Genomic DNA, 57,671 nt, shown 5'->3' on the forward strand with positions numbered 1-57,671 from the left:
ATCCCCACCACAAAATTCTCAAAAGCACCCCGAGACACCACCACACCCTTCGGCCGCCCCGTCGAACCCGACGTGTACAACACATACGCCGCAGCCTCAGAAGAAACCGAAACCCCCACATCCGACGACCCGCAACCCGCCAACTCCCCCACCACAACGGCATCATCCAGCACCACACAACGCGCATGCTCCGGCAGGCGCGGCACCAGATCCTTCACCGTGACGGTCACCAACGGGTCGGCATCTCCCACCACATACGCCAACCGCTCCTCCGGGAACTCCGGATCCAACGGCACATACACACCCCCGACCTTCCACACCGCCAACAACGTCACCACCAGATCCACCGAACGCGGCAACACCACCCCCACCACAGAACCCACACCCACACCACGATCCACCAGCAGCCGCGCAAGGCGGTTGACCCGCCCGTTCAACTCCCCGTACGCGACCCGCTCCTCACCACACACCACCGCGAGCGCATCCGCCCGCTCCCCCACCCGAGCCTCGAACCACTCCACCAACGAACCCGACGGAACAACCACATCCGTCTCGTTCCACACCCGCACCACACGCTCGGACTCCTCGGCCGACAGCAGTTCCACGGCCGAGACGGGGCGGTCGGGGGTCGTGTTGATCTGCCGGAGCACCTGGACGAGGCGGTCCAGTGTCGCGCACGCGTCGGCAGCCGAGACGACGTCGGGCTGGTAGCCGAGCCGAAGGCCCAGTTCGTCGCGGGGGGCGACGATGAGGCTCATCGGGTAGTGCGTGGCGTCCGAGGCGTCGGCGTCGACGACGCGGAAGCCCTCGTCGGCCGCGTCCTCTGCGACACCGCTGCTGTCGACCGGGTAGTTCTCGAACACCAGCGCCGTGTCGAAGAGGTCTCCGTGGCCGGACCAGCGCTGGACGTCGGCGAGTCCGACGTGCTGGTGCTCGACGAGGCGGGACTGCTCCTTTTGAACTCGGGTCACCAACTCGCGTAGGTTTTCGCGCTGTTCAAGCACGACGCGCGTGGGCACCGTGTTGATGAACAGGCCGATCATGGTCTCGACGCCGGGCAGGTCCGCGGGCCGGCCCGAGACGGTGCTGCCGAAGGCCACGTCGGTGCGGCCGGTCATGCTCGACAGGACGAGCGCCCAGGCGGCCTGGGTCACCGTGTTGAGGGTGACGCCCCAGTCGCGGGCGCACTGCGCGAGTGCGCGGGTGGTCGCGGCGTCGACGGCCGTCGAGAGCTGCTCGGGGACGTGCGTCGCGCGGTCGCGGTCGGGCGCGAGCAGGGTGGGCTCCTCGAAGCCCGCCATCGCCTCGCGCCACAGCCGTGCGGACTCCTCGCGGTCGCGTGCGGAGAGCCAGCGCAGGAACTCCTTGAACGGGCGTACGCGGGGCAGGCCGCGGTCGCTGCCGTTCTGCCGGTAGAGGACGAGGAGTTCGCGCAACAGGATGGGCAGGGACCAGCCGTCCCACAGGATGTGGTGGTTGGTCAGGACGAGCCGGTAGCGGCCGCTGCCCAGGCGGATGAGCAGGAAGCGCAGCAGCGGCGGCCTGCGCAGGTCGAAGCGCTCCCAGCGGGCGGCCTCGGCCAGTTCGGCGGCGGCTGCCTCGGTGTCGTCGGCGCCGCTGACGTCCTCGTCGCGCCACGGCACCCGTACGGTGGCGGCGATCACCTGCGACCATTCGCCGGACTTGCGCTGGACGAAGGCGGCGCGCAGGTTCGCGTGGCGGCGCAGCAGCGCGGTGGCGGCCGCGTGCAGGCGGTCGCGGTCGACGTCGCCCACGAGGTCGAAGCGCAGCTGCGCCGTGTAGACGTCCGGGCCCGCGTCGTCGTAGACGCTGTGGAAGAGCATGCCCTCCTGGAGCGGGGACAGCGGCAGGACGTCCTCGATGTTCCGGGCCGGCTTGGTCATGCGTCGTTCTCCCAGTCGTCGGCCAGGTCGAGCTCAAGGTCGTCGAGTTCGTCCTGTGTCAGCGTCGTGTCGGTGACGTCGGTGGGGGTGAGTCCACCGGCGCTCGGAGTGGTGGTGTGGGCGGCGAGTCCGGCCAGCGCCTCAGCCCACAGGTCGGCGAGGGCGCGGATGTCCGCTCCGTCGAGGAGTCGGTCGGCCCAGGTCCAGGTGGCGCGGAGCGCGAGCCCGCCGTCCTGGTCCTGGCGGGCGACGGCGTTGACGTCGAGCACGTGCGCGAGCGGGGTCTGCTCGGGCTGCCCGGCGACACCGCCTGCGAGGACGCCCCAGTCGGCGGAGGCGGACGCGGACGCGGCGGTGAAGCGGCCCATGTAGTTGAAGCCGAGCTGCGGGACCGGGTGCGCGCGGAGCGTGTCCGCGGCTCCGGCGGCGAGGTGGCGGAGGAGGCCGTACCCGGCGCCGTTGCCCGGGGTGCCGCGCAGCTGCTCCTTGACCCGCTTCAGCGCGGTGCCGACGGCGGGGCCGCCGGCGGTGACCTCGTGCCAGGCGGCGTCGCCCGCGTCGATGCGTACGGGGTACATGGTGGTGAACCAGCCGACCGTACGGGACAGTTCGGCTCCGGGGACCAAGTCCTCGTCCCGGCCGTGGCCCTCCAGGTCGAGCACCCAGCCGTGGTCCGCGGGGCGGGGCGACCAGCGGGTGAGGGCCAGGGCGAGGGCGGTGAGCAGGACGTCGTCGACGCCCGCGTTGTACAGCCCCACTGTTTCGGTGAGGACGAGGCGGGAGACGTCGGCCGGGACCTCGACGGTGCAGGTGCCGGCGGTGGCGTAGGTGTCCCGCTCGGGGTCGAGTGTCCCTTCGGCGAGCGGTGCGCTCTGCGCGAGCATCCCTTCCCACCAGGGGAGTTCGGCGAGCCGGTCCGGGGACTCGGCCTGGGCGGCGAGCTGCGTCGACCAGCGCCGCACCGAGGTGCCGACCGGGGTGAGCGCCGCGCCGCCGCTGCCGACCGCCTCGGCGAGGTCGGGCAGCAGTACGCGCCAGGACACTCCGTCGACGACGAGGTGGTGGGCGACGACGACCAGGACGCCCGCGGCGCCCGGTCCGCCGTCGAGCCACACCCAGCGCACCATCGCGCCGGCCTCCGGGTCGAGCGTGCCGCGGGCCCGTACGGCCTCGGCGGACGCGAGGGCGAACCAGGCGTCCTCGTCCGCGCAACCGGAGGCGTCCACCCGAGAGACGCACTCGTCGGCGGCGACGCTGCCGGCGGGCCGCACCTCGGCGACGAGGTCGGGCGCGAGGGTGAGCCGGGTGCGCAGGGCGTCGTGGTGGTCGAGTACGCGCTGGATGCCGGTGCACAGGGCGTGTTCGGTGAGGCCGGCGGGGGTGCGCACCGCCTGGGACTGGTTGAACTCGCGCCAGGCGCCGCCTCGTTCGACGAGCCAGGACACGATCGGCAGGGGTGTGAACTCGCCGGTCGGCTCGTCCTCGGCGTCGGCGGCGTCCTGGCCGGACCAGTCCGCGATCTCGGTGAGGGCGGCGGCGGTCCCGTACTCGAAGACGTCGCGTACGGACAGTCCGATCCCGGCGCGGCGGGCACGGGAGACGAGCTGGATGGCGAGGATGCTGTCGCCGCCCAGCTCGAAGAAGCCGTCCTCCACGCCGACGGAGGTGAGCCCGAGGACCTCGGCGAAGAGCCCGCACAGGAGTTCCTCGCGGGTGCCGGCCGCGGCGCGGCTGCTCCCGGCGGCGCTCTCCCACTCAGGTGCGGGGAGCGCCCTGCGGTCGACCTTGCCGTTGGCGGTGAGCGGCAGCCCGTCGAGGACGACGGTGGCGGCCGGGACCATGTAGTCCGGCAGGCGTTCGCGGAGGTAGGCGTCGAGGTTCGCGAGCTGGGACTTCACGTCGCTGACACTCATCGGGTCGTTGGCGCGGCGGGAGCGCGGCACCAGTGTGGCGGGGACGTACCCGTCGGGGAACTGCCTTCCCTGCTCGGCTGGTTGGCAGAGCACGTCGACGTGGCCGTCCTCGCCGGTCGTGGACCAGGTGAGCGCGGTGACCAGGCCGTGCCGTTCGCCCAGCGCGGCGAGCGCCTCGATGTCGACGCCGGGTGCGGACGCGTCGGCCGCGGTGCGGAGTTCGGCGGCGGTGGTGTGCCGCTCGGCGCGTGCCAGGGCGCGGGTGACGGCCAGGTCGGGGGTGAGCCGGTCGCCGGGTACGGAGCGCAGGCGCAGCCGGGTGCCCTCGGCGGCGGCGGCCTTCAGCAGGGTGGCGAATGTCTCCTCGTCGCCGACGTCCGTGCCCCAGTCGAGGCTGCGCAGCGCGGAGGCGGGCGCCGCGGCGGAGGTGTGCAGGACGGTGTCGTAGCGGTAGCGACTGAGTTCGTTGTGGTAGTCGCCGCGCTTGACCCGGATGTCGACGGCCTGGACGCGGGGGTCGCTCTGCGCCCAGTCGGCGAAGTAGTCCGGGTCCAGTTGGAGTTCGTTGTCGAAGAGGACGGCGCGGTCGACGGCCGGGCGCAGTGCCGGCAGCTGGGTGGCCGGGTCGGCCTGGGCCAGCTGGACGGCGCTGTGGAAGAGGCGGGCGAGCCGGAGGTTGCGGACGTCGCCGACGAGGACGGCGCCGCCGGGTGCGAGCAGGTCCAGTGCGCGGTCGAGGACGGTGGTGAGGTAGTCGGCGCCGGGGAAGTACTGCACGACGGAGTTGATGACGATCGTGTCGAAGTAGCCCTGCGGCAGCCCGGTGACGTCGGCGGCGTCCTGGACGCGGAGTTCGACCTTGTCCGCGAGCCCGGGCACGGCGGCGACCTCGTCGGTGAGGCGGGCGACGGCCGGTGCAGAGAAGTCGGTGCCCCAGTAGCTCTCGCAGTCGGGGGCGAGCTCGGCGAGGATCAGTCCGCTGCCGACACCGATCTCCAGGACGCGGCGGGGCCGCAGTTCGCGGATGCGGTCGACGGTGGCCCGCCGCCAGGTGCGCATCTCGGCGAGCGGCAGCGGGGCGTTGTCGTAGCTGGAGTGCCAGCCGCGGAAGTCCTGGCCGAACGCGGGGGTTTCGAGATCGGGCCGGTAGAGGTCCTCGTACACCTCGTGCCAGGCGCCGACGACGTCGGTGGACGCGGACTCGTCGACCTCGACCTGGCGGGCCGGGACGACGTAGGAGACCAGGCGGCGGTCGCCGGGCCGGTCCTCGCGGACCACGGTGGCGGCGTGCGCGACGGCGGGGTGGGCGGCGAGCGCGGCCTCGACCTCGCCGAGTTCGACGCGGAAGCCGCGGAGCTTGATCTGGTCGTCGGCGCGGCCGAGGAACTCGATCTCGCCGCCGCGGTTCCACCGTACGAGGTCGCCGGTGCGGTAGAGCCGTTCGCCCGCGGGCCCGAAGGGGTTGGCGACGAAGCGTTCGGCGGTGGCCACGGGCCGCTCGTGGTAGCCGCGGGCGACGCCTGCGCCGGCGAGGTAGAGCTCTCCCGCGACGCCGGCGGGCACGGGGCGCAGCCGGTGGTCGAGGACGTACGCGGCCATCCCGGCCAGCGGCCGTCCGACGGGTACGGCCGCGGCGCCGGTCTCGTCGTCGGCGATGAGGTGGCTGAGGGCGAACGTGGTGGTCTCGGTCGGCCCGTAGCCGTTGACGACGACCAGGTCGGGGCAGGCCGCGCGGACCCGGGCGACGGCGGTGGGCGACACGACGTCGCCGCCGGTCCACACGCGGCGGGCGCCGGACAGCGCGGTGGGCTCCTCCTCGGCGACCACGCGGAACAGGCCGGCCGTCAGCCACAGTCCGGTGACCCCGTGGCGGGAGACGGTCTCGGCGAGGACCGCCACGTCGACGTCGCCGGGCGGGGCGAACACGATCCGGTTGCCGGTGAGCAGCGGTACCCACAGCTCGTACGTCGAGGCGTCGAACGCCATGGGCGAATGGGCGAGTACGCGTTCCTGGCCTTCCCGCCAGCGCGGGTCGCGGGCGAGGGCGACGATGTCGCGGTGGGTCACGGCGACGCCCTTGGGGACGCCCGACGAGCCGGAGGTGTGCATCACGTACGCCAGCCCCGTGGCGGGGACGGCGGTGCGCGGGGCGGGGGCGCCGGTGGGCTCGGCGTCGAGCACGGCGTGCGGGTCGAGCGTCTCGACGCCCCACTCCTGCGCGGCCGCGGCGTGTACGGGGTCGACGAGCGCGAGGGCGGCCGACGTCTCGGTCAGGAGGTGGCGTACGCGGCCCGCCGGGTCGGTGGGCCGCAGCGGTACGTAGGCGCCGCCGGCCTTGAGGACGGCGAGCAGGGCGACGGGGACGAGGACGCCGCGTTCCATCGCCACGGCGACGGGTGTCTCGGCGGTGACGCCGCGGGCGGTGAGCACGGCGGCGAGGCGGTCGGAGAGCTGGTCGAGCCGGGCGTAGCTGAGCTCCTCGTCGCCCGCGGTGACGGCGACCGCGTCGGGCGCGGTGGACGCGACGGCGGCGAAGGCCTCCGGCACGGAGAGCTCGGGGGCGGTGCGGCCGGTGTCGTTCCACTCGGTGAGGAGCCGGGTGCGCTCGGCTGGGTCGAGCAGGTCCACGTCGTCGACCGGGAGTTCGGGACGGGTGAGGACCTGGTCCAGCACCCGGTGCAGCCCGGCGATGATCCGGTCCGCGGTCTCCTGGTCGAAGACGTCGCTGCTGTACTCCAGGACGCACTGGAACCCGGGGGTCGCGCCCTCGCCGCCGCCCTCGACGAAGAAGAACGCGAGGTCGAACTTGGAGGCGGTGGTCTCGATCTCGGTGGGGGTGACCGTCATGCCGGGGAAGTCGGCGAGCGCGGCCTTCGCCATGGCCTTGTCGGTGTTGTTGAACGCGATCATCGTCTGGAACAGCGGGTGCCGTGCCAGCGACCGCGAGGGGTTGAGCACGTCCACGAGCCGCTCGAACGGCACGTCCTGGTGGGCGTAGGCGGCGAGGTCGGTCTCCCGTACGCGTTCGAGCAGTTCGGCGAACGTGGGGTTGCCGGAGAGGTCGGTGCGCAGCACGAGGCTGTTGACGAAGAAGCCGACCAGTTCGCTGAGCGCGTCGTCGGTGCGTCCGGCGATGGGCGAGCCGAGCGGGATGTCGGTGCCGCCTCCCAGTCGGGAGAGCAGCGTGGCGACGGCCGCGTGCACGACCATGAAGGGGCTGCAGCCGTGTTCGCGGGCGAGCGCGGCCAGTGCGGCGTGGTGCTCGGCGGAGACGGTGAACGGCACCCTGCGCCCCTGGTAGGAGGAGACCGGCGGGCGGGGCCTGTCGAAGGGCAGGGCGAGCTCGTCGGGCAGCTCGGCGAGGCGCTCGCGCCAGTAGTCGAGCTGGCTGGACAGGACGCTGTCGGGGTCGTCCTCGGAGCCGAGGTTCTCGCGTTGGCAGAGGGCGTAGTCGGCGTACTGCAGGGGCAGTTCGGGCCACTGCGGGGCGTGCCCCGCCAGGCGTGCGGTGTACGCGGCGGTCATGTCGCGGACCATCGGGCCGAGCGACCAGCCGTCGCCCGCGATGTGGTGCAGCATCACCTCCAGTACCCAGTCGGTGCCCTCGTCGTCCAGGCGCAGCAGCCAGCCCCGGACGGGGAGTTCGCCGGTGAGGTCGAAGGTGTGCCGGGCGAGGCGGGCGAGGACCTCGGGCAGCTTCGCCTCGTCGGTGGGCAGGACCTCCAGCTCCGGTACGGCCCGCCCGGCGGGGAGCACGATCTGCCGGGTGCCGTCGTCGCCGTCGGCGAAGACGGTGCGCAGGCTCTCGTGCCGGGCGACGACGTCGGCGAAGGCGGCCCGCAGCGCCTCGACGTCGAGTGCGCCGCGCATGCGGACGGCGAGCGGGATGTTGTAGGTGGGGCTCGGCCCCTCCAGCCGGTGGATGAACCACAGCCGCTGCTGTGCGAACGACACCGGGACGGTCTCGGGGCGCGGGACGACGCGGCGCAGGGCGGTGCGGGCGCGGCGCGAGGAGCCGATACGGGCGCTGAGCGCGGCGACCGTCGGGGTGTCGAAGAGGTCCCTGATGGCCACCTCGACGCCGAGCGCGGAGCGGATGCGGCTGACCAGGCGGGTGGCGAGCAGCGAGTGGCCGCCGATGTCGAAGAACCCGTCGTCGACGCCGACCTCTTCCAGGCCGAGCACCTCGGCGAAGAGGCCGCAGAGGATCTCCTCCTCGGGGCCGCGGGGGGCGCGGGCGGCGGGCTGCGCGTCGTACCGGGGTGCGGGGAGCGCCGCCCGGTCGAGCTTGCCGTTCGGGGTCAACGGCAGGGTCTCCAGGTCCACCTGGGCGGCGGGGACCATGTGGGCGGGCAGCCGTTCGGCGAGCCAGTCCCGCAGCGGCGGTACGGAGCCGCCGGGGTGCGGCACGACGTAGGCGACCAGGCGCTGGTCGTCGGTGCGGTCCTCGCGCACGGTCGCGGCGGCCGCGGCGACGTCCGGGTGGGCCTCCAGCGCGGCCTCGATCTCACCGAGTTCGACGCGGTGGCCGCGGATCTTGACCTGGTCGTCGGCGCGCCCGACGAACTCCAGCTCGCCGTGGCGGGTCCAGCGGACGACGTCGCCGGTGCGGTACATGCGGCCGCCGCCCGGCGCGAAGGGGTCGGCCACGAAGCGGGACGCGGTGAGGGCGGGACGGCGCCAGTAGCCGCGGGCCACACCGGCACCGGCGACGTACAGCTCGCCCGCGACGGAGGGCGGTACGGGCCGCAGGGCCCCGTCGAGGACGTACACCCGCAGGTCGGGGATGCGCTCTCCGATGACGCCGGTGTGGGCCGCGGCGGCGACGCCCGGGTCGAGGGGCCGGTGGGTGACGTGGACGGTCGTCTCGGTGATGCCGTACATGTTCACCAGGACCGGGGAGCCGGCCGGATGCCGCTCGTACCACTCCGCGAGGCGGCGGGTGTCCAGCGGTTCGCCGCCGAAGACGACGCGGCGCAGGGCCAGGCGTGCGCCCGCCTCGGGGTGCTCGCGCTCGGCGGCGGCCAGCTGGTGGAAGGCCGAGGGGGTCTGGCTGAGGATCGTGACGCCCTCGTCGCCGAGCAGCCGGAGGAAGTCGGCGGGCGAGGTGCGCTGCGCGTGCGAGACGACCACGAGCCGTCCGCCGTGCAGCAGCGCGCCGCACAGCTCCCACACGGAGAAGTCGAAGGCGTAGGAGTGGAAGAGGGTCCACACGTCGTCGGGGCCGAAGCCGAACCAGTGGTCGGTGGAGCGGAACAGCCGCGCCACGTTGCGGTGTTCGACCATCACGCCCTTGGGGGTGCCGGTGGAGCCCGAGGTGTAGATCATGTACGCGGGGTGGGCCGGGGTGAGCGGCCGGGTGCGGTCGGCGTCGGTGACGTTCGCGGGGTCCGCGTCGGCCCGCGCGGCGGCGGTGCCGGGGTCGTCGAGCAGCAGGAGCGGCGAGCGCGCGGCGAGCGTCCCGGCCTGCTCGGCGGTGGTGACGGTCAGCGCGGGCCCGGCGTCGGCGAGGGTGCGGCGGAGGCGGTCGGCCGGGTAGTCCGGGTCGAGGGGTACGTAGGCGCCGCCGGCCTTCCAGACGGCGAGGAGCGCGACGACGAGCTCCGCCGAGCGGGGCAGCGCGACGGCGACGAAGTCGCCCGTGCCGACGCCGCGGTCGATGAGGACGCGGGCCAACCGGTTGGCGTGCGCGTTGAGTTCGCCGTACGTCAGGGCGCCGGTGCCGTCGGTGACCGCGACGGCGTCGGGGGTGGCGGCGGCGTGTGCCTCGACCGCGGGGTGCAGGGTCTCGGGGACGGTGTCGGCGACCGGGGTGTTCCAGTCGACGAGCATCCGCTGCCGCTGGCCCGCGTCGAGCACGTCGAGTGCGGACAGCGGGGTGTGCGGGCTGTCGGCGACCTGGCGGAGCAGCAGCTGGAGCCCGAGGATCAAGGCCTGGACGGTCTGCCGGTCGAAGAGGTCGGTGCGGTAGCCGATCGCACCGGCCAGATGCGGCTCCCCGCCGTCGGCGGCGGGGCGTTCGGCGAGCGAGACGGTGAGGTCGAAACGCGCCGTCGCGACGTCGATGTCCAGCGCCTCGGCCTCCAGCCCGGGCAGTGACACCGACTCGGCACGGTCGCCGGGGTTGTTGTAGGTGACCATCGTCTGGAACAGCGGGTGCCGGGACAGCGACCTGGTGGGGTTCAGCGTCTCGACGAGGTGCTCGAACGGCACGTCCTGGTGCTGGTAGGCGGCGAGGTCGGTGACGCGGGCCCGGGCGAGGAGTTCGGTGAACGTCGGGTCGCCGGACAGGTCGGTGCGCAGGACGAGGGTGTTGACGAAGAAGCCGACCAGATCGGTGAGCTTCTCGTCGGTGCGGCCCGCGATCGGGGCGCCGACCGGGATGTCGGTCCCGGCGCCGAACCGCGACAGCAGCGCGGCCACGGCGGCGTGCACCAGCATGAACATGCTGCAGCCCCGGCTGCGGGCCAGCGCGCGCAGCTTCCCGTGGACCTCGGCGGGCACGGCGAACGGCAGCCGGGCGCCCTCGTGCGAGGCGACGGCCGGGCGCGGCCGGTCGACGGGCAGGTCGAGCTCGTCCGGCAGCCCGGCCAACTGCTCTTGCCAGTAGGCGAGTTGGGTGGCCAGCAGGCCGTCGTCGGCGTCCACGTCCGCCACACGCTCCTCGCGTGCGTCGTCGCCGAGCAGCGCACGCTGCCAGAGCGTGTAGTCGGCGTACTGCACCGGCAGCGGCGCCCACGTCGGCGCGGTGCCGCCCACGCGGGCGGTGTAGGCGCGGGTGAGGTCGCGGGCCAGCGGCGCCATCGACCAGCCGTCGGTGGCGATGTGGTGCACGACCAGCACCAGCACCCACTCCGCGGGGGCGAGCCGCAGCACGGTGGCGCGCAGGGGCGCCTCGGCGGTGAGGTCGAAGGGGTGCGCGGCGGCGCTCGCGAGGGCGGCCGGCAGTTCCTCCCGGCCGCAGTCCCGGATGTCCACGGGCGGTTCGGCGCGCTCCAGCAGGACCTGGGCGGGCCCGTCGGCGGTGGTGGCGATGACGGTGCGCAGGCTCTCGTGCCGCACGGCGACGTCGGCCAGCGCCGTGCTGAGGGCCGCGGTGTCCAGCTCGCCGGAGAGCCGCAGCGCCAGCGGGATGTTGTACGTCGGGCTCGGCCCCTCCAGCTCGTACAGGAACCACAGCCGCTGCTGCGCGAAGGACAGCGGTACGTGCGCGGGGCGGGACGCCGCGGGAAGCAGCGGGGTGCGGGGGCGGTCGGTCCGCTCGGCGAGGAGCCGGACCAGCTCGGCGGGGGTGGAGTGCTCGAACACGTCCCGCAGCGCGAGTTCGACGCCCAGGGTGGCGCGGACGCGGGAGACCAGGCGGGTCGCCAGCAGAGAGTGGCCTCCCCTGGCGAAGAACCCGTCGTCGACGCCGACGGACGGCAGGCCGAGGATCTCGGCGTACAGCCCGCAGACGATCTCCTCCTGCGGGGTGCGGGGCGCGCCGGAGACCGCGGCGGGCTCGTCCCACTCGGGGGCGGGCAGCGCCCTGCGGTCCGCCTTGCCGTTCGGGGTCAGCGGGACCTCCGCCAGCGTGACGACGGCGGTGGGGACCATGTACTCGGGGAGCCACTGCGCCGCCTCGCGGAGCACGTCCGCGGCGGGGCGTCCGCCGTCGGCCGGCACCACGTAGGCGACGAGCCGCTGGTCGCCGGGGCGGTCCTCGCGGACGGCGGCGACGGCCCGTACGACGCCGGTGCAGCGCTCCAACGCGGCCTCGACCTCACCGAGTTCGATGCGGTGGCCACGTACCTTGACCTGGTCGTCGGCCCGGCTGACGAAGACGAGTTCGCCCTCGGGGGTCCAGCGCACGAGGTCGCCCGTGCGGTACATCCGGGTGCCCGGCGCGCCGAACGGGTCGGCGACGAAGCGTTCCGCGGTGAGGCCCGGGCGACCGCGGTAGCCGCGTGCGACGCCGGACCCGGCGACGTACAGCTCGCCGGGGACGCCGGGCGGCACCGGGCGCAGTCCGTCGTCCAGCACGTACGTCCTCGCGTGCGGGAACGCGCGTCCCACCGGCACGGGCCCGGCGGGGGTGGGGGCGCCGGGTGCCAGCACGAACTGGCAGCAGTTCACGGTGGTTTCGGTGGGGCCGTAGGCGTTGACCACGGTCGCGCCGGGCCGGTCGGCGCGCCACCGCTCCAGCGCGGCGCCCTGGAGCGCCTCGCCACCGAGGACGAGCGTGCCCGAGGGGCGCATCGCCTCCGGCACCAGGGAGAGCAGGGGCAGGTGGCTCGGTGTCACCTTCGCCAGCTTCACCCCGCCCGCGGCGGTGACGGCGTCGGGGACCGGGGTGTCGGCGTCCCAGGTGCCGAGCCACACCGTGCCGCCCGCGGTGAGCGGGGTGATGAGGCCGGTGACGGTCAGGTCGAACGCGACGGAGGAGCCGACGAGGGTCACTCCGGTCATGTCCGGGTAGGCGCCCGCGGCGTAACCCACGTACGCGGCGACGCTCTCGCGCGACACGACCACGCCCTTGGGCAGTCCCGTGGAGCCGGAGGTGTGGATCACGTAGGCGGCGCACTGCGGCGGTACGTCGGCGTCGGGGGCGCCGGGGTCCGCGTCGCGCAGGCGGGCGGCGGTGCCGGGGTCGTCCAGGAGCAGGGCGGTGCCCGGGACGCGTGCGGCGAGCGCGCCGGTGGTGACGGTGAGGACGGGCGCGCTGTCGCCGAGGATGTGCCGGGTGCGTTCGGCGGGGTGCGCCGGGTCCAGCGGTACGTAGGCGCCGCCGGCCTTCCAGACCGCGAGCAGCGCGACGAGCAGTTCGGTGCCGCGCGGCAGCAGCACGCCGACCGGTGCCTCGGGGCCCACGCCGGATGCGGCGAGTACCCGGGCGAGGCGGCCCGCGCGCTCGTTCAGCTCGGCGTACGTCAGCTGCCCGTCGTCGGCGACGACCGCGAGGGCGTCGGGCGTGGCGGCGGCCTGGCGGGTGAACAGGCCGGTGAGGTCGTGGGGTTCGGCGGGGGTGCCGGTGCGGTTCCAGGTGTCGGTGAGGGTGTGCCGCTCCTCGGCGGACAGCAGCGGGATGCCGCCGAGCGGGCTGCCGGGGTCGCCGGCGGCGGTGGTGAGCACGTTCCGCAGGGCCTGCGCGTACCGCCCGGCGAGGGCGGCGTCGACGAGGTGCGGCTGGTACTTCAGGTGCAGGGTCAGGGTCTCGCCGGGGAGGGCGAGGAGGTAGAGCGGGTAGTGCGTCGCGCTCTGCGCCTCGACGTCGGTGACCTTCAGGTCGTCGAACGTGCCGCCGTCGTCGCCGTCGAACGGGTAGTTCTCGAAGACGGTGACGGTGTCGAAGAGTTCGCGGTGCCCGGCCCAGCGCTGGATGTCGGCAAGGCCGACGTGGTGGTGGTCGGCGAGGCCCGCGTGCTCGGCCTGGAGCCGCAGCAGCAGCTCCCGCAGCGGCTCGGCCGGGTCCAGTACGGCCCGTACCGGCACGGTGTTGATGAACATGCCCACCATGGTCTCCACGCCGGGCAGCTCCGCGGGGCGGCCGGAGACGGTGGCGCCGAAGACGACGTCCCGCCGTCCGGTGAGCGCGCCCAGCGCGACGGCCCAGCCGGCCTGCACCAGGGTGTTGAGGGTGACGCCGAGCTCCCGTGCGCGCTGCTGGAGTCCGCGCGTCGTCTCGGCGTCGAGCGTGGCGGTGAGCGTCTCGGGTACGGCGGCGACGCGGCTTCCGCCCGCGGGCCCGGCGAGCGTGGGTCCGGTCACGCCGTCCAGGGCGCGGCGCCAGGCCCGCTCGGAGCTCGCGCGGTCGCGGCCGGAGAGCCAGCCCAGGTACTCCTTGTACGGGCGGACCCTGGGGAGGCCGCGGTCGTCGCCGGACTGCCGGTGCAGGACGGCGAGTTCGCGCAACAGCACCGAGGAGGACCAGCCGTCCCACAGGATGTGGTGGTGGGTCATCAAGAACCGGTGGCGGCCCGGGGCGAGGCGGATCAGGGTGAACCGCACGAGCGGCGGCAGCCGCAGGTCGAACCGCGCCCACCGGTCCGCCTCCACGAGCTTCCCGGCGGCGGCCTCGGGGTCGGTCTCGGCGCTGACGTCCTCGTCGCGCCACGGCAGGGTCACCGACCGGGCGACGACCTGGACGGGCTTGGACAGGCCCTCGTGGCGGAAGCCCATTCGCAGGTTGGCGTGCCGGCGCAGGAGTGCCTCGGCCGCCGCGTACAGGCGGTCGCGGTCGAGTTCGCCGTGCAGGTCGACGGCGAGCTGCCGCACGTACAGGTCGGCGGGGCCCTCGTCGTGGATGTTGTGGAAGAGCATGCCCTCCTGGAGCGGGGAGAGCGGAAGGATGTCTTCGATGTTGCGGCGCGGCGTGCTCATGCGGAGCCTCCCCAGTCGGCGTCAAGAAGTTCGATCTCGTGCTGGCTCAGGTCGGCCAGGGAGAGGTCGGAGGGCGTGAGTCCGCCGGCTCCGGGGTCTTCGGTGTGCACGGCGACGCCGTTGAGGGCGTCGGTGCACAGCCGGGCGAGGGCGGTGACGTCCTCGCGGGTCAGCAGCCGGGGTGCCCAGCTGAAGTTCATGCGGAGCCGGAGGCTGCCCCCGGTCTCCTCGGCGACCGCGTTGAGCTCCACGACGTGGCTCATCGGGGTGTCCGGTTCCCCTTCGGGGAGGGCGCCGGGCAGCGGCTGCCAGTCCGGTACGCGCCCGGGGACGGCGGTGCGCAGCCGGCCCAGGTAGTTGAAGCCCACCTGCGGCGCGGGGTGAGCGCGCAGGGCCTCGGCGGTACCGGGATTGAGGTGGCGCAGCAGGCCGTAGCCCACACCGTGGTCGGGTACCTCGCGGAGCTGCTCCTTGACGCGTTTGATGACGTCCCCGACGACGGGCCCGCCGGAGGTGAAGTCCGGCCAGCTGACATGGCCTGGCTCCAGGGCCACCGGGTAGAGGGTCGTGAACCAGCCCATGGTGCGGGAGAGTTCGGCGCCGGGCAGCCAGTCGTCGTGCCGGCCGTGGCCCTCCAGGTCCACCACGCAGCCCGTACCGTCCAGCGGGCTCCGCCAGTGCGAGAGAGCGGCGGCGAAGGCGGCCAGCAGGACGTCCTCGGCGCCCGCGTGGAACAGTTCGGCCGCCCGTACGAGGACGGTCTCGGTGACCTCGGGCGTCAGGGACTCGGTCAGCAGCCCCATGGTGCTGTGCAGGTCCCGCGCGGGGTCCAGCTCTCCGTCGGCGACTGGCCGCCCGGCGGCGAGCACGGACTCCCACCGGGGCAGCTCCGCGATCCTGCGGTCGGTGGTGGCCTGCCGGGCCAGCTCCTGCGACCAGGTGCGCAGCGACGTGCCCGCCGGGGGCAGTGCCGCGGCGGGGGCGCCGCCTCTGCGGGCGCCATCGACCGCCTGCGCCAGATCGGGCAGCAGGGCGCGCCAGGAGATGCCGTCGACGACCATGTGGTGGGCGACGACGACGAGTTCGCCGGGGGCGAGAGGGCCCGCGTCGAGCCAGACCATGGCGAGCATGCGGCCCTCGGCCGGGTCGAGCAGGTCGCGTGCGGCGAGGGCGCGTGCCGTGCGCTCCTCCCGTACGGCCTCCGCGTCGCGGCCCTCGACGTCGACGCGGGTCAGCACCGACTCGGCGTCGACCGAGCCCGCCGGGGCGACGTCCAGGACCTCGCCCAGCGCGGGGTCGCGGCGGGTACGGGCGCGGAGCACGTCGTGGCAGTCCAGTACGGCCCGGACGGCGGTTACCAGGTCCGTCCACTCCAGTCCTGCCGGTGCCCGCAGGACCTGGGTGTGGCTGTACCCGGCCCAGTTGCCGCCGCGTTCCAACAGGGCGCGGGCGGCGGGCAGTTGTGGGAAGACGCCGGTGCCGTCTTCGGCTGCGGCCCGCCCGCCGTCGGCGTCCGACCACTCCGCGACCTCCGCGAGCTCGGCGACCGTGGGGTGCTGGAAGAGGTCCCGGACGGAGAAGTCCGCACCGATGCGCCGTGCGCGGCCGACGACCTGGATGGCGACGATGCTGTCGCCGCCGAGCGAGAAGAACGAGTCGTCCACGCCGACCTCGGCGACGCCGAGCACCTCGGCGAGGAGCGCGCACAGTGCTTCCTCGCGCGGGCCGTCCGCCGCGCGGCCCGCGTCGGTGCGCTCGTACTCGGGCGCGGGCAGCTTCGAGCGGTCCACCTTGCCGCTGCTGTTGAGCGGCAGCGTGTCGAGGGTGACCCAGGCGGCGGGGACCATGTAGTCGGGCAGCCGCTCGTCCAGGTGGTCGGCCACCGCCGGGTCCGGTGCGCCGGTGTAGGCGACGTACGCGACGAGTCGCCGGTTGCCGGGGCGGTCCTCGCGCGCCATCACCACCGCCCGCCGCACCGAGGGGTGTTCGGCGAGCACGGACTCGATCTCGCCGAGCTCGATCCGGTGGCCGCGCACCTTCACCTGGTCGTCGACGCGGCCCGCGAACACCAGGTTGCCGTCGTCGGTCCAGCGCACCAGGTCGCCGGAGCGGTACATCCGGCTGCCGGGCGCGCCGAACGGGTCGGCGACGAAGCGCTCGGCGGTCAGGCCCTCGCGGCCCCAGTAGCCGCGCGCGACCAGGGCGTCGGCGATGTAGAGCTCACCGGCGACGCCGGGCGGTACGGGGCGCAGGCCGGCGTCGAGGACGTACAGCCGAGCGTGCGGGTAGGGGCGTCCGATCGGTACGGGCCCCGTGGGCGTGGGGTCGCCCGGCCGGAGGGCGAACTCCGAGCAGTTGACGGTCGCTTCGGTCGGACCGTAGGCGTTGACGACCCGTACGCCGGGGTGCTGGGCGCGCCAGCGCGCGAGCGCCGGGCCCTGGAGGGCCTCGCCGCCGATCACGAGGGTGCCGGAGGGCGACATCTCCTCGGGCAGCAGCGAGAGCACGGCCAGATGGCTGGGGGTGATCTTGGTGGCGGAAATTCCGCCGGCCTCCGTGACGGCGGCGGGGACGGGCTCGTTCGGGTCCCACCGGCCGAGCCACACGCAGCCGCCGACGACCAGCGGCGTGAACAGCCCGGTGACCGTCGCGTCGAAGGCCACCGAGGAACCGACCAGGACGACCCCGCGCATGTCGGGATACTCCCGGGACGAATAACCGACGTACGCGGCCACGTTGGTGTGCGCGAGCACGACGCCCTTGGGGCGTCCCGTCGAGCCGGAGGTGTAGATGACATACGCCGCGGCGGTGCCCGGCTGCGGCACCTCCACCGGTTCGGGCGCGTGGCGGTCGGCCTCGGCGGCGAACCCCGGGGTGTCCACCACGAGGCAGGGTGCGGCGCCCGCCACCTTCTCCTGAAGGTCCGTGGTGGTCAGTACGAGCACGGGCTTCGCGTCGTCGAGGACGTAGCCGATGCGCTCGGTCGGGTAGTCGGGGTCGATCGGCAGATAGGCGGCGCCCGTCTTCCACACGGCGAGCACCGCGGCCACGAAGTCGACGCCGCGCGGCAGCAGTACGGCGACGAACGACTCCGGTCCGGCCCCGCGGTCGCGCAGGACGCGGGCGAGGCGGTCGGCGCGCTCGCCGAGCTGCGCGTACGTCAGGGCGTCGCCGCCGCTGACGGTGGCGTACGCCTGCGGGGTGCGCCGGATCTGCTCGTGGACCCAGTCGCGGACGGTGCCGGGCCGGTCGTGCCCGGTGCCGCTGTTCCACTCCTCGACGATGCGGTGCCGCTCGTCGCGGTCCAGCAGGTCCAGCGTTCCGGAGGCCTGGTCGGGGGCGGTGGCGAGGCCGCGGAGCACGGTGGTCAGCCGACGCAGCGTCGCCTCGGCCTGTGCGGCGTCGACGACGTCGGGCTGGGAGTCCAGGCGCAGCGCGAGTTCGTCGCCGGGGGCGACGACGAGGCCGAGCGAGTAGTGCGTGGCGCCGCGGCCGTGGACGGCGGCGATCCGGAATCCGCTGCCGTCGGTGGAGAGGGTGTCAGGTGCCACGGGGTAGTTCTCGAAGACCAGCGCGGTGTCGAACAGCTCCCCCTGGCCCGACCACCGTTGGATGTCGACGAGGCCCACGTGCTGGTGTTCCAGCAGCGCGGACTGCTCCCGCTGGATCCGCTCCACGAGTCCGCGGAGGGTTTCGGCGGGGCGCAGGGACACCCGTACGGGCACGGTGTTGATGAACAGCCCCACCATCGACTCCGCGCCCGGCAGGTCGGCGGGGCGCCCGGAGACGGTGGCGCCGAACACGATGTCGCCGCGGCCGGTCGTCCAGGACAGCACCAGCGCCCAGGCCGCCTGCACCACGGTGTTCACCGTGACGCCCCACTCGCGGGCGTACGCGCCGAGCGCCGCGGTGGTCTCCCGGTCGACGGTGGTGTGCCGCTGTTCGGGCACGGTGGTGGCGCGGGCCCGGTCGGCGGCCAGGAGCGTGGGCTCGGGCAGCCCGTCGAGGGCCTCCCGCCAGGCTCGTTCGGCCGCGTCCCGGTCGCGGGCCGCGAGCCAGGCGAGCCGGTCGCGGTACGGGGGCACGGGCGGCAGGGCTCGTTCGTCGGCGCCGTCGCGGTAGAGGGTCAGCAGCTCGCGCAGCAGGACGGGCGCGGACCAGCCGTCCCACAGGATGTGGTGGTTGGCCATCAGGAAGCGGAACCTGCCGGGCCCGAGCCGGATCAGGGTGAACCGAGCCAGCGGCGGCGCGTCCAGCGGGAACGGCTCCCAGCGGGCGGCGGCCGTCAGCTCCTCGGCGGCGGCCTGCGGGTCGGCGGCGCCGGAGACGTCCTCGTCGCGCCACGGCACCCGCACGGTGCGGGTCACCACCTGGCACCACTCCCCCGAGTCCCGCTGCACGAAGCCGGCCCGCAGGTTGGGGTGGCGCCGCAGCAGGGCGCCCGCGGCGGCGTGCAGCCGGTCGCGGTCCACGTCGCCGTCGAGGTCGAAGGCGAGCTGCGCGGTGTAGACGTCGGTGCCGGTGTCGTCGTAGAGGTGGTGGAAGAGCATGCCGCGCTGGAGCGGGGACAGCGGGAGCACGTCCTCCACCCCGGGGTGGGCCGCCTCGAGTTGCTCGATCTCGGCCTGGTCGAGGGTCGGGTCGGCCAGGTCGCTCGGGGTGAGCCCGCCAAAGTGCGGTGCGTCGGCGTACGCGGCGATCGCCGCCAGCGCACACGCCCACAACCCGGCGAGTTCCTCCACGCGCTGCCGCGTGATCAGCCGGGGTGCCCAGCTGAAGTGGGCGCGCAGGCGCGGCCCGTCGCCGCCGTCCTCGGCACCGGCGTTGACGGCGACGACGTGGCTGAGCGGGGTGTGCGGTCCGGGTCCGGCCACACCGGCGGCGACCGGCTGCCAGTCGGTGGCCGCGCCGGGCACGACGGCGGACCTGCCGAGGTAGTTGAACGCCAGCTGGGGGGCTTCGAGTCGGCGCAGGGCTTCCGCGGTCCCGGGGTTCAGGTGGCGGAGCAGGCCGAAGCCCGCGCCGTTGCCCGGGGTGGCGCGCAGCTGCTCCTTGACGCGCTTGAGCGCGGCGCCCACGGCGGTCTCTCCCGGACCGGACTCCTGCCACGGCTGGTTCCCGGCCGCGAGGCGTACGGGGTGGAGCGTGGTGAGCCAACCGACGGTCCGCGACAGGTCGGCGCCGGGCAGCAGTTCCTCGTGCCGCCCGTGGCCCTCCAGGTCGACGACCCAGCCGTCGCCGCCGTCGTGCGGTGCCCAGCGGTCCAGTGCGAGGGCGAGTCCGGCGAGCAGGACCTCCTCGGCGTTGGCCCGGAGCAGTCCCGGCACCCGGTCGAGCAGGGTCCGCGAGACGTCCTCGGGCAGTGTGACGGTGTGCACGCCCGCGGTGCCGTAGGTGTCGACGCCGCTGTCGAGCGTCCCGTCGGCGACCGGGCTCGGGGACTCCAGCACTGCTTCCCACCAGGGGAGTTCGGCGGTCCGCTCGTCGGTCGTGGCCTGCCGGGCGATCTCCTGCGACCAGCGGCGTACGGACGTCCCGACGGGTGCGGGGGGCGTCCCGCCGTCCGCGGCGCCGCGTACGGCCTCGGCGAGGTCGGGCAGCAGCACCTGCCACGACACTCCGTCGACGACCAGGTGGTGGGCGACGAGGACCAGCGCGCCGGGCGCGTCCGGGCCCGCGTCGAGCCACACGCAGCGGAGCATGTCGCCCTCGGCCGGGTCGAGTCGGCGCCGGGCGCGGTCGGCGTGCTCGGACAGCAGCCGCGGCCACTCCGCGTCCCCGGTGCCCGCGGGCACCTCGACGCGGTCCAGACAGGAGCCGGCCGGCACGGCACCGGCGAGTCGTACGTCCAGCTCGGGGAGCGCGTCCAGCGCCTCGGCGGGGACCAGCCGGGAACGCAGGACGTCGTGCCGGTCGAGGAGGGACTGGAGCGCGGTGCGCAGCGTCGCCTCGTCGAGCCCGACGGGGGTGCGTACGGCCTGGGACTGGTTGAACTCCCGCCAGTCACCCCCGCGTTCGAGCAGCCAGGAAACGATCGGCAGCGCCGGGAAGCGGCCGGTGCCGTCGTCGTCCGCGGCCTCGTCCGTGCCGCGGCCCGACCAGTCGGCCACCTCGGCGAGGCGGGCGACGGTCGGGTGCTCGAAGACGTCGCGCACCGACAGGGACGCACCCGCGCGGCGGGCGAGGGAGACCAGCCGCATGCTCATGATGCTGTCGCCGCCGCGGGTGAAGAAGCCGTCGTCGATCCCGACCTCCTCCAGGCCGAGGACCTCCGCGTACAGGGAGCAGAGCAGCTCCTCGCGGGCGTCGCGGGGGCGGCGCGGGGAGCCCGTGCCGGACTCCCAGTCGGGTGCGGGCAGCGCCTTGCGGTCGACCTTGCCGTTCGGTGTCAGCGGCACGGCGGGCAGCGGCACCACGGCGGCGGGCACCATGTGGGCGGGCAGCCGCTCGCCGAGGTGCGCGCGGAGGTCGGCGAGGTGGACGGAGAGGTCGGCCTCGTCACAGGTGGTCACGGTGTACAGCACCAGGCGGCGGTCGCCGGGCCGGTCCTCGCGGACCACGGCGACGGCCTGCTCCACGGCGGGGTGGTCGGCGGCCACGGACTCGATCTCGCCGAGCTCGATGCGGAAGCCGCGCAGCTTGACCTGGTCGTCGGCGCGGCCCACGAACAGCAGCGCGCCCTCCCGGGTGTATCTGACCAGGTCGCCCGTGCGGTACATCCGCTCGCCCGGCTCCCCGAAGGGGCAGGCGACGAACCGCGCCGCGGTGAGGGCGGGGCGCCCCCGGTAGCCGCGGGCGAGACCGGCCCCGGAGACGTACAGCTCTCCGGCCACTCCCGGCGGGACCGGGTGCAGGAACCCGTCCAGCACCCAGACGCGGGCGTCGGTGACCGGCCGGCCGAGCGGTACGGGCTCGCCGCCGCGCAGCGGTGCGCTGATCGTCGCGCAGACCGTCGTCTCGGTCGGGCCGTATGCGTTCACCATGCGGCGGCCGGGGGCGAAGCGGGCGACCTGGTCGGGTCCGACCGCCTCACCGGCGACCACGAGCACCATGCCGTCGGGCAGCGCGCCGTCGGCGAGCACGGGCAGGGCGGACGGCGGCAGGGTGGCGTGGGTGACGCCGCGTTCGGCGAGCAGCGCCGCCAGCGGCTCTCCGGGCACGAGGCGTTCGGCGGGGGCGACGACGAGCCGTCCGCCGGACAGCAGGGCCATGCAGATCTCCCACGCGGCGGCGTCGAAGCTCAGCGAGGCGAACTGGAGCACGCTGCTGCCCGGTCCCGCGCCGAGGTGCTCCCGGTGGGTGCGGGCGAGGGCGGCGAGCCCGCGGTGGGTGACGGTGACGCCCTTGGGCTGCCCCGTCGATCCGGAGGTGTAGATCACGTACGCCGGGTGGTCGGGGTGCAGCGGCCTGATCCGGTCGGCGCCGGTGGGCGCGTGGGCGGGTGCGCCGCTGTCCGGCCCGGCGGGCAGTTCCTCGAAGAGGGCGACCGGTACGCCGTCCCAGTGCGCGCCCTCGGTCAGCCCCGCGGTGGTCAGCAGAAGCACGGGGGCGGCGTCCCGCAGCATGTGGGCGATACGGACGGCGGGGTAGTCCGGGTCCAGGGGCAGGTAGGCGGCGCCCGCCTTGTGCACGGCGAGGACGGCGACGACGAGTTCGACGGAGCGGGGCAGCGCGATGGCCACCAGGTCCTCGGTTCCGATACCGCGGGCGATGAGGTGGTGGGCCACGCGGTTGGCGGCGGCGTCGAGTGCGGCGTAGCCGAGCTCGCGGTCCTCGCCGCTGACCGCGGGGGCGTCGGGCGCGGCGGCGACCTGCCGGGCGAACAGCTCGGGGAAGGTGCGCGGCTCCACCGGCGCGACGGGGCCGTCGGTGCCGTCGGCCCCGTCGATGACGCTGGCGTTCAACTGCGCCGCGGAGGACGGGAGCCGGAGCTCTCCCAGCCGGGTGCCGGGCGCGGCGACGACCTGGGCGAGCACCCGGCGCAGGGCGTCGGCGATCATCACGGCGGTGGCCTCGTCGAAGAGGTCGGTGGCGTACTGGAGCACGCCCGCCATGCCGGCCGCGCCGCGCGTGTCGCCGAGCTCCTCCAGGCTGAGCAACAGGTCGAACTTCGCCTGCCGGGTGTCGACTTCGAAGCTCTCGAGGTCCAGCCCGCCGAACCTGTCCGCCTTCTCCTCTGGCTGGCGCACCGTCAATGCCGTCTGGAACAGCGGGTGGTGGGCCCGGGAACGCTCGGGCCTGGCCAGTTCGACGACCCGCTCGAAGGGCACGTCCTGGTGGCTGTAGGCGTCCAGGTCGGTGCCGCGCACCCGGTCCAGGAGCTCGGAGAAGGTGGGATTGCCCGAGGTGTCGGTGCGCAGGACCAGCGTGTTGACGAAGCAGCCCACGAGCTCGTGGGTGGCGTCGTCGTCGCGGCCGGCCACGGGGGTGCCGAGGGGGATGTCGGTGCCGGCACCGAGCCGGGTCAGCAGCGCGGCGAGTACGGCGTGCACGACCATGAACACCGTCGTCCCGCTGCTGCGCGCCAACTCCGTTACGGCGGCGTGTAGTTCGACGTCGACTGTGAAGGTGGTGACGGCGCCGCGGTGGGAGGCGACGGCCGGACGCGGCCGGTCAGTGGGCAGGTCGAGGACCTCCGGCAGCCCGGCGAGCTGCCGCGTCCAGTAGGCGGACTGACGGGACAGCAGGCTGTCCGGGTCGTCCTCCGCGCCGAGCACCTCGCGCTGCCAGAGCGCGTAGTCGGCGTAACCCACCGGCAGCGGCTCCCAGTCGGGCTCCCCGCCCGCGCACCGGGCGGCGTACGCGGCGGAGAGGTCGCGGGTCAGCGGGGCCAGCGACCAGCCGTCGGCGGCGATGTGGTGCACGACGAGCGCCAGCACCCAGCCGGTGCCGCGTTCCGTCTCCAACAGCGTGACGCGGAACGGGAGTTCTTCGGCGAGGTCGAACGCGTACCGGGCGAGCTCCCGCAGCCGGTCGTCGAGCTCCGCGGGCGCGCACCGCTCGGGCTCGGTCTCCGGCAGCAGCGCCGGGTCGAGCACCCGCTGGCAGGCGCCGCCGGGGCTGTCGGCGTACACCGTGCGCAGGCTCTCGTGCCGGGTGACGACGTCCCGCAGCGCCGCCCGCAGCGCACCGAGGTCCAGCGGGCCGGTCAGCCGCAGCACGTACGGGATGTTGTACGTCGCGCTCGGCCCCTCCAGGTAGTGGGAGAACCACATCCGCTGCTGCGCGTACGACATCGGCAGCACCGGCGGGCGGGGCACGGCCGCGACGAGCGGCGGGCGCGCGGCGGCGCGGGAGGCGAGGGCCTCGCTGAGCCCGGCGACCGTGGGGTGGTCGAAGACGTCGCGGATGGAGACCTCGCTGCCCAGCGCGGTGCGCAGCCGCGACACCAGGCGCGTGGCGAGCAGGGAGTGGCCGCCAAGTGCGAAGAAGCCGTCGTCCAGGCCGACTTCGGGCACGCTCAGCACCTCGGCGAACGTCCCGCACATGATCTCCTCGCGCGGGGTGCGCGCGGGGCGGGAACGCGGCCGGGCCGCCGACTCGGGGGCGGGCAGGGCCTTCTGGTCCACCTTGCCGTTGGCGTTGAGCACGAAGCCGTCGACGGTCAGGACCGCGGAGGGGACGGCGTACTCGGGCAGGCTGCCGCGCAGATGGGCGAGCAGGTCCTCGGCGGGCGCGGGCTCGTCGCCGGCCGGGACGACGTAGGCGAGCAGGCGCCGCTCACCGGCGGCGTCCTCCCGTACGACGACGGTCGTCTGCGCCACGTCCGGGTGGCGGCTGAGCACGGCCTCGACCGCGCCGAGTTCGATGCGGAAGCCGCGCAGCTTGATCTGGTTGTCGACCCGGCCGAGGAACTCGATGTCGCCCTCGGGGTTCCACCGCACCAGGTCCCCGGTGCGGTACATCCGGTTGCCCGGCGCGCCGAACGGGTCGGCGACGAAGCGCTCGGCGGTCAGGCCCGCGCGGTTCCAGTAGCCGCGCGCCTGGCCGGCTCCGGCGAGGTACAGCTCGCCGGCCACCCGGGGCGGCACGGGCTGGAGGTGCTCGTCCAGCACGTAGGCGCGGGTGTTCGCCAGCGGGCGCCCGATCGGCAGGTTGGTGCGTCGGGCGTCCGCATCGGTGGTGGGGCGGCGCAGCGCGAACGTCGTGGTCTCGGTGGGGCCGTAGACGTTCAGCACGGTCAGCCCGGGGCAGGCGGCGCGGACCCGGACGACCGCCTCGGGCGGTACGGCCTCGCCGCCGGTCCACAGCTGCCGCACTCCGGCCAGGCTCCGCGGGTCCTCCTCGGCGATCACCCGGAACAGCGCGGTGGTGCAGAACACGGCCGTGACGGCGCCGTGTTCGACGACCTGCCGCAGCGTGGGCACGTCGAGCGGGCCGGGCGGTGCCATGACGACCTCGCCGCCGCCGAGCAGCGGCACCCACAGCTCGTAGGTGGAGGCGTCGAACGCCAGCGGGGAGTGCGCCAGCACCCGGCGGTGCGCCTCGTCCGCCCAGCAGGGGTCGGCGGCGAACTCCACGATGTCGCGGTGGCTGACGGCGACGCCCTTGGGGACGCCGGTGGAGCCGGAGGTGAAGATGACGTACGCGAGCTGGTCGGGCACCGGCGCCTGCGCGCGGAGGGCGGGCGCGTCCGGGAGCGGGGCGGCGGTGTCGAGCACGGGGACGCCCCACTCCGCGGCCGCGGCCGCGTTCTCGGCGTCCGTCAGGACCAGCACGGCGTCGATGTCGGCGAGCAGGCCGCGTACCCACTCCGCCGGATCGTCCGGACGCACCGGTACGTAGGCGCCGCCTGCCCGCAGGACCGCGAGCAGCGCGACGGGGACGTCCGCACCGCGCCGCATCGCCACGGCCACCCGCGACTCAGTGCCGACGCCGCGGTCGGCGAGGACGCGGGCGAGCCGGTCGGCGCGGACGTCCAGCTCGGCGTAGGTCAGGGTGTCGGCGCCGCAGCGCACCGCGGTCGCGTCCGGGTTCCGGGCGGCGCTGCGGGCGAACAGCGCGGGCACGCTCTCCTGCGGGACGGGCGCTGCGGTGTCGTTCCACTCGGTGAGCAGCATCTCCCGGCCGGGGGCGCCGAGCACGTCCAGGGCGTGGACGGGCAGTTCGGGGGTCTCCACGACCTGCTCCAGGACCCGGACGAGTCCGTGCGCGAGCGCCCGCGCGGTCGGGGCGTCGAAGAGATCGGTGCTGTAGTCCAGGCTGCCGCCCCAGGCGAACTCCCCGCCCGGCGCGCCGTCGGGGGTGTCGTCGGTCAGCGCGAACGCCAGGTCGAACTTGGCCCGGCCGGTCTTGATCTCCGCGGCGGTGGCGTCGAGCCCCGGGAAGCCGCCGTCCAGCGCGGACGACCACAGGCTCCGGTCGGTGTTGTCGAACGACAGGACCGTCTGCACCAGCGGGTGGCGGCCGGCGACTCGCGGCGGGTTGACGGCCTCGACGAGGTGGTCGAACGGGATGTCCTGGTGTGCGTAGGCGTCCAGGTCGGTGTCGCGAACCCGGTCGAGCAGCTCCGCGAACGTCGGGCGCCCGGAGGCGTCCACGCGCAGCACCAGGGTGTTGACGAAGAAGCCGACGAGATCCCGCAGGGCGTCGTCGGTGCGGCCCGCGACGGGCGTGCCCACGGGGATGTCCGTACCGGCGCCGAAGCGGGACAGCAGGGCGGTGAGCGCGGCGTGGACGACCATGAACACGCTGCAGCCGCGCTCCCGTGCCAGCTCGCGCAGCCCGGCGCGCACCCGGGACGGCACCTCGAACAGCACCCGTTCCGCCGCGGAGGTCACCGCGGCCGGGCGGGAGCGGTACGTCGGGAGTTCCAACTCCTCGGGAAGGCAGTCCAGTTGTGTGCGCCAGTAGGCGAGCTGGCGGGAGAAGACGCTGTCCGGGTCCTCGTGCGAGCCGAGCAGCCTGCGCTGCCACAGCACGTAGTCGGCGTACTGGAGCGGCAGCGCCGCCCACCCCGGGGCGGCGCCCCGTGTCCGGGCCGTGTACGCCTCGGCCAGGTCGCGCAGCAGCGGTCCGGTCGACCAGCCGTCGCCCGCGACGTGGTGGACGACCATGGCCAGTGCCCACGCGCCCTCGCCGCCGTGCGCGCCGTTCTCGCCGTTCTCGCCGTCCGCGCCGTGTTCGCCGTCCTCGCTGCCGACGCGGTGGAGCACGCAGTGCAGGGGCAGTTCGTCGGAGAGGGAGAACTCCCGGTGCGCGAGCGCGGAGAGCTCCGCGGGCAGCGCCTGCGCGGAGGTGTCGCGCACGGGCAGGTCGAACGCGGCCTCGGGGCCGGTGAGTTGGCAGGGGACGCCGTCGCGTTCGACGATCGTGGTGCGCAGGCTCTCGTGGCGGGCGACCACGTCGCCGAGCGCGGCACGCAGCGCGGTGACGTCCAGGGTGCCGGTCAGGCGCAACACGACGGCGTAGTTGTACGTCGCGTTCGGTCCCTCCAGGCGGTGGAGGAACCACAGCCGCTGCTGGGCGAAGGACACCGGCACCCGCTCGGGCCTCGGCTCGGCCCGCAGCTCGGGGCGGGCGGGGCGCGCGGTGTCGAGCACCTCCAGCAGCCGCCGGACGGTGGAGTGGTCGAAGAGTTCGCGCAGGGAGAGTTCGGCGCCGAGCGCGGTGCGGATGCGCGCGAGCAACCGGGTGGCGAGCAGGGAGTGCCCGCCGAGGTGGAAGAAGTCGTCGTCGACACCGACCGCGGGCAGGGACAGCGTGTCGGCGAACGCGTGGCAGAGGATCTCCACCCGGGGGTCGTCCGCGTCCCGGGGAGCGTCGGCGACGGGCTTCGCGGCGGGGGCGGGCAGCGCCGCGCGGTCAGCCTTGCCGTTCGGCGTCAGCGGCATCGTGTCGAGTGCGACGAACGCCGCCGGCACCAGCGGATCGGGCAGCCACGCGCGCAGGAAGTCCCGCAACTCCCCCGCGTCGGGGATGACTTCACTGGCCGCCGGCACCAGGTAGGCCACCAGCCGCCGGTCGCCCGGTACGTCCTCGCGGACCGTCGCCGCCGACTGCGCCACCGCCGGGTGGCGGCTGAGGGCGGCCTCGATCTCGCCGAGCTCGACGCGGAAGCCGCGCAGCTTGATCTGGTCGTCGCGGCGTCCGAGGTACTCCAGGTCGCCGTCGGCGTTCCAGCGGGCGAGGTCACCGGTGCGGTACAGCCGGCCGCCGGAGCCGAAAGGGTCGGCGACGAAGCGCTCGGCGGTGAGCCCGGGGCGTTCGCCGTAGCCGCGCGCGACGCCCGCGCCGCCGATGTACAGCTCGCCCGCCGCACCCGGCGGCACGGGGCGCAACCGTCGGTCCAGCACGTACAGCCGCGCGTTGGCGACGGGACGGCCGATGGCGACGGCGCCCTCGGGGACCTCGCCCTCCGGCCGCACCGTGTACACCGCGCAGCCCACGGTCGCCTCGGTCGGGCCGTACTCGTTCACGACCGTCACGCCGGGGCGGCGTTTGCGCAGCTCGGCCACGGCGCCGCCGGTCAGCTGCTCGCCGCCGACGACGACCTGCTCGGTCGCCGACCAGCGGGGCGGCAGACCGGCGAGCACGGCGAGGTGGGAGGGCGTGACCTTGGCGAACGCGGGCGCGGGCTCGTCCTCGGCCGCACCGCCCTCGCCGAACGCGGCGAACCGTACGCAGCCGCCCAGCGTCAGCGGCACGAGGGCGCCGGTCACGGTCAGGTCGAAAGCGATGGACGTCTGCACCAGCGCCCGTCCGGCGAGGCCGGGGTAGGCGCCGCCCGCGAAGGCGACGTACGCCGCGAGGTTGCGCTGCTCGACCACCACAGGCTTGGGCCTGCCGGTCGACCCCGAGGTATAGATGAGGTACGCGGCGCGCTCGGACCGCAGCGGGCGGAGCAGTTCACCGGGTTCGAGCGCGTCCGCCCGGTGGGCGCCGCAGGCCGCCTCCAGGTCCGGCGAGCCGAGGGTCAACCGGCGTGCGGACTCGGGCAGTCGGGACGCCGAGTCCGCGTCGGTGAGGGTGAGCACGGGCGCCGCGTCGTCGAGGAGGTGGGCGACGCGCCCGGCTGGGTTCTCGGGGTCGAGCGGGACGTACGCGCCGCCGGCCTTCCAGACGGCGAGCAGGGCGACCAGGAGCGCGGGGCCGCTGCGCAGCAGCACCGCCACCGAGTCCTCCGCGCCCACGCCCTCGGCGACGAGCACGCGGGCGAGGCGGTTCGCCTCGGCGTCCAGCTCCCGGTAGGTCAGCGCGGTGGTGCCGTCGGTCACGGCGGGCGCCCCGGGGGTCCGCCGGGCCTGGTCCTCGAACCAGTCGACGACCGTGCCGTCCGGCAGCTTGGCGGCGGTGCGGTTCCACTCCTCCAGCACCCGGCGGCGGGTCGCCCCGTCCAGGAGGTCGGCCTCGCCCACCGGGCGCTCCGGGTGCGCGAGCAACTGGCTTAGCATGCGCCGCAGTTCACCGTGCCACTGCACGACGTCCGCGCGCGTGTACGCCCGCGCGTTGCCCTGGACGGTGATCTGGATGTCGCCCTCGTGCGGGCTGCCGTGGACGTCGATCGCCAGGTCGCGCACCGGCCCGGTGGAGAGCTGGTGCAGGTCCGCGGGGGTGTCGCCGAAGACGGTCCGGTGTTCGAAGGGCATGACGTTCACCGACACCCGGCCGGGGGCGCCGTTCGCGCCGACGGCGCGCTCCAGCTCCTCGCCGCGGAACCGCTGGTGGCGGAAGGCCGGGGACAGCGCCGCGGACAGCTCGTCCAGTACGGCCGCGAGGTCCGCTTCCCCCGCGAGACCGAGCCGCAGCGGCAGCACGTTGGACGTCATGCAGGGGGTGGTGGCGGCGGCCCGGGTCAGTCGCCCGGACATCGGCAGGTCGAGGACCACCCCGTCGCTGTCGCGCCGCCGCTGCACGAAGGCCGCGACGGCACCGAGCAGCACCATGCTCCAGCGGGTGCGGTGCGCCCTGGCGTACTCGCGCACGGCGTCCGCCAGTTCGGCCGGGAGCTTCCTGGTCTCCCGTACGACGTCGTCCGAGGCGGGCGGTGCGCTGTGCGTCCCGTCCTGGGCGAGGCCGGCGGCCCGCTCCAGCCAGTACGCCCGGTCGGCGGTGGCCTTCTCGGACGCCTCGTAGCGGCGCTGCTCCTGAAGGAGGCGCGCGAGACCGCCGAACGGGCTTTCGCCCGTGTCGAGTCCGGCGGCGAGCGCGGTGTAGATCTCGGCGAGGCGGGAGGTGTAGAGGCTCTGGCCGAAGCCGTCGAGGGTGATGTGGTGGTAGCGGAGGTAGAGCAGGGACCGCTGCTCTCCCACCCGCAGGAGCGCGTGCCGGTACGTGCCGCCCGCGGCGAGGTCCACGGGCCGGGCGAGGTCGGCGTCCATCCACTCGCGGGCGGCTTCCATCGGCGCGTCCGCCCCGCGGAGGTCCACCACGGTCAGCGGGTCGGCAGGCGCGGGTTCGACGACCTGCCCGACCTCACCGCCGTCGCGCGGCACGAAGCGCGTCCGCAGCGCCTCGGCCTCCGTCAGCGCGCGCGTCACCGCACGGCGCAGCACCGCGGGATCCAGCGCCGTGGCGACGTCCAGGAACATCCCGCAGTTGAAGCGCGGGCTGAGCGGCTGGAGGCACTGCGCGAGCCAGACCTCGCGCTGCGCGGGCAGCACCTCGTGGACCGGAGACCCCTCGGACATCACACACTCCCAATCGACGCGCCAGCGTGGACCGTTGCCGGGAACGGGATACGTGCGGGAGCACCCGCCGCCCCCTCCGGCGTCAGCCGCGGGCGGACTCCAGTTCATCGGCCAACGCCTGCGACAGCTCCGCGACGGTGGGGTGGTCCCAGATCAGCGTCATCTCGACGACCAGCCCGAGGTGGTCCTCGATGTCGGCGCACACGGTGGTTGCCGACACCGAGTCCAGGCCGTACTCGGACAGCGGTACGTCCGGCTCGATCTCGGAGGGCTCGGAGCTGACGTAGTCGGCCACCGTGCGGGTCAGCCAGTCGGCGAGCTCGGCGGCGGAGGGGGCGGAGGGGGCGGGTGTGGTCGCTGCTTCCATGGTGTGTGCTCCTCAACGGGTCGTCTTGACGGGTCTCGTCACTTCTTCGCGGCACTGCGTCGCGTCCTCCCGCGGTCCGGGAGGCGCCGCCGGTCAGGTTCCGGACAGGCGGCGGCCGAGTAGTCCGAAGCTGCGCTGCTCCGCCAGCCGGAGCTGCAACTGCGCGTACAGGGCGTCCACTTCCGCGGGCGGCAGCGGCGTCGGGCGTCCGCTCCAGGCCGTGCGCACCCGGGCGAGCGCCGCACGCAGCCACAGGGGTTCGGCGAGGAAGGCGTCGGAGCCGTCGCGGTTGTGCCACCACACACGCAGACAGGCGGTGCCGACCAGGACGTGCACGTAGCGCTCGACCAAGTCGTAGGCGTCGGCGGTGGCGGTGAAGGTGAGCTCGCGCGGTGCGAGCGCCGCGGCGGCGGTGCGGACGGCGGCCAGTTCGGACCGCAGGCCGTCGAGGTCGGCGGCCAGCCGGGCGTCGCCGTGCCCGGCGGTCTGCTCGGCGAGCTCCTCCAGCGCCGCGGCCAGCGGGTCGCGGCCCCCGGAGCTGATCCGGAGCGCGCCGAAGGACATCTCGGGGAGGTCCGCGTCGATCCGGAAGAGGGCCTCGGGCGGGGCCGCCGGGTTGAGCGGGCGGCGCGCCAGGATGCCCAGTTGGGGCAGGATCGTCGTCTGGCAGGCGGCGCGCGCCGCGTGGCCGAAGCCGACGGGCTTGAGGTCGCGCAGGAGCTTTTGGAAGATCGCCTGCTCGCCGTCGCGGTGGAAGAACTCCGCGCCCAGGACGCCGGACAGCCGGTCCACCGCCCGCAGCAGCGCCCCGGCGACCGCGTACTTGACGGACGCGGCGTACAGTCCCGCCACCTCCGGCAGCAGGTGCAGGGCCCTGACCGCCACCATGCTGAACGCCTCGCAGGCCAGCAGATCGGCGAACGCCCCGGCGAGCTGCGCCCGCACCTGCGGCAGGTCGCCGACGCGGCGGCCGTACAGGGAACGGCTGCCCACGTGCAGCAGTGTCGCGCGCAGGGCGGAGTCGAGGATCGCGGTCATCATCGCCGGCAGCGTGGCCCGGGTGACCTGGAAGGACCGCATCGCGGTCTCCAGCCCGTGGCCCTGGCGGCCGATCAACGCCTCGGGCCCCAGCCGGCAGTCCTCGAAGGCGGCGCCGGCCAGCTGGACGCCGCGCAGCCCGACGGTGCCGTACCGCGGCAGGTAGCGGATTCCGCCGCCGAGGACGCGCTCCTTGTCGACGAGCAGCTGGGAGTGGTTGCGGCTCCCCTCGCCCGGCCCGGTACGGGCGAACAGCACCAGGGCGTTCGCGCGGCGGATGTTGGTGACCACCTCCTTGCGGCCGTTCAGGCACCAGCCGCCGTCGACGGACGCGGCGTTCATCTCGGTGCCCGACATGTCGTTGCCGTGGGCGAGTTCGTGGTACGCGGCGGCGATCTTGCCGTTGCCCAGGAGGATGTCGGCGACGCGGCGGGACTGCTCCTCGTCGGCGGAGGTCCAGACGTTGACCGAGGAGATCAGCGAACTCGCGCCATAGCCGAGGCCAAGGCTCGGGTCGCGCCGGTACACCGCGCGCATGACCTCGACGAGGTCGTCGAGCCGGTCGAGGCGTCCGCCGTAACGGGTGGGGACGAACTCGGCGTTCAGCCCGAAGCCGTCGAGCAGCGCCTCGCCCTCGGCGAACATCTCGGCGCGGTCGTCGGCCGCGAGGATCGGCGCGTGGCCGACCGGGTTCGCCGGGTCGCGGGGGTCGCCGAACAGCCGCTCCAGGGTGTCGGCGCGCGGTGCCCGTCCGGGGGCGTGCGGAGTCGTGACGGTGTCCTGGCTCATCGTGCCGACAGCAGCGTCATGCCGCGTCCTTCCGTGCGCACCAGTTCTTCCACCAGCGCCTCCGCGGCGTCCTGTTGGGCGGCGGCGGGCCGGTCGAGCCGGCGCAGGGTCCGGGCCAGGCAGACCCGGAGCCAGCGGCCCTCCGCCCACAGGGGCGACGGCGGCCCCGCGCGCGCGTCCCGGTGCGACCAGACGTGCAGCGCGGCGGCCCCGGCGAAGCAGAGCTCGTAGCGGCGGGCGAACTCGAAGGCGGCCGCGGGCACGTCCTCGAACGTCGGTCTGTACTCGGCCAGTTCGCGCTCCAGCTCGGCGCAGGCGGCGGCGAACGCGTCCAGCAGCGGGCCGAGCGCGGCGGGCGCCGTACCCGCGGTGATCTCCTCGCGAGTACGGGCGACGGCGTCGGGCACCGCCTGGAGCACCGAGCAGCCCCGGTTCCCGGCGAGGGTCAGGGAACGCGGGGCGAGCGGGTCGAGCGGGGTGTGCAGGGCGGCCGCGGCGGCCAGTCCCTCGCGGTCGGGGCCGCGCCGGGCGGCGGCCCTGGCGAGCAGCGGGAACTGCTTGATCAGCGCGTGCCGGTTCACGTCGGTGCTGCCGTCGAAGATCGCCACGATCCGGTGGTCGCGCTCCAGCTTGGCGAACATGCCGTCCGCGTACTCCTCGGTGAAAAAGGCCCGTACGCCGAGGAGTTCGCCCAGATCCGCGATCAGTGCGTCGGCCGTACCCGGTACGTACGCCTTGGCGACGGCGGAGACCACCGCCATCTCGCGCGGCAGCGCGTGCGCGGCGCGGCCCGCCACCTCGGACACGGCCTCCATCAGCAGGAGGTCGGCGACGGCGTCGGCCAGGATGCGGCGTACGCGGGGCAGTTCGCTCAGCAGGCGCCCGTACAGCCGCCGCTGCGCCGCGAAGCGGACGGCCAGGTTCAGCGCGTGGTCGCACGCCCCGAGAGAGAGCCCTGTGCACACCGTGCGGGTGAGCTGGAGCGCCTTCAGCACGATCTCCAGCCCGGCTCCGTCGGGGCCGACCTGCGCGGATGCGGGCACGGTGGCGCCGGTCAAGCGGGCGCCGCTGATGTCCGCGCCGCGGATACCGTGCGTACGGACCTTCGGGAGGCGTTCGTGGCTGCCGGGCGCCAGAGCGCGGGTGTCCACCAGGAAGAGGCCGAAGCCGCGGGCGTCGCCGGACCTGCCCGTGCGGGCCAGTACGCAGAGCTGGTCGGCGCGGGTGGCGTTGTTGATGAGCCACTTCTCGCCGTCGAGCCGCCAGCCGGTGCCGGTGCGTTCGGCGGTGAGCTCGCCCGCCAGCAGGTCGGCGCCGTGGCCGCGTTCGGTCAGCGCCCAGGAGACGATCTGTCCGTCGACGATCCGGCGGCCGAGGGCGCCGGCCTGGTCGGCGTCGTCGGCGACCCAGACGGAGGCGGCCCCCAGCAGCGTCTTGGCGTGCGCGACGGCGACGGTGACGTCGTGCCGGGCGACACTGCGTACGAGTCGGATCAACTCGGCGAGGTCGCCCAGGCGCCCGCCGTGCGCGACCGGTACGTAGTGGGCGGGGAGCCCGAACTCGTCGAGCACGCGGCAGGGTTCGGCGGGGAACGCCTCGTCGCGGTCCAGTTCGCGCAGGGCGGCGGGGTCGAACGCGCCGCCGGGGCCGGCCTGTTCGTCGAGCAGTTCGCGCAGCAGCGTGTGGGGGGCCTTTCCCCTGACCAGCGGTGTGGGGCTCATGCGCGAGCGCCTCCGGCGTCCCGCCCCGGTACCTCGCCCTGGATCCACACGGCTTCCAGCTCGCCCTGCTCGAAGAGCTTGCGCATCGCGTCGCGCTGGATCTTGCCGCTGGTCGTGCGCCGTACCTTGCCCGGGCGCAGCAGGACGACACAGGCGGCGGTCATGCCGAGCTCGCGGGCCACGGTCTGCCGCATCCCCCGTGCCAGCTCCGTCAGGCCGGCCTCGTCGAGCCGGCCCTTGACCTCGTGGGTGAGGACGAGCGCCGGGTCCGTGCCCTCGCGCGCGACCGTGAAGACCGCGCCGACGTGGGAGGCGAGTTCGGGGTGGGCGGCGCGGAGCTCGTACTCGATGTCCTGCGGGTAGAGGTTCCGGCCGTGTGCGGTGATCATCTCCTTGATCCGGCCGGTGACGTAGAGGTCGCCCTCGTGCAGTGCGCCGAGGTCGCCGGTGCGCAGGTACTGCCCGTCGATGCCGTCGAGGGTGGCGCCGAACGTCGCCTCGGTGGCCGTGGGGTGGTTCCAGTACCCGGCCGCGACGCTCGGGCCGCGCAGCCAGATCTCGCCGACCGCGCCGGGCGGCAGCTGGCTGCCGGTCTCCGGGTCGACGATCCGGAGGTCGACGTCCTGCGGGGTACCGCAGCCGACCAGGGCGCGGCCGGGCCGGCCCTCGGACGCCGCGGCGAGCTTGCGGTCCTCCAGCATCTCCGCGTCGACCTCGGTGATCGTGGGCGTCTGCCGTCCGGAGACGTACACGGTCGACTCGGCGAGGCCGTAGCAGGGCGACAGCGACTCGGTGCGGAAGCCGGTGGGGGCGAAGCGCTTCGCGAAGTGGGTGAGGGTGCCGGCGTGGATCGGCTCGGAGCCGTTCGCCGCCCACCGCCAGCGCGACAGGTCCAGGGTCTCCAACTGGGCGTCGGTGACCCGCCGTACGCACAGGTCGTAGGCGAAGTTCGGCGCGGCCGACCATTCGACGTCGTACGTGTCGATCATCCGGAGCCAGCTGTGCGGGCGCCGGATGAAGGCGGACGGGCTCATCAGGAGGCCCCTGCTGCCGAGGAAGAGCGGCGGCAGCAGCTGGCCGATGAGGCCCATGTCGTGGAAGTGCGGGATCCAACCGCCGAAGACCGTAAGGGAGTTGAAGCCGAACGACGCGCTGAGGGTCTCGATGTTCCGCAGCAGGTTGCCGTGGCTGACCATCACGCCCTTGGGCTCGCCGGTGGAGCCGGAGGTGTACTGGAGCATCGCGAGCGTCTCGCGGTTCAGCTCCACGGCGGGCGGGGCGGCGTCGGCAGGCGCGTCGGCGGCGCCGTCGGTGGACAGCAGCGGCAGTCCGGTGAGGCCCTCCTCGCGCATCCACTCGGCGACGTCCTCGGTGTTCGCGTCGTCGGTGAGCGCCGCGACAGTGCCGCTGCTGCGCGCGATGCTGAGCACGCGGCGGCGTTCGTGGCGGTACCGGCCGGGCAACGGCGCGGGCACCGCGACCATCCCGGCGTACAGGCAGCCGAGGAACGCGGCGAGGAACGCCGGGCCGAAACCGTGCAGCAGGAGCAGCCGGTCGCCCGCGGCGAACCGTCCGGACAGGTCCCGCGCGACGCCCGAAGCGGCGCGGTGCACCTCCGCGTACGTCAGCGACGTGCCGTCGCCGGTCTCGACGTCGTGCAGGTAGCGGAGCGCCTCGCGGTCAGGGTGCTCACTCGCGTGACGGCCCAGCAGATCGGCCACGTTCCGCGCCTCGCCGATGTCGGCCATACGAATCCGCGCCTCCAGATGACGTGATTGGGGGAAGGGGCCGCCGCACGCGGGCGAGCGGCCGGGCGGTACGGGTCGGGTCCGCCGGCAGCACTCCCGTGGTCGCGGTGCCGTGCACCGCCCCGGAGGGAGAGGGACGGACCCGCCGCGGGACCGCGGAGCGGGAAGAGGAATCGGGGTGCGGAGGAAGCGAGAGGTGGTCCTCGGGGATACGCAGCCCTCCGCACGCAGAAATCAAAGGTGAATTCTGTAGGAAGAAACTGCGGGCGTTATCCGTGTCCGCTGCCCGACACACACTTAGGGAACACCGCGCTACACCCCCGTAATTGCGCTTTGTGAACTGAAGTACTCGACGTTCACCACCATGAGAGCAAACACGGGGGAGTCTAACCACGCAACAGTTCGACCGTCAACGCGGGCACCCCTACCCGCCACCCTTACCCCGGCACGCCCCGAAGGCGGATTGAATCGGATGTTTACGACATGCCCGCGTCGCACCGCCGATGGCGGGTCTCGGAATCTCCTATTCCGATTCAGCGGCTCACGGTGCTCTGCCAGCCTCGCGCTATTCAGGAAGCGGGCTGGCCGACAAGTGGCCAGGTAAGCAGAAAGCGCCTCTGACCGGCGAGAATAAGGATTACCGAGGTCCTTGTTCCCGCCCCTGTCGGAGGGACTTTCCAGGTGAAGCAGCCTATCGAGTCCTATCCCCATGTCCTTGTCCGGGACGACGGCCGGGCCGTGGTCTCGCAGGCCGGTTCGGTCCTGCTGGTCGAAACTGTTCGCAAGACCGGCCTTGACCAGGCCATATCCGCAGCGCTTGCCCCCTGACGGAAGCCGCGGGCCGTCCACGACCCGGGCAAGACACTCGTAGATCTTGCGCTGGCGGTCGCGCTCGGTGGGGACTGCCTAGCCGACATCGCGATGCTGCGGGCCGAGCCGGCCGCCTTCGAACCGGTCGCCTCCGACCCCACGGTCTCCCGCCTGACCGACACCCTCGCCACCGCGGACGAGAAGGCACCGACCGTCATCCGCACCGCCCGGTCCGAAGTCCGTGCCCACGCTTGGTCGTTGGCCGGCAGCCGGGCACCGGACACCGGGGGGCAGGTGATCGTGGACCTGGACGGAGTCCTGGTCGTCTCCCACTCCGACAAGCAGAACGCCGCCCCGACCTGGAAGAAGACCAACGGCCAGCACCCGCTGATGGCCTTCGTCGACCACGGGCCGGGCGGCACCGGCGAACCCGTCGCCGCTCTCCTTCGTCCTGGGAACGCGGGCTCGAACACCGCCGTCGACCACATCACCACCGCTCGCCCGGCCCTGGCCCAACTGCCCAAGAGGTACCGGCGCGGACGACAGACCCTCATCCGATGCGACTCCGCGGGGGGCACCCACGAGTTCGTCTCCTGGCTCGCCCGGCGCGGGCGCTGGCTGCCCTGCTCCGTCGGCATGGTGATCACCCAGGCCATCCACAGCCACGTGCTGAAGACCCCCGCCTCGGCCTGGACCCCGGCCGTCGAGACCGGCGGCGGGGTCCGTGACGGGGCCTGGGTCGCCGAACTCACCGGCGATCTGCTCGACGGCTGGCCGAGAGGGATGCGGCTGATCGTCCGCAGAGAACGGCCCCACCCCGGCGCCCCGTTGAGGACCACCGACGCGGACGGCATGCGGATCACCTGTTTCGCCACCCACACCGCCGACCGGCCCATCGCCGCACTCGGGCTCCGTCACCGGCTGCGGGCCCGGGCCGAGGACCGCATCCGGTCCGCCCGCGCAACGGGACTGCGCAACCTGCCCCTGCACGACACCGCGCAGAACACGGTCTGGCTGGAGATTATCCAGCTCGCGCTCGACCTGCTGGCCTGGATGCCCATGCTCGCCCTTGCCGGCAAGACCCGGCTGTGGGAGCCCCGCCGGCTTCGGCTCCGCCTCTTCTCCGCAGCCGCCCAGCTCGTCACGACCGGCCGGCGTCGCATCCTCCGCATCGCCCGCCACTGGCCCTGGACCGGCGAGATCGCCGCAGCTCTGGCACGGCTCGCTCTCCTACCGAAGACCGGCTGACCAGCAGCTTTACGCCCCTACGAGGAGCACCACTCCTACCGGAGCAGTGCAACCCGGCGCCACCCCGAGACGACACTCGGACCCTCGGCCTACCCAGCCTCACCTCACGGCGCGAAAACGGTCCACCGACTCCGTCGGCGGACCGTCATGAAAGTTCGAGGCTAGATTGCCGAGCGACGCCCACTCCTCTATGGTTCCGACGTCGACGCACCGTCACCCGGCCTCGTAGGCCCGGGTTAAAAGGAAAACGGCCGTATCACGATGGAGATCAGCCCGACTGAACGGGAGAGGTTCTGTGAGCACTAATCCTTTTGACGACGAGAACGGCCGCTTCCTGGTCCTCGTCAACGACGAGAACCAGCATTCGCTCTGGCCCTCCTTCAGCGCCGTCCCCGAGGGGTGGACCGTCGCGCACCAGGAGGACACCCGGCAGGCCTGCGTCGCCTACATCGAGGAGAACTGGACCGACATCAGGCCCAAGAGCCTGATCGACTCCCTGCAGAAGTAGGGGCCGGCACACGGAGGCACCGTGTCCGTATCCCGGTGCGGGCGCGAGGACGCGGCCCGCGCGAGCACGCCCGACCCGGAGGGGGCACGACCGTGGGCGAGGTGACGATCAGCACACAGGGCCTGTGCAAGAGCTTCGGGGCGGTCAACGCCCTGCGCGACGTCGACATCACGGCGCACGCCGGCATGGTGCTCGGCCTGCTGGGGCACAACGGCGCGGGCAAGTCCACGCTGGTGCACATCCTGTCGACGCTGCTCCAGCCCACCTCGGGCAGCGCGACCGTCGCCGGTTTCGACGTGCGGACGCAGAGCCGCGAGATCCGCAAGCGCATCGGGGTCACCGCGCAGCACACCTCCGTCGACGGCCGCCTCTCGGCCGTCGCGAACCTGGTGCTCATCGCCCGCATCCTCGGCTCCCGGCCTTGCGACGCGCGCCGCAAGGCCGGGGAGCTCATCGACGCCTTCGACCTCGGGGCCGCCGCCAGCCGTCCGGTACGCACCTACTCCGGCGGTATGCGGCGGCGGCTGGATCTCGCCATGAGCCTCGTCGCCGATCCTGTGGTGCTCTTCCTCGACGAGCCCACCACCGGCCTCGACCCCGTCAGCCGCGTCAACCTCTGGGAGATCGTCGAGGGCCTGGCGGGCAACGGCACCACGGTGCTGCTCACCACCCAGGACCTCAACGAGGCCGACCGCCTGGCGGACCGGATCGCCGTGCTCAGCGCGGGCGCCGTCGTGGCCTCCGGGACCACGGCGGACCTCAAGGAGGAGACGGGCAGCAGGTCGGTGCACGTCGCCATCGACCACGCCGAACCCGCCCAGGCGATGGCCGCGCTGCGGCTGCACGGCTTCCAGCCCACGCAGGAGGCCGACGAGCGGCGCCTGCTGATCCCCGTCGACGCCTCCGCCGATCTGGCCAGGATCGTGCAGATCCTGGTGGCCGCCGACTGCACGATCGAGAACCTGGCACTGTCCGAACCGACGCTGGACGACGTCTACCTGTCGCTGACCTCGGCGGGCCGGGGCGCGTCGTATCCGACCCGGAGCACGGCATGAATCCAGTCACCCCCGTGGCAGCGCCCGGACCGGACTCCCCCGTCGCGGCCGTGCCCGACTCCCCGCCGCCGCACAGCGGCGACTCCTCACAGCCCCGCGAGCTCGCCCAGCTGTGGGTGCTGGCGGCGCGGCAGATCGGGGCGATCTGCGGGGACCCGCGCATCGTCGTGCTGGCCGCGGTGCAGCCGATCGTCATGCTGCTGCTCTTCACCCAGATCTTCGGCCGGATGGCCAACCCCGACCTCTTCCCGCCCGGGGTCACGTACACCGACTACCTGGTGCCCGCGCTGCTCATCACCACCGGCATCGGCTCCGCCCAGGCAGCGGGCGTCGGCCTCGTGCGGGACTCCGAGTCGGGCATCGTGCAGCGCTTCCGCTTCCTGCCGGTCCGCCCGCTGTACGTGCTCCTCGCGCGTTCCTCGGGCGACATCTGCCGGGTCGCGATCCAGCTCGCGGCGCTCCTGGTGTGCGCCCGTGTCGGGCTCGGCTTCTCACCGGCCGGCGGTCTGGTGGGGCTGGTGGGGGCGTTCCTGCTGTCGCTGCTGGTCTGCTGGTCGATGATCTGGATCTTCCTGGCGCTCGCGGCCTGGTTGCGCAGCGTGGAGGTGCTGGGCAGCATCGGCTTCTTCGTGATGTCCCCGCTGATGTTCGCCTCCAGCGCGTTCATCCCCGTCGAGGCTCTGCCCGGCTGGGTGCGCGTGGTCGCCACGGTCAACCCGCTGACGTACGCCGTGGACGCCTCTCGGAATCTCGCGCTGGACTGGGACCTGGGGAACTCGCTGCTCGGCGCCCTGCTGAGCAGCGCGGGCCTGATCACGGTGATGTGCCTGCTGGCGCTGCGCGGATTCAAGCGGCCGCCGAACGAGTCCAAGGGCTCATTCCTCCGGCGTGCGCGCCGCGCGCCCGCGCGCAAGAAGACGTAGCCCGACGAGCAGCACCAGGGCGGCCAGTACGGCCCAGCCGACGCGGCCCGACAGCGTCTCGATCCGGTCGACGGACGCCTTCGCCAGCGCGCCGAGGACGACGTAAAGCGCCGCCCAGGTCATCGCGCCCGCGAGCGAGGCGGGTAGGAAGCTGCGGTAGCGCACCCCCGCGACTCCGGCGGCCGCCGGGGTCAGGGTACGCACCAGGGGCACCAGCCTGGTCAGGAAGACCGACCAGGCGCCGTAGCGGTGGAGGAAGCGCATCGCCTCGTCCCAGCGGCCCTGCCCCCATCTGCGGACGACCCCGAGGTCCCGTACGCGCTCCCCGTACCGTCTGCCCAGCAGGTAGCCGACGTGGTCGCCCGCGCTCCCCGCGACGGCGACGATCACGAAGAGGGCGGCCAGCGCGACCGGGCCCGGCATGGCGGCGGCGAGCACGATGACGACCGTCTCCCCCGGCACCACCGCACCGACCGCCAGGCCCGACTCGGCCGCGCTGAACGCGGCGGCGAAAGCCAGAGTGGCCGGCAGTGGGACGGACGACACCGAGTCCAGAAAGTCCTGCAACCACGACATATCGGAAGAACCTCCTGGCAACCCGGCGAAAACCGACAGGTCGGCGGCTGCGGATGGGCGGACAGCATAGCAACCGGGGAAAATCCTCACACACCGCCGGTGAAACACTGCAGAAATACTCCGTGGGGATCACGTAAATTCCGTGAAGAGTGTCCGCACAATACGCTTCGCCTACTTCGCGCACTGGCCTGTCCACACTGTGGACGGTATGCTCCCGGGTATGTTTTCTGAACCGCCCCGTAGATTCCGCAGGGTGGACCGGGAGCCGCGAATTCCACTACCCCGGAACCGGGCGGTCGCCGCTCACGAAAGAGTCCCCTTGCGCACCGAAACGGTGTTCTCGCGGGTGCCGCGCCTCCCTCTTGCGAATCGGTGACTTCAGTCATGAGTTCGCCACGGCTTCCGGCCAAAAGCCGTACTCCGCCGCGGTACCGATACCCGCAACGGCACTGGGCGGCCCCGCAGGAACGCACGCCTTTTCGCCGGCCGGTCCCACCGGCCGCCCCGTGAACCGCCCGCCGGGCGCCGACCATCCGTACAAGGGGAGCACGATGACTCTGCACTACGCCCTGACCTGCCCCGTGTGCGGATGGCAGGGTGCCGACGACGGGCTGGCCCTCGGCTGCCCCCGGTCGCACGCGCCCGGCCTGCTCCAGACCTCCTACACCCGGCGGGAGTTCACGCCCCGGCCGCAGGCCGACGGGATGTTCCGCTACCAGGACTGGCTGCCCGTGCGCCGTACCGTTCCAGACGCCGGCAGCGCCGTCGTGTACCCTGCGACGCGACTCGGCGCCTCCCTGGGGCTGCCGGACCTGTGGGTCTCCTTCAGCGGCTACTGGCCCGAGCGGGGCGCGCGGCTGGAGACGGCCACGTTCAAGGAGCTCGAGGCGTACTGCGTGCTCGGCCGGCTCCCGGAGGATCCCCCCACGCTCGTCGTCGCCTCGGTGGGCAACACCGCCGCCGCCTTCGCGCGGCTCTGCTCGCTGTACGCGCTGCCGTGCGTCATCGTCGTGCCCGAAACGGGCGTGGAGCGGCTGGAGTTCACCGAACCGCTCGCTCCCTGCGTACGGCTGCTGGCGCTGGAGGGCGCGGACTACGCCGAGACGATCGCCTACGCCGACGCGCTGGCGCTGCGGCTGGGGGGCCAGATCGAGGGCGGTACGCGCAACGTCGCGCGCCGGGCCGGGCTCGGCACGGTCTGGCTTTCGGCGGTCGAGGCGATGCCGCGGCCCGCGGACGTCTATGTGCAGGCCGTCGGCAGCGCGGCCGGTGCCATCGCCGTACACGAGGCCGCCGGCCGTCTGGTGCGGACTGGCGCGAGCGAGGGCCTGCCACGGCTGATGCTCTGCCAGAACGCCGAGTACGCGCCGCTGTACGACGCGTGGTGCGCCGAGCGCGACGACGCGGTACCGGACGCGGGAGAACGTCCCGCGGAAGCCGCCGAGCGGTGTCTGGCCGACGAGCTCACCAACGCCCGCCCGCCCTACGCCGTCGCCGGCGGGGTACGTGACTGCCTGACCGGGTCGAACGGCCGCATGCTGCTGGCCGGACGCGAGGACGCGCTCGCCGCGGGCGCCCTCTTCGCCGAAGTCGAGGGTGTCGACATCGAGCCCGCCTCCGCGGTGGCGCTGGCCGGTCTGCGCCGCGCCGTGCAGGACCGCACGATCACGCCCGACGAGTCCGTGCTCCTCAACATCACCGGTGGCGGCCGGGACCACATGCGCCGCCGCCTCCAGCCCACCCGCGCCGCACACATCCACCGGGTGCGCGGCGCGGAGCGGAGCTCCGACAGCTTCTCCAGGGACCTGCTGCACCACTGCGAAGCAGCGCACGCCCCCACTCGCGCCTGACCAAAGCCCGCCGGATCACGTCCCCGGTGGACGCGCCAGCGCATCGACGGTCGCGGAGAACAACCACGGCAGCCGCTGCGCCGCAGGCACCAGCGCCGCACGGAGCGGGGGCACCCTCGTCGCGCCGAGCAGCGCGTGGGTCAGCCAGCGGTAGCGCCGGGTGAGTCTCCGCCACTCCCGTTCGTAGGCCGCCGGGTCGCCGCTGATGACTGCGCGCACCGCCGCCGACGCCTGCGCGAGCGCCAGCGCGATGCCCTCGCCGGTCAACGCGTCGACGTAGCCGGCCGCATCACCGACGAGCAGCACCCGGCCGGCGGTGCGCGCGCTCGTGTCCTGGCGGAGCGGGCCCGCCCCGCGCGCCGGTGTGGCGGTACCGGCTCCTGCCAGCCGCTCCTGCAACTCGGGGAAGGCGGCGAGGTGGTCGTCGTACGGCCCCCGGTCGGCGGTGAGCACCGCGACGCCTACGAGGTCGTCGGACACCGGGGTCACGTAGGCCTCCGCGTCACGGGCCCAGTACACCTCGACGTGGTCGCTCCAGGGGGTGAGCGCGTAGTGGCGCCGCAGCCCGTGCCGCCGGTGGGCCCGATGCGGCCGGTGCAGCCCCAGGGCCCGGCGGATCGGCGAGTGCAGGCCGTCGGCCGCGACGAGGTGGCGGGCACGGGTGCCGTCGACCACCACACCGTCCTCGTCCTGCTCGACACGGCGCACGGCGCGCTGTTCGACCCGCACGCCCGCGGCCAGCACCACCTCGCGCAGCGCCGCGTGCAGCACAGTGCGACGCACCCCTCGGCCCGGGCCCGCTCGGAAGTCGGCGTTGGCCCGGCGCGCCCCGGCTACGTACCGGATGCCCCGCAGGTCGTAGCCCGGCGGGTGGACGCCGAGTGCCGCCAGACCGGCGACGGCACCCGGCATCAGCCCTTCGCCGCACGCCTTGTCGATGGTGCCGGCGCGCTGTTCCCAGACGGTCGCCTCGAGCCCCGCCCGGGCCGCGTGCAGGGCCGTGGCGAGACCTGCGGGTCCCCCGCCGACGACGAGCAGGTCCATGTGCGTCCCCTCAGGCCAGCCGCGCCAGGGCGGCGTCCTCGGTGCGGATGCGGGCGGCGAGCAGGAACCCGTTCAGCACGGTGAAGACGACCGCCGTGAACCAGGCCGAGTGCACCAGCGGGAGCGCGAACCCCTCGACGACGACGGCGACGTAGTTCGGGTGCGGGAGCCGGCGGTAGGGGCCGCCGGTCACGCGCGGAGCACCGGGCACGACGATCACCCGGGTGTTCCACTGTCGGCCCAGGGTGGCGATGCACCACCAGCGCAGCGCCTGCGAGGCTGCGACGAGGGCGAGCATGGTCCAGGCGAGGACCGGTACGACGTCCGGTCCTCGCACCCACACCTCCACAAGCGCGCCGACAAGCAGGCCCGTGTGCAGCACCACCATGAACGGGTAGTGGTCCCGCCCGGACTCCACGCCGCCCCGCGCAAGGCTCCAGCCGGCGTTGCGGTGGGACACGGCCAACTCGGCGACCCGCTCCAGACCGACGGCCAGGACCAGGACGGTGAACAGGACCTGACCGTTCATCCCTCCTCCCCCGGGGCGCGCAGGAGGACGAGTTCGGAGCAGAAGCCCGGGCCCATGGCGAGCATGAGCCCGTGGGAGCCGGGCCGGGGCGGGCGGTCGGCGAGCGTGTCCGCCAGGACGTGCAACACCGAGGAGGAGGACAGGTTGCCGATCCGGCGCAGCGAGTCCCAGGTCACGGCCAGGGCGTCCCGTTCGATCCCGAGTGCTTCCTGCAGGGCCTCGATGACCTTGGGACCGCCGGGGTGCGCGACGTACCAGCCGAGGTCGCCGTCGGTCAGCTCGTGGTCGGCGAGAAAGCCGCGGACGTCGTCGCCGACGTACCGGCGCACCAGATCTGGAATCGAGGAGTCGAGCACGATCCTGAACCCACCGGGCCCGACGTCCCAGCCCATCGTGCGCTCCGAGTCGGGGTAGAGGCGGCTGCGCGAGGCGAGCACCTCGGGGCGGGCGGGGTCGTCGGACCGCGCGAGTGGATGCTCGGGACCGACGGCGACCACCGCCGCGGCACCGTCCCCGAACAGGCCGCTCGCCACGAGGTTGGCGGCCGAGGTGTCCTCGCGCTGAAGCGTGAGCGAGCACAGCTCGACCGACATCAGCACCGCGACCCCGTCCGGGCGACCGCGCAGCAGGTCGTGCAGGCGTGCGATGCCGGCCGCGCCGGCGACGCAGCCGAGGCCGACGAGGGGCAGACGCACCACGTCGGGGCGGAGCCCGATCTGCGCCGCGACGCGGGCCTCGAGCGTGGGGACGGCCAGACCGGTCACCGTGCACGACACGATGTAGTCGACGTCGGCCGGCGTGAGGTCGGCGCCCTTGAGCGCGTCGACGACCGCGCGCCCGCCGAGCTCGACGCCGGCCCGGATGAAGACGTCGTTCGACCGGCCGAAGTCCCCGAGCCGGGCGTACTCCTCCAGCGGGAGCACGATGTGCCGGGTCTCGACGCACGCGTTGCGGTGGAACCGCTCGACGACACCGCGGTCGAGCGTGCCTTCGACCAGCGTGGTGGTGAAGGACTTGGTGATCTCCTCCTGCCGGTGGCAGTGCTCGGGCAGGACGCCGCGGACGCTGAGGACGCGCATGCTCATGCTGGCTCCTGAGGCCGGCCGGACGGACGGACGGGTGCGAGGAACGCCCGGCCGAGGCCGAGCGCGACGGTGGGGGTGAGCCGGCCCCGGGCGAGGCCGAGTTCGACGAGGTCGTCGAAGACGCGCTGGTCGGCGGCCGAGGCCCGCAGCCCGGCCTCGATGACGCGCGTGCTGCGGGCGAGCCGGGCGGCCAGGGCGGTGTGGCGCAGGTGGGGCAGCAGGACCCGGCGGGTGGCGCGGGCGTACCGCTCCCCCGCCCCCTCGGGCCGTCCGTCACGCAGTGCCGCGGCGGCGGCGCGGCCGGCCGTGATGCCGGTGGCCACGGCGTAGTGGATGCCCTCCCCGGTCAGCGGGTTCACCAGGCAGGCGGCGTCGCCCACGAGCAGTACACGGCCGGCCGGAAGGCGCCAGCGCGCCGTCGAGAGCGGCAGGTGGTGCCCGACCCAGTGTCGCCCGCTCTCGGCGGCGCCGGGCAGGAGCGCCTCGAGGCGCTCGAGCAGTTGGGCACGGGGCGGCGCCGGACGGCCCTCGTGGAGGAACTCGCCGTACCCGACGTTCGCAAGGCCATCACCGCGGTCGAAGGACCAGGCGTACGACGGCTGGTGCCGGGTCCCGAACTCGATGACCTGCGCGCCGCGCCGCCCGGGCCCGACCGGGGCGTAGCCGCGCAGCGCCAGGGCCACCGGACCGCGGGGCCGGCCGAGCGCGCGCCGGACGACCGAGTGGGCGCCGTCGGCGCCGACCACGACCGCGGCGGAGAGCTCCCCGTCCAGGACCACCGCGTCGGTGTGCTGGCGCAGGTCGCGGACGCGGTGCCGGAGGAGCCGGGCGCCGGCGGCGACGGCCGCGTCGACCAGTCGGGCATCGAGGATCCAGCGTGGTACCACCCACACCGGGCGGGCCATCCGCCGCTCGGCGACCAGGCCGCCACGGCCGAGGCGGAGGCGGCCCACCGGGACCCGGTCGTCGACGAGCCCGGGGACGCCGACCTCGGCGAGAAGGTCGAGGACGTGCGGGGCCACCCCGTCGCCGCAGGCCTTGTCCCGCGGGAAGTCCGCCCGGTCCAGGAGGGCGACGCGCAGGTCCGGGTCGGTGCGCAACGCGCCCAGGGCGGTGGCGGCACCGGCCGGTCCGGCGCCGACCACCGCAAGGTCCCAGTGGGTGGGTGTCGGCGCCATCAACCGGCCGCCACGAGCAACACGACGTCGAGCAGGGCGACGGCCAGCGCGGCCCGGAAGGGGAGGCGCCCCCGGGCGACCAGCGTGAGCACCGCGAGGACCACCACCAGCACGAGGGCCGCCCATTCCCATGCCGGAGGAGGCCCGGCGGGACCGAGCACGGCCAGCAGTGAGGCGGCGGACAGCAGCACGACGGCCAGGACGCGCGAGGGGCGTTCACCGATCCGGTGCGGCAGGCCGCGGACGCCGGTGCGTTCGTCGTCGGCGAGGTCGGGCAGCGTGTTGAGCAGGTGCGCCCCGACACCGAGCGCGGCCCCGGCGCCGGTCATCCACAGCCCCGCCCAGGCCTGGGTGGGGCCGGCGAGGGTAACGACCGAGGGCAGCGTCCCGAAGGCGCTGGCATACGGTACCCAGGACCACGGGGTCGCCTTGAGGCCGAGATTGTAGAGGTGGCCCGCGCCGGCGCCGAGGATGACGTTGACCAGCGCGCTGCGCCAGCCGACGAGCGCGGAAAGCGCGAGGCAGGCGAGTCCGGTTGCGGCCAGGGCGCGCACCGCCCAGGCGGCCGGGAGGGCTCCGGTGGCCAACGGCTTGTCGGTTCGGCCGACGGCGCGGTCGCGAGAAAGGTCGTACAGGTCGTTGCCCCAACCGATCGTGAGTTGGCCGGTGAGTACCGCCCCCGTGAGGACGGCGGCGTCGAGCGGGCGCAGGTCACTGCGGAGCGCGAGCAGACCCGCGATGACGCCGACCGTCAGAGCCGGCCCGCCGTGGGCGGCGGCGAGCAGCGCGAGCACGGGCTGCGGCCCAGAGCGCGTCGGGGCCGCACCGGCGGTCACGGGCGCCGCCGCACAGCGACCGGCCCGCGACGGATCGCGTCGCCGAGCGCGCCGAGGACGGTACGTGGGCGCAGCACGGGTGTTTGGCCGGACGCGGCCTCCCTCATGCCCTCGATCACCTCGCCAAACACCTGCGGGCCGTCCTTGGTCGGGGCCCAGTCGAGTTCCGTGCGCGCGCGGGTCGTGTCCAGCGTCGGAAGCGCGAAGCCCATGTCGAGCCATCCGGCGTCGACCTGTTGCAGGTGCGCGTGCCAGGCGGCCGACATGACGGCGCGGACCACTGCGGAGGGAACGTGCACCAGCCTGGCGCCGAGCGCGTCCGCGATGACTGCCGCGGTCACGGGCGTGTCGGCGGCGAGGTTGAACGGACCGCCCGCGCGCCGGTGGAGCACCGCGACGATCGCCTCGGCGACGTCGTCGGTGTGGACCATCGGAATGGTCAGGCTCCGGTCCATCGGCAGGAGCGGCAGCAGGTCGAGCACCTTGGGAGGCACGAGGGCGGGCACGCCGTAGCGGAGGAGGGCGCTGCCGGCGGCGTGCTGCCCGACGATTCCCGGCCGCAGGCGGGTGACGAGCGTGCCGGCGCCGGAGGCCTCGTGCCCGTCGAGAAGGCGCTCGGCCGCCGACTTGTGTCGGCTGTACCGTGAACTGCGCACGCCCCCGGTGGGCCAGGACTCGTCGACCGGACGGTCGTCCTTCTTCGGTGAGTAGGCGCCGACCGAGGACATGTGGACCAGGTGCGGGACACCGGTCTCGGCGACGGCTCGGAGCACGTGGCGGGTGCCGCCGACGCCAAGCCGGGCGAGGTAGGCGAGGTCGTGGGACGGCTGGAAGCCCCACGCCAGGTGGACGACCGCGTCCGCATCGGTGAACGCCTCTACGAGCGCGTCGTGGCAGGCCTCGGTGCTGAGGTCCACCGAGCGCCAGTCGACACCACGGCTGTCGGGGCCCTCGGGCAGCCGTCGAGCCAGACCTACCAGGTGGTGCCCGCCCTCGGCACGCAGGCGTTGCACGATGACAGAACCGATGTTCCCGGTCGCCCCGGTGATCACGATGCGCATGCAGGATGATGCCCCGTCGCTCCCCCGCTCACACGAGGGTTCCGGCATCCGGGGGACACCGGCGTCACCCGGCCGGTGTACCGCGCGTCGTATGCGTGGCTTCGTTCATCCCTAGCGGTTCTGGCTCAACTGTGGAACGCCGCACTGGCCGAGACCCAGCGCACCAAGGGCGTCCCCGGCGGGCGCCCCGGGCCGCATCGCCATTCCCGTCGCCGCCGACTCCGAGGAAGCGCGGCGGGTGGCCGTGCAACTGGTGGACGACACCGGCTTCGGCCCCTTCGACGCCGGTGTGCTCGCCAATTCCTGGCGCCAGCAGCCCATGGGCCCGGCCTACTGCACCGAGCTGACCCTGGACCAGATGGGCCCGGCGCCGGCCGCGGCCGACCGGGACAAGGACGTACGCGTCCGCGACAGCATGCTGGAACGCTTCGCCACCCTCGGGGGCGCACCCACGCTGGAGGACGTCGTCGAGGTGAACCGCGCCGCCCACCGCCGGCACCGGAGCCACCGCATCCTCGGTGGAGCACACGCCCCGAGGGGCTGCTGTCGGTGTAGCCGGTGACGATCACGGGGCCGCGGATGTCGTTGTCCAAGCCGCGGAAGCCGAGGTCCGCCAGTGCGCCGAGGCCGGCGGCGTGGAGGTGGGCCAGGATGCGGTCGTGGCGGGCGACGGTGTTGCCGTGGGTGCGGCCGGGCCGGCGGCGGATACCCAGATCACTCTGGTCCACCTCACCATCCCCGACAGGGCCATCTCCCTCCACCTGGCCGCTACCGGAGAGATGGTGTCGCCTCCCGGCAGCCGGCTCACCCAGATCACCGGCGCCGTCAACGCGGTGACCCTGGTCAACGGATCCATGATGTTCGCCGCCACCTTCGCCGCCGGACGCTTCGACCGGCCTCTGGCCATGGCCGGCTTCCCCCGCGCCCACCTCGTCCTGGCGAGGACCGCCTCACTGGCGCTCATCTCCGCGGTCCTCGCCGCCTACGCCACGGCAGTCACCTGCACCGCGTGGATGCCCAAGCAGCCGCTGATCCTCGCCATCGCACTCTTCTGCGCGGCCGTGATCTCCGATGTCCTCGGCGTCGTCTTCGGCTCCCTCCTCCACCGCGGGGTCGAGGGAATGTTCGCCATGGTGATGACAAGCGTCGTAGACGTAGCCCTGCAAAACCCCGTCCCAAGCTCGGGGCCGACAGCCGACTACTGCGGCTGCTCCCCACCTACGGCACGGTCCAGGCGGCCACCACGGGGTGCTTCTCCACCAGCCCCGCAACCTCCCGGTTCGGGCTCCGGCCACTCTGGTCGCTGCCATCGCGCTCCTTGCCCTCCTCGTCTTCCGCCACCGCACCCGCGACGCCCTGCCCGGCCGAGGCCGGGGGGGGCCGGCCGGGGCGCCCCCGCGCGGTGTCGCCCCCCCCGCGCGCCCCCCGCCCGGCGACGGCACGATCCCCCGACGCGGACGCCGTGGGGCCTCGGACCCACACACCGACGGCAGCACGGAGAATCACCCGATCGGATGATGTTCCTTTTTTCTCCTGTCGGTCCGCCCCTGGTGGCGCATGCTCGTCAACCGGCCCCTCGGCGAAGGAACACGAATGAGTAGTGACACCTCTCAGGCGGACCTGTCCGCACCCGCGACCGGTTCACGTCCGGCGCCGCGTTTCCACTACCCTCTGCCGATGCCGGAGGTGTCCCACGTCCCATCGGGTGTCGCCGCCGAAGTGACCACGTGGAAGGAGTCGTACGGCTTCCTGGAGGACCGGCCCGACTCCGGCAACCGCGGCAGCGTCCTGGCCTGGTGCCTGGGCAGGTTCTCCACTCCGCAGACCCCTCCCGCCGTGCTGCGCGGTATCGGCTGTATCACGGAGTGGGCTCTCGTCCTCGACGACGACGTCCTGGACCACGCCGACGCCCGCAGTCGCCCCGGCGACCTCTTCCGCCTGATGTGCCGCGTCATGCGTGTCCTGGAGTCCCCGGGCTACCGGGTGACCGCGGACGACCACCTCCTCGTCCGGGCTGGACACGACGCCATGGAACAACTTCGCACCGCCTGCGCACCCGCACACACCACCCGGCTCGCCACCGGTTTCAGGCGCCTGCTCACCAGCGCCGTGCACAAGCTGCACCTCGACCGGCCCGGTGAGGACGAGTACCTCTTCTCCCGCTTCCAGGACTTCGGCGGTCCCGTCTACGCCGTCCTCATCGACATGTGCGGCCCCGGGCCCACCCCGGACGAGGAATGGGACTCCCCGACGGTCCAAGCCCTCATCGAATGCGTGACACTGATGTGCGCCCTGGAGAACGACGTCACCTCCTTCCACAAGGAAAAGGCCGAGGGACAACCCAGCACCAACTTCGTGGACGTCCTGCGGACCGGCCGGGGGGCCTCCTTCGACCGGGCCGTCGCCCTGACGGTCGAGATCCGTGACCGCCTGATGCTCCTGTTCCTCCAGCTGCGCGAACGACTCCTGACCCCCGCCGCCACTCCCTCACTGCGCTACCTCGTCGAAGGGCTGGGCCAGTTCGTCATCGCCAACACCGAGGCCACCCTGTGCGCGCGGCGATACAACCCCCTGCCGGTCCGACTTCCGCGGCTGGACCAGGTCATCCGGACGCCCGCCTTCTGGGCACCCTCGCTCTCCACCGACGACACCAGTCCCCTGCCCTATCCGAGCATCTCCTGGTGGTGGGACCACCGCTGATCCCCACTGCCTGGGGCGGTCGGCATCCGACACTCGTTCACATCCCCGGCGAGTCCTTGAACTCGCTGAACCATCGGGGAAGTCACGTCGATGACCGTGTTGAGCTTCCGGGCCATCCGGCGCTCCGGGATCGGCTTGAGAACGTTGGCGGCATCGCCAGGGATGTCCTGTCGGCCGAGATCATCACCCGGAACTGATCGAGCTCCAGGACTTGCGTGCGGGGCCAGGTGCCGGCCCAGGTGCTCTTGCCGCTCCCCGCCGCCCCCATGAGGACGATCAGCGCCGGGTCGGGGATGGTCGTGTCGAGCGGCTGCATGGTATCGAGTGGCCCTGTCTCACTTTCGGTGGTGACGGAGAGTGCTGCTGTCCGAGGAGGATGCGGCGGCGAAGCAGGGTGAAGCCTGCTCGTCCGTGCATCTGGCGTGCGATCCGCTTGGTCTTGGTGTTGACACCCTCGGTGGGGCCGTTGCTGTACGGAAGTGTGAGGGCGGTGTTCACGGCGTCGCGGTCTCGTTCCAGACCTCGGGCGAATGCATGCAGGTGGGGCAGGTCGGCGCCGCGGACCTGGACGATCCAGCACGAGAGCGCGTCGGCGTTGTCGGCGTGAGGCGCAAGGAGCGGGGCGAAGTCGCTCATGCCTGGGGCCAGTTGGGTCATCTCGGGGCAGGCGGCGGTGAGCTTGGCCAGGAGTTCGTGTTGTTCGGTCTTGAGGTTGTCGGGCCTGGTCAACAGCATCCGGGCGAGTCGGCGGTGGGAGATGTGGCTGGGGTCGGCGTCCGCGCGGCCTTGGTTGATGTACTTGTGCAGGAGGTTCGGGCAGCCGGTGAACCCGAGGGCTTTGATCTCTTCGAAGGGGATGCTGGACGGGGACGGCGGGTTCCTCGGCCCGGCGTTTGCGCAGCTGCTCGCGGTGGGGGTCGACGAGGTCGGCGCGGTGCTTGGGGACGCGGAGCATCCGCTCGGGCCGGTCGGCGCGGGTGCAGCGTTTGACGGTGTTCAGGGCCAGTTGCAGGCGGCGGGCGCATTCGAGCAGGCCGACGCCCTGGCCGAGCAGGTCGTGGATCCGGTGCCGGCGTTCCAGGGTGGTCTGTGCGCGGGGTCCGTCGTAGATGGGCGCGTCCAGTACGGTGGCCCAGCAGGTGCTGTGCGCCTTCACCTCGCTCAGGGCGGCTTCGCGGACGCCCGACCCGGGCTTCCCGCCGTCAGGTCGGCACCTCCTCGTAGGCGGCCTGCTCGACGATGGTGCGCAGGCGGTGGGCGGCGGTGAGCAGCTCCCGGTGGGTGGTGTAGAGGGCGTTCACGCCGAAGCGCAGGAGGTCCGGGGCCCGCATGTCGATGATCACTCCGTGGTCCCCCAGTGCCCGGGTCAGGCCGCGGGCGTGAGGGTGGCGCAGGGCGACATGACTGCCGCGGCGTGCGGGGTCGGCGGGAGTGACGGACTCGAAGCCCAAAGGGGCGAGGAGTTCGGCGGCGCAGTCCAGGAAGAAGCCGGTGAGAGACAGGCTCTTGGCGCGCACCTGGGCCAGGTCGACGTCGTCGAAGACGGTGAGCGCGGCCTCAAGCGCCAGCAGGGACAGGACGGGCGGCGTGCCGATGCGGGCGCGGGCCACGCCCGGCGCGGGCGTGTAGTCGCGGCCCATGCCGAAGGGGTCGGCGTGGCCGGTCCAGCCGGGCAGGGGGGTTTCGAGCGCCTTGTGGTGGCGTCGGGCCACGTAGAGGTAGGCGGGGGCGCCCGGGCCGCCGTTGAGGAACTTGTAGCCGCAGCCGACGGCGAAGTCCACGCCCAGGGTGTCGAGGTGCAGTGGAAGGGTACCGGCGGCATGGCACAGGTCCCACACCACCAGCGCGCCGGCACGGTGCGCCGCCTCGGTGAGCGCCCGCATGTCGTGCAGCTCCCCCGTGCGGAAGTCGACTGGCGAGTAGCTGACCACGGCGACGCGGTCGCCCTCGGAGGCGAGGAACGACGCCAGGTCGGTCGGAGGTACCCCCCGTGCTTCCAAGCCCTGGCGGCCGGCCACAGCCTGGGCCAGGTACCGGTCGGTGGGGAAATGGCCGGGGTCGGTGACCAGCAGTCTCCGGCCGGGGCGCAGTGCCGTGGCGGCGCTGAGCGCGGTGAACAGCTGCACGCTGGTGGAGTCCCCCGCCACCGTCTGCCCGGGTGCGGCACCGAGGAGGCGGCCGATGGTGTCGCCCACCCGCAGGGGTGCGGTCCACCAGCCGTTGCTCTCCCAGGAGCGGATCAGGTCGGTCCCCCACTGCCGGGTCACTACGTCGCTGAGGGCCCGGGGAACGGCTGCGGGCAGGGCACCCAGGGAGTTCCCGTCGAGGTAGACGGCCCCGTCCGGGAGCAGGAAGCGGTCACGGAAAGGGGCCAGGGCGTCGTCGACGTCGAACCGCGCGGCCTGTTCGTCGAGTGCGGTGGGAGTGGTCGTCATGTCCGCGGGGCCTCTCGGCTGTCGTTGTCCGGGCGTCGTTCGCCGAACGCGGCCGACATCTCCCCCAGGGTGTCGGCAACCGCGCGGGCGCCGGGCGCGCCCGGTTCGATGAGCGTGTAGTGGCCCGTGCCGGGCAGCACGACGGTCTTCAGATCGCGGTGCGCGGACGCGTAGTCGGCGAACTGGGTGAGTGGGACCTCTTCGTCGGCGGCTCCGTGCAGCAGCACGGTGGGGACACCGGTCGTGCTCGCGCCGCGCAGCAGGGTGAGGGGGTCGACCGAGGGCAGTCGCTCCTCGAACACGTCCTCACCGCCGAGGAGTTGCAGGGCGGCGCTGTTACTGAGGCCGTCTCGGCGGGTGGCGGCCAGGTCCGTGATCGGAGCGAGGGCCAGCACGGCGGTCGGCAGGGCGCGGGTGTGCCAGCGCGAGCCGGGCGGCAGCAGGCCGCGGGCCGCGCACCACAGGGCGAGATGGCCGCCCGAGCAGTGCCCCGCCAGGACGTACGGCCGCCCTTTCGGCAGGGTGTCCACGATCCGCGCGACGTCGTCGAACGTCTCCGGGTAGCCGCCGGCGCCGCCGGAGCGGCGGAAGCCGGGCAGCAGGACGTCGAAGCCCCGCCGGCAGAGGTAGGCCGCGAAGGGGGTCAGGTGCATGCGGTCGTAGCGCCAGTAGCCGCCGTGCAGCAGGATCACCAGTGGGGCGCCGGGGTCCTCGGCGGGCCAGGCGTCGTAGACCTGGTGGGGGTGGTCCCCGTAGCGGCCGTGCGCCGGTGCCAGGACCGGCTTCAGGCCCAACACCCGCTTCTCCTCCTCGGCCGCGAAGGCGGAGATGGTCCTAGACGCCACCGCGCACCTCCCACAGTTCGGGGAAGACCGGGCGGGCCGCGCGCTGCTCCAGCCAGGCGAGCCCGGTGGAGCCGGCGCTGCCGCTCTTGGCGCCCATGGCACGGCGTACGACCATCGCGTGGTCGAAGCGCCAGCGCGCGACGAGTTCGGCTATGTCGGTGAGCAGTTCGCCGAGGTCGAGCAGGGGGTGGCGCGGTGGGCCCGCGTAGACCTGCCGCCACGCCTCGACCACATCCGGGTCCGAGGTGTGCGGGCGGGTGACGTCCCGGTCCCGGACGTGCTCGGGGACCGGCAGTCCCTGCCGGTGCAGGAAGCACAGCACCTCGTCGTAGAGGGACGGTTCACGGTAGGTCTCGGCGAGTGCCTCGTGGGCGGTGGCGCCCTGGTGGAGGCGGAGCATCCCGGTGGACTTGTCGCCCAGCAGGAACTCCATGTGCCGGTACATCACCGACTGGAAGCCGGACGCCCTGCCGAACGCGGCCCGGAAACCGTTGAACTGGCCGGGTGTCAGGGCGGCGATCGGCGCCCAGGCGGCGTTGAGGGCGTTCAGGGCGCGGCGGCTGCGCACCAGAGCGTCCACTGCCTCGTCCAGCTCGTCCTTGGCGAAGGCCGTCCTGGCGGTGCGCCACTCGTGGACGATCAGGGTGAACCACAACTCCATCACCTGGGTGGTGACCAGGAAGCCCATCTCGTCCGGGGCCTCGGTGAGGGGGTGCTGCAGTGTGTTGAGGACGGACGCGTGCACGTAGGTGTCGTAAGGGCTCGCACCCGGGAAGGGCTGGGTCAGCGGGTCGGGACCGTCCACGGCAGGCGGGGCGGCGGACGTGCTGTCGGTCATGGCATCTCCTAGTGCTGCCGTCGGCCGGGAGCACGGTCGTGCGGCCGTGCTCCCGGGGCGGGGGCCACCGGTCGTGCGGTGCGGGGCCGCGAGCGGCTGTCTCATACGCCGAGGTGGACGCCGCCGGAGGCGTCGATCCACTGGCCGGTCACCCAGCGGGCCTCGTCGCTCGCCACGAACGACACCACGTCGGCGATGTCCGCGGGGGTGCCGAGCCGGCCGAAGACGGAGGCGTCCGCATACCTCTGGCGGATCTCCGGGATGCTCAGTGTGGGGTTGATCTCCGTCTCGGTGTAGCCGGGCGCGACGCTGTTCACCGTGATGCCCCGGGGGCCGAGCTCCTGCGCGAGGGCCAGGGTGAGGTAGTCCAGGGCGGCTTTGGTCATGGTGTAGGCGACGATCGGGGGGAAGGCGACGCGGGTGGCGACCGAGGAGACGTTCACGATCCTGCCGCCGTCGCGCAGCCGGTCCAGTCCGCGCTGGACGATGAAGAAGGGGCCCTTGGTGTTGACGGCGAACACACGGTCGTAGTCCGCCTCGGTGACGTCCGCGATCCGGCGCGGGAGGGTGATGCCGGCGTTGTTGACGAGGATGTCCACGCCGGGTGCCGCGTCCTGCTCGGCCAAGGCCCGGTCATAGGCCTCCCAGAGCGTGTCGGCGGCGCCGGGCGCGCCGAGTTCGGCGTGGACGGGGAAGGCCCGGCCGCCGTCGGCCTCGATCTCCTTGACCGTGCGCTCGGCTGCCGTCCGGTCGTGGCCGTAGTGGACGGCCACGAGGGCGCCTTCGCGGCCCAGGCGGCGGCTGACGGACCGTCCGATGCCGCGGCTTCCTCCGGTGACCAGGGCGGTCTTGCCCTCATGCCGCAGGGTGGTGGTCAACGTCTTCTCCTTCGGGTGAGTGGGGGCCGGCTTCGCGGCGCAGCGGGCTCGCGCCGGATCAGGCGTCGAAGTCGAGGGTGAGGTCGGTGCCGAGCGGCCGGGCCCGGCATACGAGCGTGTAACCCGCGGCGAGGTCCCCGGCGTCCAGGGCGTGCTGGGCGCCTGCCGCCACCCGGCCGGACACCACTCGGGCCCGGCAGCTGCCGCACACGCCTTCACGGCAGGCGTAGGGCACGTCGGGCTGGGTGTGCAGCAGTGCGTCGAGGAGGGTGGTGTCCTCGGGCCCGGCGGTCGCGAGGCGGCGGCGGCCGCCGAGCAGGGCGGTGACACGGGTCCGGTGCGGGGCGGTCGCCGGGCGGGGCGGGGCGCTCTGCCGGGAGGTGTCGACGGGGGTGAAGGATTCCGAGCGGATCAGAGCCGGGTCGGCGCCCCACGCCGTCAGCGCCCGGCGCATCGCGGCGACCAGGCCGCCCGGGCCGCACAGGGCGAACGCCGTGTCGGGGCCGGGGCGGGCGCCTACCGCGGTGAGCAGGCGCGGGAGTTTCACCTCGTCGATCCGCCCGCCCGGTACACCGCTGCCGTGTTCCTCCCGGGTGAGGACGTACAGGACGGTGAGGCGGTCGACGAACGCGTCCTTCAGTGCGGCCAATTCGTCGGCGAGCAGGGCGTCGGCGGACGTCGGGACCGAGTGGATCAGGGAGACGCGGCAGGCGGGGTCCTCACGCAGCGCGGCGGCGGCCATGGCGGCGAGGGGGGTGATGCCGGAGCCGCCCGCGATCAGGACGTGATGGCCGCCGGGCTGCCGGGGCAGGGCGAAGGTCCCCATGGGCGGGGAGAGTTCGAGGACGTCGCCCAACGCCAGGACGGTGGTGGCGTGGGCTCCGAAGCCGTCGGGAGCGCCGCTCCTGATGACCAAGCGCAGCGCGGCCGGGTCGTCGGGCGGGGGGCACACCGAGTAACTGCGGCGCAGTTCCGTGCCGTCGCGGCGGTGCCGGACGACGACGTGCTCGCCGGGCCGGTGGGCGAAGACCGAGCGCAAGGGCTCGGGCACCTCCAGGGTGACCGCGACCGCGTCTCCGGGGACGTGCCGGACTTCGGCGGCCACGAGACGGTGCCAGCCGGTGCGTCGGCCTGCGGGACGGGGCCGGACGAGGGGTTGGGAGCCGGGGGCGGTCGGGGGTGTGACGGCCGGGGTGGCGGCGCCTGGGGTGGTGGTCGCGGTGTCGGCGGCCGCGCCCTGGGCAGCGCCGGTCGTCCGGGAAGCATCCGTGGTGTTCATGGCCCGCCTCACACCGCGCCCAGGTGGGGGAAGAGTTCCTGGCAGGCCGTGCACCGCAGTACCGACTGACAGCGGGCCGGCCCGAAGGGGCTGTGCGGCCGGGTCGCGCGGGAACCGCAGTGCGGGCAGGGCACCCGGGCCAGTCCGACGGCGACCGGGCCGTCGGCCGGTCCGGGCGCGGGCGGGGCGATGCCGTGGGCGGCGAGTTTCTCCCCGCCGGCCTCCGTGATGCGATCGGGCGTCCAGGGCGGGGACATTACCTGCCGCACACGCCCCTCCGGGTGGCCGCTCGCGGCGAGGACGTCGCGGATCGCGGCGACGATGGCGGGCAGCGCCGGGCAGCCCAGGTAGGTCGGGGTGATCTCCACTTCGAGTACTCCGTCGGCGGCCGGGGCGACAGAGCGGACCACGCCGAGGTCGCCGAGGCCGATCATCGGCAGTTCCGGATCGGGCAGCGCCTCCACCAGGGCCCGGACCTCCGCGGCCGCACGGGCGGGGCGCAGGGCCGTGACGGGCCGGGGCGCC

26 protein-coding genes and 2 pseudogenes are annotated in these 57,671 nt (G+C 73.7%); 7 read left to right on the top strand and 21 right to left on the bottom strand.

Translation table 11 applies throughout. The features are described from left to right. From ORI94_RS22395 to ORI94_RS22425, 7 genes are all read right to left on the bottom strand, one after another. Positions 1–1,904, bottom strand: a 1,904-nt coding sequence (locus ORI94_RS22395; protein ID WP_266078495.1) for a condensation domain-containing protein, incomplete at its 3' end; no start/stop codon positions are given. Next, positions 1,901–14,176 (bottom strand): non-ribosomal peptide synthetase, encoded by a 12,276-nt coding sequence (locus ORI94_RS22400; RefSeq protein WP_266078497.1) that lies wholly within the window; start codon positions 14,174–14,176, stop codon positions 1,901–1,903. The genes ORI94_RS22400 and ORI94_RS22395, both read right to left, overlap by 4 nt. After that, positions 14,173–29,805, bottom strand: coding sequence for a non-ribosomal peptide synthetase (locus tag ORI94_RS22405; RefSeq protein ID WP_266078499.1), 15,633 nt, complete (start codon positions 29,803–29,805; stop codon positions 14,173–14,175). The genes ORI94_RS22400 and ORI94_RS22405 overlap by 4 nt, the downstream gene beginning before the upstream one ends. Positions 29,806–29,887: 82 nt before the next feature. Beyond that, positions 29,888–30,172, bottom strand: coding sequence for an acyl carrier protein (locus ORI94_RS22410; protein WP_266078501.1), 285 nt, complete (start codon positions 30,170–30,172; stop codon positions 29,888–29,890). A gap of 93 nt (positions 30,173–30,265) precedes the next feature. Beyond that, positions 30,266–31,999, bottom strand: a complete 1,734-nt coding sequence (locus tag ORI94_RS22415; protein ID WP_266078503.1) for an acyl-CoA dehydrogenase — start codon at positions 31,997–31,999, stop codon at positions 30,266–30,268. Beyond that, on the bottom strand, positions 31,996–33,720 hold the full coding sequence (locus tag ORI94_RS22420) for an acyl-CoA dehydrogenase family protein (RefSeq protein WP_266078505.1): 1,725 nt from the start codon (positions 33,718–33,720) through the stop codon (positions 31,996–31,998). The genes ORI94_RS22415 and ORI94_RS22420 overlap by 4 nt, the downstream gene beginning before the upstream one ends. After that, positions 33,717–35,468 carry a fatty acyl-AMP ligase gene (locus ORI94_RS22425; protein ID WP_266078507.1) on the bottom strand — a complete coding sequence of 584 codons (1,752 nt, stop codon included), beginning with the start codon at positions 35,466–35,468 and terminating at the stop codon, positions 33,717–33,719. The genes ORI94_RS22420 and ORI94_RS22425 overlap by 4 nt, the downstream gene beginning before the upstream one ends. A 681-nt stretch (positions 35,469–36,149) precedes the next feature. Between ORI94_RS22425 and ORI94_RS22430 the strand changes: the two are divergent. The 4 genes and pseudogenes from ORI94_RS22430 (at position 36,150) to ORI94_RS22445 (ending at position 40,012) form a co-directional block, all read left to right on the top strand. Further along, positions 36,150–37,526: pseudogene (locus ORI94_RS22430) on the top strand (IS1380 family transposase). A gap of 295 nt (positions 37,527–37,821) precedes the next feature. Then, a complete protein-coding gene (locus ORI94_RS22435) occupies positions 37,822–38,034 on the top strand; it encodes an MbtH family protein (RefSeq protein ID WP_266078509.1) in 213 nt (70 codons plus the stop codon). 101 nt (positions 38,035–38,135) lie between these two features. Next, the gene (locus tag ORI94_RS22440; protein WP_266078511.1) at positions 38,136–39,089 is read left to right on the top strand and encodes an ATP-binding cassette domain-containing protein; all 954 of its coding nucleotides are present in this window, start codon (positions 38,136–38,138) and stop codon (positions 39,087–39,089) included. Next, on the top strand, positions 39,086–40,012 hold the full coding sequence (locus ORI94_RS22445; RefSeq protein WP_266078513.1) for an ABC transporter permease: 927 nt from the start codon (positions 39,086–39,088) through the stop codon (positions 40,010–40,012). Before ORI94_RS22440 ends, ORI94_RS22445 begins: the two co-directional genes overlap by 4 nt. Here the strand turns inward: ORI94_RS22445 and ORI94_RS22450 are convergent. Next, the gene (locus ORI94_RS22450) at positions 39,965–40,588 is read right to left on the bottom strand and encodes a DedA family protein (RefSeq protein WP_266078515.1); all 624 of its coding nucleotides are present in this window, start codon (positions 40,586–40,588) and stop codon (positions 39,965–39,967) included. The genes ORI94_RS22445 and ORI94_RS22450 overlap by 48 nt on opposite strands. 551 nt (positions 40,589–41,139) lie before the next feature. Between ORI94_RS22450 and ORI94_RS22455 the strand changes: the two genes are divergently transcribed. Next, positions 41,140–42,438, top strand: coding sequence for a cysteate synthase (locus tag ORI94_RS22455; RefSeq protein WP_266078517.1), 1,299 nt, complete (start codon positions 41,140–41,142; stop codon positions 42,436–42,438). 15 nt (positions 42,439–42,453) lie between these two features. Here the strand turns inward: ORI94_RS22455 and ORI94_RS22460 are convergent, their stop codons facing one another. The 6 genes from ORI94_RS22460 to ORI94_RS22485 are packed head-to-tail and all read right to left on the bottom strand — an operon-like array spanning position 42,454 to position 48,171. Beyond that, entirely contained in the window at positions 42,454–43,482 is a 1,029-nt protein-coding gene (locus tag ORI94_RS22460; protein WP_266078519.1) for an NAD(P)/FAD-dependent oxidoreductase, read from the bottom strand. A 10-nt stretch (positions 43,483–43,492) separates the two neighbouring features. Next, positions 43,493–44,011 (bottom strand): isoprenylcysteine carboxyl methyltransferase family protein, encoded by a 519-nt coding sequence (locus ORI94_RS22465; protein WP_266078521.1) that lies wholly within the window; start codon positions 44,009–44,011, stop codon positions 43,493–43,495. After that, the gene (locus ORI94_RS22470) at positions 44,008–45,096 is read right to left on the bottom strand and encodes a type III polyketide synthase (protein WP_266078523.1); all 1,089 of its coding nucleotides are present in this window, start codon (positions 45,094–45,096) and stop codon (positions 44,008–44,010) included. Before ORI94_RS22470 ends, ORI94_RS22465 begins: the two co-directional genes overlap by 4 nt. Further along, entirely contained in the window at positions 45,093–46,274 is a 1,182-nt protein-coding gene (locus tag ORI94_RS22475; protein WP_266078525.1) for an NAD(P)/FAD-dependent oxidoreductase, read from the bottom strand. The genes ORI94_RS22470 and ORI94_RS22475 overlap by 4 nt, the downstream gene beginning before the upstream one ends. After that, entirely contained in the window at positions 46,274–47,068 is a 795-nt protein-coding gene (locus tag ORI94_RS22480; RefSeq protein WP_266078527.1) for a UbiA family prenyltransferase, read from the bottom strand. The genes ORI94_RS22475 and ORI94_RS22480 overlap by 1 nt, the downstream gene beginning before the upstream one ends. A 38-nt stretch (positions 47,069–47,106) precedes the next feature. Beyond that, complete coding sequence (locus tag ORI94_RS22485) at positions 47,107–48,171, bottom strand: NAD-dependent epimerase/dehydratase family protein (RefSeq protein WP_266078529.1); 1,065 nt, start codon at positions 48,169–48,171, stop codon at positions 47,107–47,109. A 238-nt stretch (positions 48,172–48,409) separates the two neighbouring features. Here ORI94_RS22485 and ORI94_RS22490 point away from each other — a divergent pair, with 238 nt between their 5' ends. Next, on the top strand, positions 48,410–48,733 hold the full coding sequence (locus ORI94_RS22490; RefSeq protein WP_323056078.1) for a hypothetical protein: 324 nt from the start codon (positions 48,410–48,412) through the stop codon (positions 48,731–48,733). Between the two features lie 1,031 nt (positions 48,734–49,764). Beyond that, a complete protein-coding gene (locus tag ORI94_RS22495; protein ID WP_266078531.1) occupies positions 49,765–50,871 on the top strand; it encodes a terpene synthase family protein in 1,107 nt (368 codons plus the stop codon). A 366-nt stretch (positions 50,872–51,237) separates the two neighbouring features. On the opposite strand, the pseudogene ORI94_RS22505 reads toward ORI94_RS22495, so the two are convergent. The 7 genes and pseudogenes from ORI94_RS22505 to paaD all read right to left on the bottom strand — a co-directional run. Beyond that, positions 51,238–52,045, bottom strand: a pseudogene (locus ORI94_RS22505) (transposase); the annotation flags it as partial. A 28-nt stretch (positions 52,046–52,073) separates the two neighbouring features. Continuing rightward, positions 52,074–53,306 (bottom strand): kynureninase, encoded by a 1,233-nt coding sequence (gene kynU, locus ORI94_RS22510; RefSeq protein WP_266078533.1) that lies wholly within the window; start codon positions 53,304–53,306, stop codon positions 52,074–52,076. Next, positions 53,303–54,151, bottom strand: a complete 849-nt coding sequence (locus ORI94_RS22515) for an alpha/beta hydrolase family protein (protein ID WP_266078535.1) — start codon at positions 54,149–54,151, stop codon at positions 53,303–53,305. Before ORI94_RS22515 ends, kynU begins: the two co-directional genes overlap by 4 nt. Next, on the bottom strand, positions 54,141–54,989 hold the full coding sequence (locus tag ORI94_RS22520) for a tryptophan 2,3-dioxygenase (RefSeq protein WP_266078537.1): 849 nt from the start codon (positions 54,987–54,989) through the stop codon (positions 54,141–54,143). The genes ORI94_RS22515 and ORI94_RS22520 overlap by 11 nt, the downstream gene beginning before the upstream one ends. Before the next feature lie 101 nt (positions 54,990–55,090). After that, positions 55,091–55,867: an SDR family oxidoreductase gene (locus tag ORI94_RS22525; RefSeq protein ID WP_266078539.1), complete on the bottom strand. Its 777-nt coding sequence runs from the start codon at positions 55,865–55,867 to the stop codon at positions 55,091–55,093. A gap of 58 nt (positions 55,868–55,925) precedes the next feature. Further along, positions 55,926–57,146, bottom strand: a complete 1,221-nt coding sequence (locus ORI94_RS22530) for a 2Fe-2S iron-sulfur cluster-binding protein (RefSeq protein WP_266078541.1) — start codon at positions 57,144–57,146, stop codon at positions 55,926–55,928. Positions 57,147–57,154: 8 nt separating this feature from the next. Continuing rightward, positions 57,155–57,649: a 1,2-phenylacetyl-CoA epoxidase subunit PaaD gene (paaD, locus tag ORI94_RS22535; protein WP_266078700.1), complete on the bottom strand. Its 495-nt coding sequence runs from the start codon at positions 57,647–57,649 to the stop codon at positions 57,155–57,157. Positions 57,650–57,671 lie beyond the last annotated feature (22 nt).

This window comes from Streptomyces sp. NEAU-W12 (assembly GCF_026242095.1).
GTDB lineage: Bacteria > Actinomycetota > Actinomycetes > Streptomycetales > Streptomycetaceae > Streptomyces.

Excerpts from the sequence above, each read along its gene's own strand:
- ORI94_RS22400 (WP_266078497.1), bottom strand. The coding sequence starts at position 14,176 with ATGAGCACGCCGCGCCGCAACATCGAAGACATCCTTCCGCTCTCCCCG.
- ORI94_RS22405 (WP_266078499.1), bottom strand. The coding sequence starts at position 29,805 with ATGTCCGAGGGGTCTCCGGTCCACGAGGTGCTGCCCGCGCAGCGCGAG.
- ORI94_RS22410 (WP_266078501.1), bottom strand. The coding sequence starts at position 30,172 with ATGGAAGCAGCGACCACACCCGCCCCCTCCGCCCCCTCCGCCGCCGAG.
- ORI94_RS22415 (WP_266078503.1), bottom strand. The coding sequence starts at position 31,999 with ATGAGCCAGGACACCGTCACGACTCCGCACGCCCCCGGACGGGCACCG.
- ORI94_RS22420 (WP_266078505.1), bottom strand. The coding sequence starts at position 33,720 with ATGAGCCCCACACCGCTGGTCAGGGGAAAGGCCCCCCACACGCTGCTG.
- ORI94_RS22425 (WP_266078507.1), bottom strand. The coding sequence starts at position 35,468 with ATGGCCGACATCGGCGAGGCGCGGAACGTGGCCGATCTGCTGGGCCGT.
- ORI94_RS22445 (WP_266078513.1), top strand. The coding sequence starts at position 39,086 with ATGAATCCAGTCACCCCCGTGGCAGCGCCCGGACCGGACTCCCCCGTC.
- ORI94_RS22450 (WP_266078515.1), bottom strand. The coding sequence starts at position 40,588 with ATGTCGTGGTTGCAGGACTTTCTGGACTCGGTGTCGTCCGTCCCACTG.
- ORI94_RS22455 (WP_266078517.1), top strand. The coding sequence starts at position 41,140 with ATGACTCTGCACTACGCCCTGACCTGCCCCGTGTGCGGATGGCAGGGT.
- ORI94_RS22460 (WP_266078519.1), bottom strand. The coding sequence starts at position 43,482 with ATGGACCTGCTCGTCGTCGGCGGGGGACCCGCAGGTCTCGCCACGGCC.
- ORI94_RS22465 (WP_266078521.1), bottom strand. The coding sequence starts at position 44,011 with ATGAACGGTCAGGTCCTGTTCACCGTCCTGGTCCTGGCCGTCGGTCTG.
- ORI94_RS22470 (WP_266078523.1), bottom strand. The coding sequence starts at position 45,096 with ATGAGCATGCGCGTCCTCAGCGTCCGCGGCGTCCTGCCCGAGCACTGC.
- ORI94_RS22475 (WP_266078525.1), bottom strand. The coding sequence starts at position 46,274 with ATGGCGCCGACACCCACCCACTGGGACCTTGCGGTGGTCGGCGCCGGA.
- ORI94_RS22485 (WP_266078529.1), bottom strand. The coding sequence starts at position 48,171 with ATGCGCATCGTGATCACCGGGGCGACCGGGAACATCGGTTCTGTCATC.
- ORI94_RS22495 (WP_266078531.1), top strand. The coding sequence starts at position 49,765 with ATGAGTAGTGACACCTCTCAGGCGGACCTGTCCGCACCCGCGACCGGT.
- kynU (WP_266078533.1), bottom strand. The coding sequence starts at position 53,306 with ATGACGACCACTCCCACCGCACTCGACGAACAGGCCGCGCGGTTCGAC.
- ORI94_RS22520 (WP_266078537.1), bottom strand. The coding sequence starts at position 54,989 with ATGACCGACAGCACGTCCGCCGCCCCGCCTGCCGTGGACGGTCCCGAC.
- ORI94_RS22530 (WP_266078541.1), bottom strand. The coding sequence starts at position 57,146 with ATGAACACCACGGATGCTTCCCGGACGACCGGCGCTGCCCAGGGCGCG.